Source organism: Nocardia abscessus, assembly GCF_015477775.1.
Lineage (GTDB): Bacteria > Actinomycetota > Actinomycetes > Mycobacteriales > Mycobacteriaceae > Nocardia > Nocardia abscessus_A.
On record NZ_JADLQO010000018.1, the window covers coordinates 1 to 57,671 of the forward strand.

The 57,671-nt window shown below is 64.3% G+C and carries 44 protein-coding genes and 3 pseudogenes; 23 read left to right on the forward strand and 24 right to left on the reverse strand.

The window, feature by feature from the left end:
* The 7 genes and pseudogenes from IU450_RS32725 to IU450_RS32755 form a co-directional block, all read right to left on the reverse strand.
* A pseudogene (locus IU450_RS32725) lies at positions 1-419 on the reverse strand (hypothetical protein); the annotation flags it as partial.
* 38 nt (positions 420-457) lie between these two features.
* Complete coding sequence (locus tag IU450_RS32730; protein WP_195153582.1) at positions 458-1,672, reverse strand: AAA family ATPase; 1,215 nt, start codon at positions 1,670-1,672, stop codon at positions 458-460.
* Between the two features lie 743 nt (positions 1,673-2,415).
* Positions 2,416-4,245, reverse strand: coding sequence for a BTAD domain-containing putative transcriptional regulator (locus IU450_RS32735; protein WP_195153583.1), 1,830 nt, complete (start codon positions 4,243-4,245; stop codon positions 2,416-2,418).
* 70 nt (positions 4,246-4,315) lie between these two features.
* The gene (locus tag IU450_RS32740; protein ID WP_195153584.1) at positions 4,316-5,071 is read right to left on the reverse strand and encodes a hypothetical protein; all 756 of its coding nucleotides are present in this window, start codon (positions 5,069-5,071) and stop codon (positions 4,316-4,318) included.
* 122 nt (positions 5,072-5,193) lie between these two features.
* Positions 5,194-6,342 (reverse strand): lipase family protein, encoded by a 1,149-nt coding sequence (locus IU450_RS32745; protein ID WP_195153585.1) that lies wholly within the window; start codon positions 6,340-6,342, stop codon positions 5,194-5,196.
* Complete coding sequence (locus IU450_RS32750) at positions 6,339-7,577, reverse strand: cutinase family protein (RefSeq protein WP_195153586.1); 1,239 nt, start codon at positions 7,575-7,577, stop codon at positions 6,339-6,341. Before IU450_RS32750 ends, IU450_RS32745 begins: the two co-directional genes overlap by 4 nt.
* Entirely contained in the window at positions 7,574-8,368 is a 795-nt protein-coding gene (locus tag IU450_RS32755) for a hypothetical protein (protein WP_195153587.1), read from the reverse strand. Before IU450_RS32755 ends, IU450_RS32750 begins: the two co-directional genes overlap by 4 nt.
* Before the next feature lie 708 nt (positions 8,369-9,076).
* Between IU450_RS32755 and IU450_RS41070 the strand changes: the two genes are divergently transcribed.
* The 4 genes from IU450_RS41070 to IU450_RS32775 all read left to right on the forward strand — a co-directional run bounded on the left by IU450_RS41070 (position 9,077) and on the right by IU450_RS32775 (position 12,644).
* Positions 9,077-9,949 carry a helix-turn-helix domain-containing protein gene (locus IU450_RS41070; RefSeq protein WP_195153588.1) on the forward strand — a complete coding sequence of 291 codons (873 nt, stop codon included), beginning with the start codon at positions 9,077-9,079 and terminating at the stop codon, positions 9,947-9,949.
* 423 nt (positions 9,950-10,372) lie between these two features.
* Positions 10,373-11,143, forward strand: a complete 771-nt coding sequence (locus IU450_RS32765) for a helix-turn-helix domain-containing protein (protein ID WP_195153589.1) — start codon at positions 10,373-10,375, stop codon at positions 11,141-11,143.
* Between the two features lie 213 nt (positions 11,144-11,356).
* Positions 11,357-11,845, forward strand: coding sequence for a flavoprotein (locus tag IU450_RS32770; protein ID WP_195153739.1), 489 nt, complete (start codon positions 11,357-11,359; stop codon positions 11,843-11,845).
* 61 nt (positions 11,846-11,906) lie between these two features.
* Positions 11,907-12,644 (forward strand): HAD family hydrolase, encoded by a 738-nt coding sequence (locus IU450_RS32775; protein WP_195153590.1) that lies wholly within the window; start codon positions 11,907-11,909, stop codon positions 12,642-12,644.
* Here the strand turns inward: IU450_RS32775 and IU450_RS32780 are convergent.
* Positions 12,641-14,056 carry an XRE family transcriptional regulator gene (locus IU450_RS32780; RefSeq protein ID WP_195153591.1) on the reverse strand — a complete coding sequence of 472 codons (1,416 nt, stop codon included), beginning with the start codon at positions 14,054-14,056 and terminating at the stop codon, positions 12,641-12,643. The genes IU450_RS32775 and IU450_RS32780 overlap by 4 nt on opposite strands.
* A gap of 194 nt (positions 14,057-14,250) precedes the next feature.
* Between IU450_RS32780 and IU450_RS32785 the strand changes: the two genes are divergently transcribed.
* From IU450_RS32785 to IU450_RS32800, 4 genes are all read left to right on the forward strand, one after another.
* Positions 14,251-14,451: a hypothetical protein gene (locus IU450_RS32785; protein ID WP_195153592.1), complete on the forward strand. Its 201-nt coding sequence runs from the start codon at positions 14,251-14,253 to the stop codon at positions 14,449-14,451.
* Entirely contained in the window at positions 14,448-14,930 is a 483-nt protein-coding gene (locus tag IU450_RS32790; protein WP_195153593.1) for a DNA-directed RNA polymerase subunit beta, read from the forward strand. The genes IU450_RS32785 and IU450_RS32790 overlap by 4 nt, the downstream gene beginning before the upstream one ends.
* Complete coding sequence (locus IU450_RS32795; RefSeq protein WP_195153594.1) at positions 14,927-15,148, forward strand: hypothetical protein; 222 nt, start codon at positions 14,927-14,929, stop codon at positions 15,146-15,148. Before IU450_RS32790 ends, IU450_RS32795 begins: the two co-directional genes overlap by 4 nt.
* Before the next feature lie 694 nt (positions 15,149-15,842).
* Positions 15,843-17,258, forward strand: a complete 1,416-nt coding sequence (locus tag IU450_RS32800) for a hypothetical protein (RefSeq protein WP_195153595.1) — start codon at positions 15,843-15,845, stop codon at positions 17,256-17,258.
* Between the two features lie 28 nt (positions 17,259-17,286).
* On the opposite strand, the gene IU450_RS32805 is transcribed toward IU450_RS32800, so the two are convergent.
* From IU450_RS32805 to IU450_RS32815, 3 genes and pseudogenes are all read right to left on the reverse strand, one after another.
* Entirely contained in the window at positions 17,287-18,624 is a 1,338-nt protein-coding gene (locus IU450_RS32805) for a hypothetical protein (protein ID WP_195153596.1), read from the reverse strand.
* 729 nt (positions 18,625-19,353) lie between these two features.
* On the reverse strand, positions 19,354-19,584 hold the full coding sequence (locus IU450_RS32810; protein WP_195153597.1) for a hypothetical protein: 231 nt from the start codon (positions 19,582-19,584) through the stop codon (positions 19,354-19,356).
* A 424-nt stretch (positions 19,585-20,008) separates the two neighbouring features.
* Positions 20,009-20,942: pseudogene (locus IU450_RS32815) on the reverse strand (IS481 family transposase).
* A 428-nt stretch (positions 20,943-21,370) separates the two neighbouring features.
* Between IU450_RS32815 and IU450_RS32820 the strand changes: the two are divergent.
* The 6 genes from IU450_RS32820 (at position 21,371) to IU450_RS32845 (ending at position 23,524) form a co-directional block, all read left to right on the forward strand.
* Positions 21,371-21,586 (forward strand): hypothetical protein, encoded by a 216-nt coding sequence (locus tag IU450_RS32820; protein WP_195153598.1) that lies wholly within the window; start codon positions 21,371-21,373, stop codon positions 21,584-21,586.
* Positions 21,587-21,592: 6 nt separating this feature from the next.
* Positions 21,593-22,186 carry a hypothetical protein gene (locus IU450_RS32825; protein ID WP_195153599.1) on the forward strand — a complete coding sequence of 198 codons (594 nt, stop codon included), beginning with the start codon at positions 21,593-21,595 and terminating at the stop codon, positions 22,184-22,186.
* A gap of 69 nt (positions 22,187-22,255) precedes the next feature.
* Positions 22,256-22,396: a hypothetical protein gene (locus IU450_RS32830; protein ID WP_195153600.1), complete on the forward strand. Its 141-nt coding sequence runs from the start codon at positions 22,256-22,258 to the stop codon at positions 22,394-22,396.
* A gap of 76 nt (positions 22,397-22,472) precedes the next feature.
* A complete protein-coding gene (locus IU450_RS32835; protein ID WP_195153601.1) occupies positions 22,473-23,036 on the forward strand; it encodes a hypothetical protein in 564 nt (187 codons plus the stop codon).
* Positions 23,033-23,236, forward strand: coding sequence for a hypothetical protein (locus IU450_RS32840; RefSeq protein ID WP_195153602.1), 204 nt, complete (start codon positions 23,033-23,035; stop codon positions 23,234-23,236). Before IU450_RS32835 ends, IU450_RS32840 begins: the two co-directional genes overlap by 4 nt.
* Positions 23,237-23,524 (forward strand): hypothetical protein, encoded by a 288-nt coding sequence (locus IU450_RS32845; protein ID WP_195153603.1) that lies wholly within the window; start codon positions 23,237-23,239, stop codon positions 23,522-23,524. It abuts the gene before it with no gap.
* A gap of 103 nt (positions 23,525-23,627) precedes the next feature.
* On the opposite strand, the gene IU450_RS32850 is transcribed toward IU450_RS32845, so the two are convergent.
* Together IU450_RS32850 and IU450_RS40250 are read right to left on the reverse strand one after the other, a co-directional pair.
* Positions 23,628-24,068, reverse strand: coding sequence for an NUDIX hydrolase (locus tag IU450_RS32850; protein WP_195153604.1), 441 nt, complete (start codon positions 24,066-24,068; stop codon positions 23,628-23,630).
* A 34-nt stretch (positions 24,069-24,102) separates the two neighbouring features.
* The gene (locus IU450_RS40250) at positions 24,103-24,348 is read right to left on the reverse strand and encodes a DegT/DnrJ/EryC1/StrS family aminotransferase (protein ID WP_324197911.1); all 246 of its coding nucleotides are present in this window, start codon (positions 24,346-24,348) and stop codon (positions 24,103-24,105) included.
* 674 nt (positions 24,349-25,022) lie between these two features.
* Between IU450_RS40250 and IU450_RS32860 the strand changes: the two genes are divergently transcribed.
* From IU450_RS32860 to IU450_RS32875, 5 genes and pseudogenes are all read left to right on the forward strand, one after another.
* Positions 25,023-26,261, forward strand: a complete 1,239-nt coding sequence (locus tag IU450_RS32860) for a hypothetical protein (RefSeq protein ID WP_195153605.1) — start codon at positions 25,023-25,025, stop codon at positions 26,259-26,261.
* Positions 26,258-26,926, forward strand: a complete 669-nt coding sequence (locus IU450_RS32865; protein WP_195153606.1) for a GDSL-type esterase/lipase family protein — start codon at positions 26,258-26,260, stop codon at positions 26,924-26,926. The genes IU450_RS32860 and IU450_RS32865 overlap by 4 nt, the downstream gene beginning before the upstream one ends.
* Before the next feature lie 674 nt (positions 26,927-27,600).
* Positions 27,601-27,822: pseudogene (locus tag IU450_RS41430) on the forward strand (Mur ligase domain-containing protein); the annotation flags it as partial.
* A gap of 137 nt (positions 27,823-27,959) precedes the next feature.
* Complete coding sequence (locus IU450_RS40255; RefSeq protein WP_228835480.1) at positions 27,960-28,172, forward strand: Mur ligase family protein; 213 nt, start codon at positions 27,960-27,962, stop codon at positions 28,170-28,172.
* 184 nt (positions 28,173-28,356) lie between these two features.
* The gene (locus IU450_RS32875) at positions 28,357-28,650 is read left to right on the forward strand and encodes a DivIVA domain-containing protein (protein WP_195153607.1); all 294 of its coding nucleotides are present in this window, start codon (positions 28,357-28,359) and stop codon (positions 28,648-28,650) included.
* 104 nt (positions 28,651-28,754) lie between these two features.
* On the opposite strand, the gene IU450_RS32880 is transcribed toward IU450_RS32875, so the two are convergent.
* The 3 genes from IU450_RS32880 to IU450_RS32890 form a co-directional block, all read right to left on the reverse strand.
* Complete coding sequence (locus IU450_RS32880) at positions 28,755-30,869, reverse strand: UvrD-helicase domain-containing protein (protein WP_324197912.1); 2,115 nt, start codon at positions 30,867-30,869, stop codon at positions 28,755-28,757.
* A 96-nt stretch (positions 30,870-30,965) separates the two neighbouring features.
* Positions 30,966-37,379: a DEAD/DEAH box helicase gene (locus IU450_RS32885; protein ID WP_195153608.1), complete on the reverse strand. Its 6,414-nt coding sequence runs from the start codon at positions 37,377-37,379 to the stop codon at positions 30,966-30,968.
* Positions 37,380-37,523: 144 nt separating this feature from the next.
* The gene (locus tag IU450_RS32890; RefSeq protein WP_195153609.1) at positions 37,524-39,566 is read right to left on the reverse strand and encodes an ATP-binding protein; all 2,043 of its coding nucleotides are present in this window, start codon (positions 39,564-39,566) and stop codon (positions 37,524-37,526) included.
* A 419-nt stretch (positions 39,567-39,985) separates the two neighbouring features.
* On the opposite strand from IU450_RS32890, the gene IU450_RS32895 reads away from it, so the two are divergent.
* On the forward strand, positions 39,986-40,354 hold the full coding sequence (locus IU450_RS32895) for a hypothetical protein (protein ID WP_195153610.1): 369 nt from the start codon (positions 39,986-39,988) through the stop codon (positions 40,352-40,354).
* Between the two features lie 453 nt (positions 40,355-40,807).
* Here IU450_RS32895 and IU450_RS32900 read toward each other — a convergent pair whose 3' ends face one another.
* The 8 genes from IU450_RS32900 to IU450_RS32935 all read right to left on the reverse strand — a co-directional run bounded on the left by IU450_RS32900 (position 40,808) and on the right by IU450_RS32935 (position 54,945).
* Positions 40,808-46,030: a hypothetical protein gene (locus IU450_RS32900; protein ID WP_195153611.1), complete on the reverse strand. Its 5,223-nt coding sequence runs from the start codon at positions 46,028-46,030 to the stop codon at positions 40,808-40,810.
* On the reverse strand, positions 46,027-48,795 hold the full coding sequence (locus tag IU450_RS32905) for a helicase-related protein (protein WP_195153612.1): 2,769 nt from the start codon (positions 48,793-48,795) through the stop codon (positions 46,027-46,029). The genes IU450_RS32900 and IU450_RS32905 overlap by 4 nt, the downstream gene beginning before the upstream one ends.
* A 17-nt stretch (positions 48,796-48,812) precedes the next feature.
* The gene (locus tag IU450_RS32910; RefSeq protein WP_195153613.1) at positions 48,813-49,823 is read right to left on the reverse strand and encodes a serine/threonine-protein kinase; all 1,011 of its coding nucleotides are present in this window, start codon (positions 49,821-49,823) and stop codon (positions 48,813-48,815) included.
* 147 nt (positions 49,824-49,970) lie between these two features.
* Positions 49,971-50,114, reverse strand: coding sequence for a hypothetical protein (locus IU450_RS32915; RefSeq protein WP_195153614.1), 144 nt, complete (start codon positions 50,112-50,114; stop codon positions 49,971-49,973).
* Positions 50,115-50,215: 101 nt separating this feature from the next.
* Positions 50,216-51,883: an ADP-ribosylglycohydrolase family protein gene (locus IU450_RS32920; RefSeq protein WP_228835484.1), complete on the reverse strand. Its 1,668-nt coding sequence runs from the start codon at positions 51,881-51,883 to the stop codon at positions 50,216-50,218.
* Positions 51,884-51,896: 13 nt separating this feature from the next.
* Positions 51,897-52,631, reverse strand: a complete 735-nt coding sequence (locus IU450_RS32925) for a DarT ssDNA thymidine ADP-ribosyltransferase family protein (RefSeq protein WP_195153616.1) — start codon at positions 52,629-52,631, stop codon at positions 51,897-51,899.
* Positions 52,628-54,124, reverse strand: coding sequence for a 3'-5' exonuclease (locus IU450_RS32930; RefSeq protein WP_267470648.1), 1,497 nt, complete (start codon positions 54,122-54,124; stop codon positions 52,628-52,630). The genes IU450_RS32925 and IU450_RS32930 overlap by 4 nt, the downstream gene beginning before the upstream one ends.
* Positions 54,121-54,945 carry a Bro-N domain-containing protein gene (locus IU450_RS32935; RefSeq protein ID WP_195153618.1) on the reverse strand — a complete coding sequence of 275 codons (825 nt, stop codon included), beginning with the start codon at positions 54,943-54,945 and terminating at the stop codon, positions 54,121-54,123. Before IU450_RS32935 ends, IU450_RS32930 begins: the two co-directional genes overlap by 4 nt.
* A 516-nt stretch (positions 54,946-55,461) precedes the next feature.
* Between IU450_RS32935 and IU450_RS32940 the strand changes: the two genes are divergently transcribed.
* From IU450_RS32940 to IU450_RS32950, 3 genes are read left to right on the forward strand one after another with little or no spacing between them, the layout of a single operon-like run.
* Complete coding sequence (locus IU450_RS32940) at positions 55,462-56,076, forward strand: helix-turn-helix domain-containing protein (RefSeq protein ID WP_195153619.1); 615 nt, start codon at positions 55,462-55,464, stop codon at positions 56,074-56,076.
* A 10-nt stretch (positions 56,077-56,086) separates the two neighbouring features.
* Positions 56,087-56,599, forward strand: coding sequence for a DUF6932 family protein (locus IU450_RS32945; protein ID WP_195153620.1), 513 nt, complete (start codon positions 56,087-56,089; stop codon positions 56,597-56,599).
* On the forward strand, positions 56,596-57,495 hold the full coding sequence (locus tag IU450_RS32950) for a hypothetical protein (protein WP_195153621.1): 900 nt from the start codon (positions 56,596-56,598) through the stop codon (positions 57,493-57,495). Before IU450_RS32945 ends, IU450_RS32950 begins: the two co-directional genes overlap by 4 nt.
* Positions 57,496-57,671 lie beyond the last annotated feature (176 nt).

A 57,671-nucleotide genomic window follows, 5' to 3' on the forward strand; every position in this document is an offset into this window, starting at 1 on the left:
GCCGTGACGACCTCGGGGTGGGCCAGCAGCGGCGGCTGCCATACCGAGTGTTTGGCGTGCGCGCACTCGTGTACCAGCGCACCCCACACCGCCGGGTAGTTGTTGCGGTCGCTGTTGGTGGCCGGGTGCGCGTCGGCCGGGTCGATTTTCAGGCGGGAACCGTCGAGTTCGATGGCCGCCGCTTCCGGCACGAACACCGCCGGGTGCCCGTACGCCGCGCCGGGGGCGATGCTCACGGTCAGGTCGTCACGGTCCGCGATCGGCGGGACCTCGGCGGTCATCGCGGCGGAGAGGGTGGCCCATCCCCCGGTGACCGGTACCGATGCCGGGGCGGGTGTGGCAGGCGCGGCGGGGGCGGTGCCGGTGCCCTGGGTAGCGGGCGCGGCGGAGGTGGGGGTGGTGATCACGTGGCCGGTCATGGCGGGCAATACCTTTCGTGTGCAGGGGCGCGGCGGGGTTAGAGGCGGGGGCCGAGGGCCAGGGGCGTGTGGCTGGTGCCGCACACGGTTCTCACCACGGCGGCCACCACCTCGCGGTCCTCTTCCGGGGCGGCCCCGAGGAGGTTGGCAATGGCGGTGTCGGGGTCGGTGGCGGCGGCGATCTTGCGGAACGCCAACAGCTCGCGCAGCTGCGGGGCCCACCCGACCTCCCCCTTGGCCTGTCGGGCGGCCAGCTCGCGCGCCACCTTGACCGCGCGCCGTTCCACCCCGAGCTGGGTGGCCAGGTCGAGGTCGCTGACCACCCGCACCTGGAACGCGAACCGCGAGCTCAACGCGTCGGACAGGATGGCCCCGTGCACGCCGGGGTTGTGCCCGGCCACCACGAAGAAACCGGGCTCGGCCTTGACCACCTCGCCGGTAGCTTTGACCACCAGCTCTTTGCGCCCGTCCATCGCGGGATACACCGCCGCCAGCACGGTTGGCGAGATGAGGGTCGCGTCATCGATGAACAGCACCCGGCCCTCTTTCATCGCCCGCACCAGCGGGCCGTCCATGAAAACGAAACGCCCGTCCGGGGTTTGGGTGTACTCCCCCACGAAGTCGGCGACCGTGGTGTCCCCGTCGCCCTGCACCGTCAACAGGTCCCCGTAGGCGGCCTCGATGAGCGAGGTCTTACCGGTGCCGGGCGGGCCGTACAGCAACACCGGCACCTCGGCCGCGCGCATGGTCCGCAACACATCCACATCGGCGCGCCCGGCCAACTTCCGCACGTGGTAGTCCTGCCCGTTCGGCCGGGCCACCGTGTTACCCGTGCGGGCCGGAGCCGCCGGGGTGTTGACAGGCGCGGCCGAGGCGGGAGTAGCGGCCGAAGTGGTGTTCTTCTTGGCCCGGCGGCGGGCCGGTTTCGCCGCCTTACTGGCGGCCGGGGCTGCCGGGATGGCAGGCGCAGCCGGTGCTGGGGCGGCGGCGGTGGCCGTGGTGGCGGTGGCGCGGTAGCGGCGCGGGGCCGCCGAGGTGCGTTCGGCGTGCCCGGCGGCGGTCAGCGATTCCAGCGCGTTGCCGACCGCGCCGGAGGACCGGCCGAGCCCGTTGGCAATCTCACGCGGGGACTGTTCGCGGGCCGGGTCGGCGGCCAGCGCGGCGGCAACCATGCGCCGGAGTTCGCCGTTGGGCAGGCGACCGGCGGCCGGTGCAGCGGTAGTGGCGGGGGCGGTGGCGGGTGTGGTGGGCATTGCGACTCCTGCAATTCCGTTCCGAATTCGCGCCGGTTTTCGGCATACGTGCGGCGTGGCCGCCATTCGGATTTCTGCGAATTTCCCGGCGAATTCCGGGAACGGGGTCGACGCTAGCTCGACCTGGAACAGCCTCACAACCCTAAAAAGTGTGCGAATTTCAGGAATTTTTCCGGACAACGGCGAGTCCAGCAGTGCAATATGAAAATGAAACGCGCACGTCGATAGCCTCGGGCAGCGACAGGCGGCCGAACATGCGAACCGAATAAGCGATCATTAGAAAAAAAGAATGAGAAAAGGAGGCGAATAGAACGGTGAGCAGCAGCAGAATAAGGACACAGGCCAGAGGCCGGGAGAGCCACGGACGAGACCGGCGACGCATGTCTATACGGCTTTGCGTATAGACAATCCACGCTGATATCCACACGGATATCTCCGCCTTGACCTGCGGGTTCGACGGGCAGGGGTAGGTCAATTTGACCTACCCACCGAATAGCGCACGGAACCTAGCCCTCGAACGATGCACGGATCGATTTTCATCGAGCCACCCAGCGCACTCGAACCATCGACCCGGCGCACAAATCAATTGATAGCAGCGAGAAGGCGTGCCATTTTCGGCCAGTGAGGGGCGGCATCGGGGATTTCGCCACACGTCATTTCAAGTCGTTTCCGCTATCGTAGCAATTAAATTCGTGGATTGATCGTCAAACGTCGAACAGGGAATGCCTGGGGCTGGATCGTCTCTATTTCGTGGTGCGGCGGAGCTGTTCCAGGAGCTGCCTGGTTTCGGGGCTGGGGGTCTGGCCGATTTCGGCGAGTGCGTGTGTCAGGAGTGAGTAGGTGCGTGTGAGGGCGGCGTATTCGCCGAGGCGGGCGTGCAGGCGGAGAATGTCTTGCCAGACGGTTTCGTTGTAGGGGTCGCTCTCGACCGTTGTCTCGAGCAGGCCCAGGGTGGTGCGGGGGTCGCTTTCGGTGTTGCGGGTGGCCAGCCAGCTCAATGCATTGAGGGCGTTGCGTCGGGCCGATTCGCGCAGAGCTTCCACCCACGTGTCGGTGAGGTCGCTGGCCAGTTCGCTGGTGGCGAGGTCGGCGATACGGCGGGCGGCGGCGGCCTGGTCGGTGTCGCTGCTGGCACGGCGGCGTTCGGCGACGGCGGCGTTGAAGTCCCAGTAGTCGACGCTGACCAACATGCCCGAGAGGCGGTAGTGCAGCCGGTCGTCGGCGAGCAGGCCGGTGATCTGCCCGCCGGTGGCGGTACTGATGGAGGTGCGCAATCGGCTCAAGGTGTTGGCGAGTGCGCTGGTGCCCCGATCCCGTGGGCGACGCTCGCCCCACAGCATGTCGATCAACTGGGATCGGGATAGCCCGTCCGGGTGCAGGGCGAGCACAGCCAGCAGCTCCCGGCTGCGGGGCTGCAACGGTCTCGTGATCTCCACGCTCTCAACGCCATCGGAGCCGCGCCAGAAGATCCGCGTCGGCCCGAAGATCCGCAACGCCAGGGCAGGCGCAGCCTCCTGGGACGGGTCGGCACGTGGGGAGTCCGTGGGCTCGGGGTCGACGCCGGACTCGGGCGCTGTCGCGAGGTCGTTCTCGCCGTGCTGGCCGGCATCCTCGGCCCCGCTGCTGAGGGCGGGCTCGGCGACGAGCGGGAGCGCGAGAGCATCGGCGAGTTCCTCGACCGCAGGCTCGGGTGCGCGCGGGTGGGGTGAGGGCGCAGGCGCCTGTTCGAGGGGGTAGATCCTCGGCGGGCTGGCCTGGTGGCGGGTCGGGCGATCTTGGCGGGCGGTAGGGCGCGTGGGCGGCGGCGCGAGCCGGTCGCGGCGGGCAGGCGCGCGGAGCTGGAGGTCCAGTGCCATAGCGATGCGGCGGGCTGCCGGGATCAGGTGCGGGCGGCGGCGCGGCGCGCGGCTGCCGTGTAGCAGCGCCTCGGAACCGGCCCGGTTGGAGGGCACGGTACCCAGCAGCGGGAGCCCGAGGGCGGCAGCGAACTCGCCGCGGGCACTGGCACCGACGAGCACGATTCCCCGGTGGCGGCTGTGGCGTGTGAGTGAACGGATGCTGCGGGCGGCCAGCTCGGGGTCGCTGTGCTCGGCGCGCACGACGACCAGGCAGGCATCGGCGGCGGCCAGGACCGGGTCTGGGACCGAATCCGGCTCGGGGACACCGCAATCTGCGAGCACCGTCGCCCCCAGGGCGGCCCAGCTCGCCTGTGGACCGGCCAGCAGCGCGGCGGCCGGAAAGGCTCGGTCGGCGTCGCGGTGCGGTGGCGCGGCCAGTAGCGCCTCCCCGCCGGGCAGGAACTGCACGTGCTGAGCCAGGCGTTCCGGGTCGATCGGCTCGCCGGGAGCGGTGATCCGGGCAAGGCTCGCTAAGCCCAGATACGGGTCAGCGCCGACCATTTCGGCGAGCTGCCCGCCTGCGGGGTCGGCTTCCACGATCAGCGCGGGTTCTGGGCCGGGCCAGGTGTGGGCGAGGGCGAGGGTGGTTGTGGTGGTTCCGGCGCGTGGGCTCAGGCCCGCGAGGGCGATCAATAGCGGCGCCTGCGAGCCCGCAACCGGCTCTGCGGCGCTCATGAGGGCATCCTCGTGCCCGCTGCGACCCGATCGCGCGGCAGTGGTCGGCGGACGGGGGCCTGGGTGGTGGTCATCCTTGCCTCTGGACGTTGCTGATGAGCAGCCCACCGCCCTCGCCGGGGCGGGTGTTGATGAGCTGGAGGTAGTCCATCCGTTGCCGGTCCGGGCGCAGCTCGACCACGTGCACGTTCGCGGTCGACTCCGAGATCGGGGTTACGGCAACGCAATGGGTCGCGCCCGCCGGGATCGAGGCGATCCCCGCGGCGAGTCCATCGGCGGCGATACCGGACTCGGGTGCGAGCAGCCGCATCGCGGCCTCGGCGCTGCGATCGATGTAGTAGGCCGCCTCGAACGCCGCGATCACCCCCGCCACGGTCGCGGTGGTATCTGCGCGACGGTCGGTGACCGTCGTCCCCGACAGCCCGGTGCACGCCCCCTCAGCCGCCGACGTGGCACTCGGCGGGAGCGCCGTGGCCGAGAGCCGATCACCGGCATCGCGTGTATCACTGGCCCCTACGGCGACCAGACCGATCATCACAGCCACGCTGGCCGCCAACGCTGCCCACACGCGCCACGACACCCGTTCGCGGGCATTGATGCGCCCCAGCACCCCTACGCCCGTGTCGGGCGCGTCAGGAGTCTGCGCCACCGCGACCAGCCAGCGGTCCCGCCGCATCGAGATTCGCGAACCCGGCTCGGCCCCGGTCTCGGAATCGAGACCGGGGTCGGGGCTGGGCACCAGACGCAGGTCCGGTCCCGTGCGGGGTTGGTCGAGCCAGGCCCACCGGTCGTCCTCACCGGATTCGGGCTCCTTGTGATAGTTCATGCACCTCACCACCTCGGAAATCTTTCTCGGACTGAATGATTCGCCCATGTTGGCGTGCCGCCACGCGGCCCTGCCCGCACCGGGCGAGGCCAGGTGCGGGCAGGGCCGTCTTGGGAAAACGGTCATCGGCGGCTCGCGTGCTCGCGGTGCTCGCCTTCGCCGCCGATCGTCCCGTCGCCTCGCGAGCCCCGCCGGCCTGCGATGTCCTCGCCGAGTCTGGCGAGGACATCCCTGGTCGCGGTGGCCGCCGTATCGCGGTGGCCGCTCTCGTACTCGCGCCAGCTGACCTGAGTGCCGCGTTGGCGGTAGGCCATGAGGGTGCGACGTCCCGCCGACACGGGAACGATGGCATCCAGCCCACCGTGGTAGAGGTGCAACGGCATCCCGTGGCGGGTGTGGGCGAGGGTCTCCATCGCCAGTACCCGCCGCCACCAATGATCGTTCCAGGGATCGGGACGACGGCACCAGTGCGCCACCGGCTGCGGGAACTGTTGCAGCAGTTCAGCGGCGGTGAGGTGCTGAGCCTGCTCGACAGCGCGCGCCCCGTCCTCCGACAGCACGTGACGCAGCGGCAGGTGCTCATAAGCGCGGGCAAGGCCGACCAGGGCGGCGAGCCCGAGGCCCGTGGCCTCGCCGCGGGTGAACGCCGGTGCCAGGGCGGCGAGGTCGGAGGCCACGGCTCCGGCGGCGATACCACACAGGTCCAGCTCCGGCGCGTACCACGGCTGCAGTTCCCCGGCGGCGGCGACCACGCGCCCGCCATCGGCGTATCCCCAGGCCACCACCGGCGCGACCGCGACACCGAGATCCGCGCCCCGATACACCGCTCGCGCGAGGTCCAGCACGCTCCGGGCTCCGGCGCGGGCGGCGAGGAAGGTGTGCGGGCCGCCTCCGGCGATGCCCAGGCCCTCCCCGTCCGGGATCGCCACCACCCAGCCTCGCGCAAGGGCGGCCTCGATACCGGTGGTGTCGGGTTCGGCACCGATCGCCAGCAGTTGCGACGGCGCACAGACCCCGCCCAGGCCGCGAAACTCAGGGCAGTACACCAGGATCGCGGTCGCGCCCGGGACCGCGATGGTCTCAGGGATTAGCACGATCCCCGAGGCCGCAATGGTTTCGGAGCGGGCGTTGGCCGTGGCGTAGACGACCTGCCACGCCCCCCGCGCCTCGCTCAGCTGCGCGACAAACACCGGCCGTGTGCGCACCAGGTCCCCGGGGCGGTAGCCATCGAGGGTCGTAACGTTGTAGAAGTCGTTGCTGTCGGTGGTCATGGGTGGCTCCCGGCCAGATCGTGGGCGAGTGCGGTCAGCCACGCGATGCCGCTGGCGAGCTGTCCGGCGGCGGCGTAGCCGGTGTGGCGGCCGTGTATGTCGGCGTAGCGGAGCCATACCGCCGGATCGAGTAGGTCGGCGTTGTCGCCGACCAGCTGGCCCCACACAGCGGACAACTGCCCTGCCAGTTTCGGCAACTGCCCGACCGGGTCGGAGGCCACCACCCCGGTGATCTGTCCCCACCGCGCCGTCGCGGCAGCCGTCTCGTCCGGACCGGGACGTGGAGTGCGGGGGTCGGAGGCGTCGGTGAGCCGGTCGGCCAGACTCGCCGCGGGCACGTAATCGACGACGCCGGGTCCGATTCGGAAGTCGCTGTTCACCACGGTGGTCCAAGCGTCACCGAGCACACCCGACAGCAGCGCCTGGACCGAGCCGAGCGCGGCCACCGGATCACGCAGATCCGCCTGGGCAGCGACCTGGGCGGCCACCCGCAACAGGGCGGCGCGATCGGGTGCCGAGCAACTCAAGTCACCCTCGACACAGATATCGGCCACCCGCCCGGTCAACGCCCCGTACTCGACACCCTCGCCGGTGGCGATGCCGCCGCCGGATGCCGGGGCGGTGGTGATCGCCACTCCCGACACCGCCGCCCCCGTGGTGCCGGGGGCGGGGTCGGGGGTGTGCTGACCAAGACGGCCGGGGATCACCGGAGATCCCGGGGCGCGATCGGGATCGGAGTAAAGCGCGATACCCGCCACCCGCTCGGGCGGGACAGGTCCCTCGCCCGCGCCGACAGCTCGCGCGAACTCCGACACCACCTGCGCACCCTGGGAATACCCGACCACAGCCAGGGCGGTGGCGGGGCAGTCGGCGGCGATCCGGGCGGCAGTGGCCGTGAGCGCGACCAGGCCCTCGCCCACTGAGGCCGCGTAGGAGTCGGGGCCGCCGCCGGTCCCGACCGCGCCACCGAACCCGGCGGGATAGGCGATGTAGGTGCGCGCCACCAGATCCGGGACAGCGGCCACCACCGGGCCGAGCAGGAATCCGAGCATCCCGGTGTCGGCGATCGGGGATGCGCCTGGCGAGGACTCGCCGGTGCCCTGCACCCCGAGGACCCACAGCACAGGGCAGCCCGGCCCGGTCGAGGGAGGCTGCGCCGACACCGAGCCCGGCGTGCACAGCGCGCTCGTGCAGGCCGCCAGCACGGTGGCGGTGAGGAGACGGAGACCGGTCACGGCTGGCCCACCCCCACTCCGGCACCGAACCCCGCGCCCACCGTGCCACCGGCCAGCGCGCCGACCACGGCGGCGGGAACACCGGCCACGATCGCGCCCGCGACAGCGCCCGCTGCCGCGCCCAGCGCGGTACCGGCCACACCGGAGGTGATCGTGCCGATGACCGGCACGGTCACCACGGTGCCCAGAGCGGCACCGGCGATACCGCCGATCGTGCCACCGGCCAGCCCGCCCGCGACCGCGCCCGCTGCCGCCGCCGGTGCACCCGCCAGTGCGCCTCCGATCGCACCACCGGCCCCCGCCCCGGCGATCGTCGCACCGGCCACCCGATCAGAACGACCCGCCGGGATCCCGATCGAGTCCAGGAACGTCGCAGCCTGCGCTTCCAGGTTCGCGGCGGTGGTGTTGACACCGTCACGGACCTCCGGAGGCACCCAGTCCGGTGACGGCCTCTCCCACTGGCCGATTCGGATCGTGTCCGGCGGGGCCTCGATCGGCGCTACCGGAGGCACCGGTTCCGGTGAGTGCAGCTCGACCACCTGCACCGGCGGCGCGGGAGCAGGTGGAGGCGCCGGGCGCGGGACCGGGCCGTTGCGGACCTCGGGAGGCTGTTGCGGATACACAGCGGGTTCGGGCGGCGGCAGATCCGGCGGTGGGGGCGGGGCGGGGGCAGCGGTTCCGGGCTGGACCGGGGCGGTGACTCCGGGCTGGTCGGCGATCGGATCCAGCGTCACAGCACTGGCGTGCGGCGCGGCCAGCATCATCACCACCGGCACAGCGCCGACAGCCAACACACGGCCACCCCACAGCAGCCGACCCCCGTACGCGAGGGATGTATTCCCGTTTTCGGGCACGACAAATAACCCTTTCGATCGAATGAGAAAGGAGAGGAAAAGATCAGAAAATGCGCGTGACAACGCGCGAGAAACGACGGATTCCCCGGCCGCCGACCGCAGCCGGGGGACCCGTCGCCGTATTCCTCATGTCAGAGGAATGGCATGGCTGATCAGACGAACGACAGGACCAGGCTCAATGCCTGCGAGGCGACCGACAGCACATTCGAGACCAGCGATGCGCCTGCGTCGAGCAGCGACAGGATGGTGTATGGGTCCACAATTATTCCTTTACCGGAGGAGGTGCAGTTGCCCCACCATCACAGCCCGAAAACCGCTGTCGCGCCACCCTTTCGAGGGGTAAGGAATGTGCTACCACAACCATTACCCCTCCGACTACACATGGTGGCCTGCGCCGATGAGCGGAAGGGGTAACGCGAGTGTCAGTAGAGAAACTTCCCGAACGCGCGACCCGGTGTGCGGGTACGGCAAATACGCCGCGCCCGTCGCGCGGCTACCGATGGCTAATCATCGGCTATCTCACGGAGAATAATATTTGCCGAGATGATCTTCCTCTGGTAGGAACGAATCAGCTCGGGGGAGAGAACCTTTCAACGTACCCCACGTGGAAGGAAGTACGGAAGACCGTAGTAGGAGGGGCTTTACGTGACCCGGACAACGAACCCGCACAATCCACGACGACGACGCCGCCAGCAGGACCGCGCCAGTTCGTCTTGTTCGGAGATACCTGACCTCGGTGGCTGGGCGCGCCGGATCCGCGAGCGCCGCAAGCTCCCGCGCCCGCGCGCCGCCGATCGCCTTCACATCAGCAAGGGGATGCTCAAGAAGATCGAGAACAGTGACGCTGCGTGCTCGCCAGCGGTTTTGAACCACCTCGTTACCGCCTACGACCTCGATCGCGCGCAGGAACGCTACACCCGCGACCTCGCCCAGCCCCCGGTCGCTCTGCCGCCGATCGCGGAACTACGCACCCGCACCGACACCCCCGAGCACCGCGCGACACTGACCTACCTCGACCGCAGCGAGATCGCCGGCGCCTACATCGATCCGCTGTGGAATGTGGTCCTCGCCAACGAGCGGTTCACCGCGAGCTTGCCCGGCATCGAGGGATTCCGCGACAACGTCGCCTTGTGGTTTTTTCACCCCGGCTCCACCACGCCCACCGCCGAACCCATCGTCGTGCACTGGGACAGCGCCGCCGCCTTCCTGGTCGCGACCCTGCGCGGTGCCCTCGGACGCCACCGCGACACCCCGCACGCCCTCGCCCTCTTCCACGACCTTCGCGGTGCGGCCACCTTCCGCGAGGCGTGGGACACCAGCGACGCGGTGGCCTACGGCCGCCGCCCCGAGGAACCCGTCCACCTGCGCGACCCCATCACCGGCGAGCCGTACTCCGGACACATCCATCTCGGCTACGCCTCGAGTTCCCACGACGTCCGATTCTGCGTGTGCTACTACGAGCCCTACCACGGACCAGGTCTGGCCGACAGTGTTAGCCGACAGGGAAGATGCCGATGAACAGCAGCTCACGATGCCAACGAATCCGACCGGCATCGCCGTGCTGACGAACGCACCGGTTGCCGCCGATAAGCGCCGTAGGGCCACAAGGCCCGCACGGTCCTGGCCTCGCGGTCCGGTCACGTGCGCACAGCCGGAGGCATCGAGAACGCCGACGCAATCGGCGTCGCCGTTGCCAACGCCCGGCTGTCCAGAGCGGCACGCTGAGCGCCTTTTCAGTAGGAATCCCGAGTGCGATCCAACAGACCCAGCAACCCGACTTTCGCCCCACACGGCACGCCCCGAATTCCCGCACCACTGAGCAGGAGTACCGAATGACAAGCAGTTCCCCCACCCGCCACCACACCGCCGAGCAGGCACCTCGTCGTTCACACGCCGGGGGAAACGCGCACGCGCTACCCCCGCACAGACGGGCAAGATGAAATGCGGAAAGCCCCGGCACTCGACGGGATGCCCGACTTCCACGACTCGCTGGAATGGCTGCGCCACCGCCATCATCTGTCCCGCGAGTCCGCCGCCCAACATGCCGGTTTCAGCAGCTCCTACCTCCACCGGCTCATCCGGGATCGGACCTATCCCGGCCGTCGTGTCTTCACCAAACTGGCCGACGCCTTCGACCTCGACCCTTCACAGCGACGCCACCTGCACGAACTGTGGCAACCTTCCCGCGACCTGCCACCTGCCGAGGAACTACGCCAGCGCCTCACGGTCCTGGGCATCCAAGCCCACCTCGACCACCTCGATACCCGCGACACCCTCGCTGTCTACCTCGATCCCCTCCGAACCGTGCTGCACGGCAACCGGATATTCCACCGCATGGTGCCCGGCCTCGCCGAGGCCGACAACTACTTCCAGTGGATGTTCTCCCCCGCCGCCCGCGAGCACATCGACAACTGGGACAACGAAGCCCGCTACACCGTCACCATCCTGCGCGGAACACTTGGTCGATACCGCGACCTCCCCCGAGCACGAACCCTGTTCCGCAAACTGCGAACCATCCCCGAATTCCCACGCATCTGGGAATCCACACCCATGCAAGTCACCTACGACCGACCCCGCCCGACACCGATCCATGTGCGCACACCCGACACCAACGAGCCCCTCCCACTCAGCCTCGAGATCAGCGACTACCCCGACTGCCCCCACGTCCTCCTCGCCTACGGCCTCTACGACACGTCCGCCATCGCCCGCTAACGGTGGCACCACTGGAACAAATGAGACCGATGGTTGCGTATCCGAAGGGGTCTCGCCGCGGTACCGCCCCGCCGGGAGCACGCAAGTCCGTGCAGCCCTGCCGCGAGTACCATCGGAGCGCCGCCGGGCGAGTTGGGCGACCTCGCCCGGGGCGTGTAGGCGTAGTGATGGTGTAGCCCGGCAGTGTCCTCTGCAGACTGCCATGATCGGTTCATGACTGACCGAACTCGGGTGCTGTATGCGATTGTGACCGGCGCACCGCCAGCTGACACGGTGAGTGAGCTGGTCGAACTCGCCCAGGCTGAGGGCTGGGACGTGTGCGTCGTCGCCTCGCCGAACGGTGTCCACTTTCTCGATATCGACGCCTTGGAGGCGCAGACCGGTCACCCGGTGCGCTGGGAGTTCGAACAGCCAGGAACCGAGGACCTCCTGCCCCCGGCCGACGCGATCATCGCAGCACCGCTGACGACGAACTCGATGGCGAAACGGTCAGCCGGTATCGGTGACAGGCTGCCGCTCGCCCTGTTGGTAGAAGCCGTCGGCGGAGGGCTGCCCGTCGTAGCGATCTCGCACGCCAAGCAGGAGCAGATGAACTTCCCCGCCGTGCGTGAGGCCCGCGAGCGACTGGCTGGCTGGGGTGTGCGGTTCGTCCTCATTACCGAGGACGGTGAAACCGGACCGCTCCTTGGCCGCGGGCGTTGAACGTGCCGGGTGAACCGCTGGCCGCTGCAGGGTCCGCTACCGTCTGCCAGAATCGATGAACATGGCTGAGACACGGGCAGGGCTGATCATCTGGGATGTGGACGGCACGCTGATTCCGGCGGACCTGCGCTGGCTGCGGCGAGCAGTAGCCCGGACCTACGACATCGAAGAGTCGACTGTCGTGTTTCCTGCTGCGCGGATACATGGTTACACCGACGAGTCCATCGTCGTGGACACGGCCATAGCCTCGGGCGTCGCCAGCGAGACCGCCGAAGAAGGATTCAGCCGGTACGCTGACGTGCTGATGCAGGTCATGAGGCAGGGAGAGGCTGAGCTCGCCCGCGACCAGGCAGCGTATCCGGGTGCCGTGCAAACTATCGCTAATTTGGCGGAGCACGGGTACATCCAGACGGCTCTCACCGGGAACCTCCGTGTATCGGCCGAATTCAAACTGACCGTGGCGGGCCTGGACTCCCACCTCGACCTCGAAATCGGTGCCTTCGGCTCAGACGCGCGGGAACGCTTCGACTTGCCCGCGTTCGTCGCCGACCGGTATCAGGCGAAGTACCGGCACCCCATTGAGCCTGCGCGGACCGTCATCATCGGCGATGCGCCGAATGATATTGCCACCGCTCGGCACGCCGGATTCGGCGTTGTTGCGGTGTCCCACCGGATCACCTCCGAGGAGCTGTGGGAACACTCGCCAGATGCGGTCGTGGACCGGCTGGATCCCGACGAGGTACTCGAAGCTATCCGTTCGGCACAGACAATCCGATCAGCCGCGAAGCTCGATCGCTAGGCGGAGGTTTCGCCTACTCGCTCCATCAACGCGAGGACCGGCTTCTCGTTCTGCCAAGGAGCCATCCTCTCGATTGCGCGTTGCGCACGTTCGAGTCCACGACGATTGCCCATGGTTGCCAAATCTTCGTAGGTCTCACCGAGGACCCGGCATCCCTCGTCCAGTTCTCCTGACAGCGCGTATGCGCTGGCGAGGTCGACGCGCGCTGCCAGGGCGACGTTAGGGCTGTCCATCTCGGGCGAGTCCAGCGCGGCGGTAAGGGCGGCGATAGCGCGTTTCGGTTGCCCGAGGAGGAGCTGGCAGGTGCCGACGTAGACTTGGATACGGGTGCTGTTCCAGTCGCTGAACAGGCCGGAGCGGTTGTCTTCATCGATGCTCTCTGCGGCGCGCTGTGCGCGAGTCAAGGCTTCCTCGCATTCATCCCGAAGGTCTAGCACGGCGTAAGCCTGCGCCTGCTCGGCGCCGATCCGCGCTCGCGCCGCAGATGGCAAGAAGGCAGCGAGGCCAGCTGCCTCATTCAGTACTCGGAGCCCGATGACAACGTCACCATCCGAACTCATCAACGTCGCTGCATCCGACCGGAGATTGCTCTCGAAGATTCGCGCAATACCGCCCAACGTCTTGTCCTGGAGCTGGTCGGCAAGCTTGCGGGCGAACGCGGCATGGGTGAGTGCCATCGACCGGTCACCGATGGCACTCCACACCCGGCTAGCCACAACGGATGTCTCGCCCAGCAGCGCCCCCGCCCGCCGTTTGATCACATCGTCGCTCGCAGCTCGAAACAATGACGCGACAGCATCTCGGTGAGCCTCGATCGGGCCGATGAGCGCATCGGGTGCCAAACTCTGGCGCTGACCGGCCAGCAGATCGGTCACGGTAGCGAAACTGCTGAGAGAACTTGACGCCGAGCGCGTTCGCATCAGTGCCGAAGCCTCTTCCACGTCCAACACATCGATTGCCGTGTGATCGGCCCCGACCAGCACCGAGCTGCTGATCGGTGCGACGTCAACTGTCGATGCGGAGGAGCCATCGCCCCCGGCCAACGGAAAGTCCGTACTCACCAACGCTGACTCGGGGGCCGTGGCCAGGTCAGCGCTGGGCACATCACTGGTGTTCGAGTCAGCCTTGCTTCTACGCGCAGCTTTCGGGTGACGTGCTCGCCAGGCGGCTTCGCCTTCGGCCACGATCTGCTCGAACCGTTCCCGGTCTTCCGGTGTGGCGCGTTGGGCGTAGGCGGTGTCCAGGATCTCTTGGGTCTGCGCGCGGAGTTTGACCGCGCTCAGCCCCGACTTCCAATTGCTGATCGTGGTGCTTTCGACGCCGAGCATCGTGGCGAACTGCCGGATCGGTTGTCGCATCGCCTCTTGCAACACGGCAGCTTCGAAGCCGGTCCATTCCCGCGCTCGTATCATGCGGCCCCCTTATTCCCGCTCCTGAACTGGGAAATGCCTACGGTACGCCTACGCTAAGCCAACACTGCGCGGTTCCTTCCGATACCGCTGGCGCGCCACGATTTTCACCAGGAACCCATTCCCGGGGGAGGCCGAGGCACAACCGCCCGATCCGACTTCCCTCAACGTTGGAAACGCCATCAGGGAGGCCGCGCATGAACGGCAGCAACAAGCCGAACTCACTCCCGTCCGCGGCGAGGCAGGCCGAGCTGGGCGAGTCGGCCGGCGCCCTCGCCGAGACCGAGATCCCTCGCGCATTCGACTGCTCACTGTCGACCCTGGTCGGGCAGCTCGACGCGATGACGATCGCTGGATGGGTGACCAGGGCTACTGAGCCGTCCGGGGAGTTGCGATGACGCCGATCAGCACGCCGGTGCAGCCGTACACCGAGTCTCCCCACAGCCGGTCCGAGTTCTACCGCCGCATATGTTCGTTGCCGACCGTGGTCGACCCGCAAACGGGGCGGATCACGATTAAGGCTGGGTCTCTCGTCGGAGCGGTGATGATGCCGACCGGACTGGCGCAGCAGGTCAAGAACAGCCTCGATCTGCGTGGTGTCGCTCCGCTGTCGATCATCGGCCACCCCCGCGCAGGGATGTGGACCTTCTTGGTGCGAGCCGACATGCGGCCTATCGCCGACCCTGGCGTCATCGCCCAGCTGTGGCACGCCCGGGTGGTAGTCATCCGCGACGGAGACATCGCATTGCCCTCCCCCGTCCCGGACCCACTGATGATCCGCACCTGGATCTCCCCGGCGACAGGGACTTTCCGGCCCTCCGGCGAAGTAGTGATCGAATGCGCCCGAGCATTCCTACCGAGAACGGCTCGGCGATGACACCCGACAGCAAGCAGTCACCCTGCCCGGACGAACCCGACGTCCGTCTCTCGGTCCTGATTTCCAGCGTCCGAATGGAATTCGTCGCCTGTGTGACCGCCGCACTGGTGTTCGTCTGCGACGTGGCCGCCCGTCGCCCCGGAACCGTCACCGTGCAGTCCGGAACCTGCGCCGGACTGCCGCGCTTGCCCGGCGAACGCCTATACCTCCATCCCTGACCCACGCCGTCAAGATTCCCCGACCAACCGAATGGCCTCCGAGATTTCACCCGGTCGAACTGGAGCTGAGCGCCTACGCCGCCGCCGTGGTCATTTCCCGGGATGAGGGAGTCGAACAATGACGCAACGGTTCTCGCGAATGCACCGCAGCGGATTCTCCCGAGCTCAAGTAGCAGCGATCTGCGCACTGGCCACCGGCCCGAAGACCGCCCGCCAGATCGCAGGAGGGCGCGTGGTGGGGCCCGTCCCGTCATGCTGCGCTGGCCTGTCACCAACGCCTACGCCACAGCTACCGGCGACGCCGACAATCCGCGCGCAGAAGCGGTCGCTGGCTGACCGGCGCACGGTTGCTGTGTGTCTCGGGCGGCGTCGCAGCAAACTGCGTGGCGATCGGCAAGATCGTCGAATCCGGCCGGGAGTGCGGCGGGCGTGAGCGATGGTCGTGGAGCGGGAGGAAACCCGCCGCACCGACAGTCCCGGAACAAGCGAGTACCAGGCGTTCGCCGCACGGCTACAACGGCCGAGGCAGCATCTCGTCAGGGGAACCGCGGCCTTGTGCTGATCGCTGGCGGGGCGCGGATAGATACTGCACAACATGAGCTTGTCCACCACCGGTTTGTCGCCACCGGCACGTGGATGGATCGCGACGCGTAGATTCGCTCGATAGGCCAGTAGGGGAAGGAGACAGGGGAGGATGCTCGATTTCGACGTTTCGCGGTTGCCCGCCGATCCAGCCGAATGGCAAGCCTTAGTGGATGCGTTGACGCGAACCGACGACTACTCCGAGACACACTATCTGGAGATGAAGTCGGCGTTGGACATGCGGGACAACGCTGACTTCATGAAGATTCCAAGGTTCATCCTCGGCGCCGCTAACCGCATGCCAGACGATGCGGCACCCTACCTGGGCGGGCACGCGATCATGGTGCTCGGAGTGAAGTACGGAAGCGCCGAGGGGCTTGAGAAGCCACTGGAAAGCAAAGACATTCGCGCTAAAGTCGATCCGTACACCGGTCTCGGCAAGATCGACTGGTGGGTTCACTACCTGGACGGCGACAAAGACCCGGCCCGGCGTGTTGTCATCATCGTCGTAGCACCACCACAGTGGGGCGACCCGATCAGGGTGTGCTACCAGAAGTTCGCGCACAAGGTCCCCAGCACCAAGAAAGGCGAGTGCTCGAATCAGGCATGTCCTCGACCCGACAAGCTCGAGAAGGTATTGGCGGACAACGGCTGGATCTTCTGCCGACCCGACAGCGAAACGAGGTTGGCCCGGGGAAAGGACATCGAGCATCTGATGGAACGCGCCCTCAACGGGCGCCCGGCCGACCCCGATGTTGTGGTCCACGGCAAGGCCATCCGTGTCACCGTGCGCGATGACTTCTTGAAGAAGTATTTCAAGGCATGGGGAGACCACTATAACGAATCCCTAGCTACACCTCCGTTTCACACCGCGTACGCAGCGCTGCGAGTCGACAACCGCACGCACGAAGAGTTCAGAAATGAGGTACGCGAATGGGTTTCGAAATTCAATGAGGAGTGGTCGACTCTAGCGGAAATGGCCGCCGTTGTCGGCCGAGACGAATACCAGGTCTCTTTCACGATCACGAATAGCAACGGAGTCTCTCTAAGACGCCCGAATCTCAATGTCCACATCGGAGGAATGACATTTCCCCAAGACGCGATCGACAAGTCTCGGTTCCATGCCTACCGGATTGTTCCGCAGCCGCCCCGGGAATACGGCACTCCGCCACGCGTCTTTCTCGAAAGCGAGCGCGCCGCAGCCTCGTTGATTCCGGTGGAACGTCCGCGGTTGCGGCGCCAATTCGATCAGATAGTGGGCCAGTACGGTGACGATCCGCAAGGGCTGACATTAAGCGTCAGAATGGAGGACTTGAGGGCGCACGGGAAGCACGTGGTCGCACCAGACGATGTGTTCATTCTGACCTACGAACCGGACATAACCGAACTGGTTGCAACTTGGGAGATCTCCGCAGCAGATCACAGCCGCCCACCGTATCGTGGCGAGACGCGAATCCCCATTGTCGACGTCGACGTATCAGAGCTCCTCGAACGCCAGCTCAAGACTCCAGTCAAGAAAGAAGAGTGACGACAGCACGCCGCAAACCTGAAACCGCCTATTCTTGCAGTGCCTCGTTGAGCGCGTCCCGAAGCCAATCTGTGAGGTCGAGGTCTACGACTTCTAGGACCACATCAGCCGCCGCATAAACGTGCCCGTGATCGGCCGCTGTCAACGTCCATTCTCCCGAGAACTTGGTACCCGGTTCTTGACCGGTAACCAATACAAACTCGGTTTCCAAACGGTAAGGCGGGCGCCCAACTCTCAGATCCCTCAGAGTGAACGACATCTCCACGCCGTCGTCAGATTCTTCAACCGAAATCACACCGTCATCATCTGACGCCGGTAACACCGGCGACTCGAACGGAGGGGCAGATGAGATTCCCGGGAACAAGCTCGCAAAATCTTCACCCCACTTCTTCGGCAACTCCGGCAATACCTCTATAAGGTCTGACGTCTCATTGTAGTTGCTATCGACGACAAGCATGGCTCCCTCAACCGAGAGGTGCACCTCCGGCTGCTTCAGGTACTCGCCGGAGCTATTCGATACCGTGATCTCTAGCGGTGGGGCGACCGCTCCGGCCGCAAAGTCGACGATAGCGGACCAACCACTGCGCAGAGCGGTCACCCATTCCTCAAGTTCGGTGCTGAAGGCTTGAGGAGAACGAAAATCCGTGACGATAGGCTGTCCGAACATGTTCCTTTCCGATGTCGGTGTGCCGAGCCGGTCGCGTACATGCTCGATATACTTTTCCAGCAGGCCACTGTCCCATCGGCATCGGTAGACGTTCCCCTTGACTGTTACGACCGGAGTGGCTTTCGGCTTGTGTCCTGTGACGAGTCGCTGGCAGAGAGAGTCGATCTCCGCCGCGTTCGCCGCCCGCGTTTCGCTGGAAGGCCGGACGTAGACACCACCGTTCAGGAGCAAGGGACGCTTGCCACCTGGCTCAGTGAACTCTTTGCGGCAAGGGAAGATTGGATCTCCGTACCGCGGCGGCGCGACGACGATGATAAGGACGTGCCGGCCTGCGCCTCCAGGAACTTCGACACGCTCAGTCCACCATGTAGGCCGGGCTCCGCCGCCGGTGTAGTTGGCCAGGTAGTTCTTCAGATCCTTCTCGTCCACCGTTGGAACACCGAGGATGGCACCTTTCTGAACCCCGAGCACCATTACTCCATGCCCCTCGAAGTGCATCTCTGCGAGGTCAGGCAAACGGTTTGCCGACCCGAGGATGTACTTTGCAATCTTCGCGCGGCCCACGTTGGTCTTCGGGTCGACGTCGGACTTGACCTCAAGGTAGTCGGTTTCGTAGTCGTCGCCTGTGTCGCGCACGTGTTCCACCAGGTCAGACCACGCCATCTGTCCCCTCGGCAGCACCGTGAAATCGATTGGCATCCTGTTCCTTCCCCTAACAGACGCCTGCCATCGTAGGCCGTCACCCGACCGACACGCACATGGGTAACCCGATGCTAGCGGGCTTCGAACGAAACGACATCGATCCCCGTTGCCTCTGCTCGCCGCCTGCAATCCCTTGTCCCGGACCAGCCGTCGCCCATAGGGTAAGCAATACACCTGTCCGCCCTGAGGTCGACCATGTGCTGGTTGCGGTGGTTGCCCGCGGCCGGGCAGTAGCGGCGCCCGTTCTTCCACCGAGGGTTGTGTCGGCACGTCGGATGGCAGGGCCGCTCCCAGGCCGCAGGGTGCGGCTCCGGAATGATCCTGTATTCGGGGTGACGGGCGGCGATGATCGGTGAACACGCCCACCGGTCGGCGATCGCATCCAGGCCGGGTGGTCGTCGTGGTCGCCCGTCTGGGCAGTCGCCGTGGACGACGATCAGGGTTGTTCCGAGCGGGAGCTGTACGAGTTCTTCGCTGAGCACGTCGCCTGCGGTGTGCCAGTCGTCGTAGAACCGGGACCCCGTGACGAGCAGCCGGAACACCGCGGTCACGTCGTCGCGGGATTCCAACCCGCGTACTATGCAGGCTCGGTCGCGACGCGAACCCATGTGCCTGGCGTTCCATCGGCCACGCACACGAACATGGTTGCCGCACTGTCCATGAATATCTCTCCCTTGCCGTGGTTGCCGGCAGTGGGTCGGCCGACGGTCGCCGCGGGAACAAGATTCAGTTGCGCACTTGTACCGTCGAACTGGCCGCCATAGACGCCGGTTCCGAATAACTTTGCGCTGCTGTCACTTTCGCCGACAACGCCTGCAACCCTACCTGTGGGTCGACCGCCGCCTGTACCCTTTGCCGAGCACACAACGCCAGGCGCGCCTTCACCACGGACACCAGCGCCAAATGGCACTGCGTGTCGACCCAGCACACCTGCGGTTTCAGCACCACCAGCCGCATACCCAATGACGCCAAAACCCTCGCTCGTATTGGCTCCCCCCACGCCGGCGTAGCCGGGTTTAGATGAGACGCCCAGTGCACCTGTGTCACCGACTCCGATCACTCCGAATCCGTCACGCCCGGGGTGCCATCCAGCCATCGCGGCGTAGCCCTGCTTCGAGGACACACCGAACACGCCAGTGTCGCCCAGTCCGTGCACTCCCGGGCCTGTGCGGTAGACGTTGTGGCCGTATACGCCTGCCGACGTTCCTCTGCCTTCGCCGGACACTCCTACGGTTCCGATCCCGCGGATTCCGGTCCCACGGCCGTTGGCGTGAACACCGGTTTCGCCAAACGCGAGCACGCCAAAGCCGTCCACGCCATAGTTGTTTCCCTCTACACCTGCACAGCCCGCCCCACTGCCAATGCCGAGTATGCCGGTGTGCTACTGACGATGGCCGTTGACAGTGTGGGCCTGGGTCTTCTGTAGCAGCCTCTCATAGGGTGTCTGCCCTGCGAGGCCGCCGTGTGGGCGGTGGAAGTTGTAGTAGTCCTCCCATTCCTTGAGCTTGTCGTTGAACAACCCGGTGTCGTCGATGACGACACCGTCGAGGAGGCGGTAGAACTCTTCGGCGTCGATGCGGTGCGAGCGCTCCACCTTGCCGTTGAGGCGCGGGGTTGCCGGTTTGATGTAGGTGTGGCCGATGCCCTGGTCGATCACGTGCCAGTGGAAGGCCGACTGGAACTCTGCACCATTATCGGTCTGGATCTTCTCGACCTGGAACGGCAGCCGGGACAGGACGTAGTCCAGGAACTGGATCGCGGTCTTCTGGTCCGAGCGAGGATAGACGCGCAGCACCCTGCCGGGTGCAGTCGTCGATGGCGGTGTACTGGTAGAAGCGCTTGCGCCGCCCGGCCGCGGTGGTGATCGGTTCGATGAACTTCACATCGATCTGCACATGGTGGCCGGGGCGCTGCTTCTCATAGCGCTTCCAGCGCTGCTTGTGGCGTTTGTAGCGCTGCGAGGCCGGCAGCCGGTTCATGTTCAGCCGCTTCAGGATTCGCCAGACCGTGGACTGGCTGATCGACACATCGTGGTAGCGCTGCAGATACATCGTGATCTTCATCGGACCGAAGTGGTAGTGCTGGCGCAAGTGGATGATCTTGGTGACCACCTCGGGTTCTGTGACGGTCGGGCAGTGCAGCGGAGCGCTGGAGCGATCCTTGAGCCCGTCGAGCCCTTCGTCCTCGTAGCGGCGCTTCCATCGGTAGAAGATGTTGCGGCTGATGCCGTAGTAGCGGCAGGTCGCGGCCACGTTGCCGCTGACCTCCTCGGCATGCCGAAGCACCGCCAGGCGCCGGTTCGCTCGCCGGACCAGATCCTTCTCACTCCATACACGTTCGGGCACAGGACTCCTTCGTATCAGGAGCCCAAACTGTCAACAACCTCCGTCAGTTTTAGACCTAGCAGTGCGGCGAACTCACGGATCGACTTGCGCATGGCTTCTTGGAGTGCGGCGGCTTCGAAGCCGGTCCACTGTCGCGCTCGTGCCATCGCCTTTGCCTATGTTTTTGAGCCTGACCTGGGCAAATACCTACGCTACGCCCACAGTACGCCATCACCGCGCTGTTACAGCCGAAACCACCTGTGCGCCAGGGTGAAAAGCGGTACCCGGTACCGGGCCGACGCCGCAAACCCCTCACGCGGCGCACCGGCGGCCAGGGTGGCGGTCCGGTGGCGAAAGCCCCCGGTGCCGGGTACCACCCGAACTTTTGCCGCCTTGGACCCGGAAAGAAGCACTGCGCGATGCTCACCAGTTCCCTCGCCATCTATCAATTGATCGCCAGGACCGGACAGGCGGCGCATCAAGCGCCCCTAGCGCCGTTCACGATCTCGCAGGCGCACATGGTGATGCGCTACCACGTTGCCTGCCGGGCGAGGCGCTGCCCACGCAAGGCCGCCGCCCTCGACACCCTCGTCCAAGCCCGCCGGGTGGTGCCATCCGAGACGAAGCCGCGGTGAGCCACGATGACCACACTGCCGAGTAGCGGCTCCCCGGACGACCACCTGCCCGATACCAGCAGTAGTGATCCGGCCGAAGTGACGCCGGAATGGGCGCCGGTCGAACCGCTGCCGTCGAGCGAGATGTTGCTGGCGGCGTTCGCTGGATTGACGCCAATTACAGCCACAGACATCCTGGATCCGGCCAGCGACTTGGTGATCTGCCAGGAGCGGCATCTGTTGGCGTTCGAGGTGCTAGCGAGTGGCGCCGTCGCGGGCGAAAGAGTGCAATCTGTTGCGACGGCTTTGGTTTCGGCGCGAGAAGAACTCGACCTGCTGGTGACGATCATCGACGACGCTGTGGGCAAGCGACTGCCGCGCCGTCAGCGGGATGGGAAGCACCTTGCGGGCCCGGATGGGAATGCCCGGCCTGTACCGGTACATACGGAGTCGATCGGGGAGATCGCGGCTCGGATGGCCGCGCTTTGGGAAGTGGTCAGCGCCCACGTGGGCGACGTCGGTGATCTGCCAGAAGCACATCGCCTGATGGAACTGTCCGAGGGCTACGACGCCCTGGCTGCTGAGATCGATGCGGGTCGGCGAATCCCGCCGGGGTTGTGATGCGCTGTGCGGCCAACCACCTCGCCACGGCGAATCCGACACATTCACATCGAATCTGGGGCGCTGAGCTTGGACTTCCAGGCGAGTGCCGAGCAGGTGCAGAACGTCGCAGAGGAGCTGGCGCAGGGGTTTCCGGACTTGGTGGTGACGGTCGACGACGACGTCTGTGATGACCTGCCACCGCTGCCGTGTGCCGCGCTCTGGGACTGAACCGCCGCACTGCCCACCGGCTAACCCGGCTCGCGGCGTCCGCAGCTCCTTACTGAATCGCGAAAGGACTCCACCCTTGCCGTCTGAACGTCAACCATCGCCGTATGTCGTTTTCGGGATCACGAACCAGCCGCTGGGCTGCACGGTGCCGCCAGTCGACGCGCAGCCCCAACAACCGCTGCCGGATGCGGGGCCGTTCCTACGGGTGTGCGCCGGGGGTCAGGAACCCACTACCGCGCTGTTGCGCTGTGCCCGCGAATTAGATGGCGAGTGGCGTCATGTCCATGAGCATGGCGGTAACGCCTCGGCAGAGGTCAATGAACAGCTCAACTTGCTGATCTGGCTGATCGACCGGGAGGCGGGTGGGCACACCAGCGGGATTGTGTTCGAGGCTGACGCTCCGGTGCTTCCGTCGTCGTACGGCGATTGGGTGGCACGGCTGATGTGGAAGTCCGTGTTGTATGCGCTGCGGCAGTACGAGCCGGAGCATCACGAGCGAGACGCGACCGAGCTGATGGCCTGTGTCCGGACGTTCGACCAGCTGGTCGCCGATGTGCAGGCAGGTCGGGTCCGGCTGCCAGAGCAGGCGGGGGCGTCTCGGCCGAGGGTGGGACGACCTCGGGGCGAGGATGTCACGTGACACCATCAAACAAACGGGGAGACAGCACATTTGTGTATGCCGATGGCCCGCTGGCGGAGGCGATGTGCCAGGTGCATCTGTTGGACCTAACGGTGGGGCGGGCGCGGGAGCTGCGGGACATCCATCGCGAGCACCACCCGGACGGGTGCGTGGTGCACCTGGAAGCGGCCTATCTACTGCTGCTCGAGGACGGCTGCTAAGTGACGTCGCCTCTTCTCCTGGCTATTCCCTGGACCGGTTCGATCATCTTCACCGGCGTGCTGTGCTTCCGGCTGGGCTACTGGTGGAAGACGACGGAGCTGCAAGGGCGGCATGCGATAGGGAATGTGCCGGGGCGGGACAATCCGTGGGAGTCGGATGCGAACGACCTCGGTGACGAAGTATCGACGAGTACATCACCACCGGCAAGGCCGCGGCGGTGGCGGAGCGATGATGATGACGACACCGAGGTGATGCCGGTGATCACCGATGCTGTAGCTGACCAGTAGGACTGCACCAGTCAACGTAGCCCGCTCCGTTTGAGGAGCGGGCTACTGGGCGTTGCGGAAACTTCGGTTTGTACGCGGCGGCGCGGCCGATCTGACTGTGCGGTCAGCTCTCGCGGTACCGCGCCAGAACCTGCTTCACGGCATCCGTGACAGGCGGTTCCTCGACCAGGCTGGTCCAGGTGTACGCGTCGTGTTCTGTCAGTTCCACGGGCCCGGCATGGCCGACCTCGACGGTGAAGTTGAACTGTCGGCTTCTCTTGCCGCTGCCGGACTGGTAGTCGAACTCGCCGAGGTAGTTCGTGATGGCGGTGACCTCAAGGCCCGTCTCTTCCTTAACTTCCCGAATGAGGGCTTGATCGATGGCTTCGCCGGGATCGACTTTGCCACTCGGAAGTTCCCAGATCCCACCCATGAAGTCGTCGGCCGGTCGTTGCAGTAGAAGGACTCTGCCGCCGTGCTGGACGACGGCACCGACGACGAGTTGTTGCACCTCGTCCCGGTCGGCTTCCCGCGTCAACTTCTCCAGCAGTGTGGTCTCGATCATCGAGCCCTATCCTTCAGGTCGGCGTGGTGGGTGATCACTTTGTGCAGTGCTTCGACGTAGCGGTCGACGAGCGGCAGGTCCTAGTCCCGATGCCAGACGGGGAGTTGAAAGCGGTGTGGTGCAGCGCTTCGACGCGCGGGTAGTCGCCGGGGGCGAAGTGCAGCAGCGGTGTGGCGATGGCGAAGAAGGTATACGCAGGGACAATCACCTCATCACCTGCCCCGATGCCGCAGGCGGCGTACATCGAATACAGCGCAGCGGTGCCTGAGCTGGCGACCACGGCCTAGCGGATACCGAAGTAATGCTGTAGTGCGTCTTCGAGTCGGGCGATGACACCGGAGCGGTCCTAGATCGAGATGCCCTCCTCGAGCTGATCGAGGATGGCGATGCTGGTGGCCTCGGTCAGTGGGGGCCATGCAAAGTGCGGTGCGCTTCGGTTATGACGGATGGGCCGCCAAGCAGCGCCAGTGGTGAGGTCACAAGAGCTCCTTGGGATTGATGTGGTTGCGGGTGCGCGGCCTCGTAGCAGGCGGTGACAAAGGCCATGTGAGCGAGGCTTTCGGCGGGACCGCTGAGGTTCGGTCGCGTGCCGTCGATGACGCGGCGGAAGTAGTCGATCTGGGACGCCGCGGCCGAGGGCCAGCCTTGTTCCCGACGCAGCGACTCGATGACCTCGCCGCTGTTGGTCAGCCGGGCGAGGACCGAATGGGCGAGGCTGCGGTCCCCCGAGTCACGTTGTGTATGCGGTGGTTTAAGTGGTGCACGGTTGCCATCGGTACGCGCGATTCGCGTACCGGTCAGGTAGTGTCGGGGTAACGCGCGTCATTACCAAGGTCAGGCGGCTAATGGTGAGGTAGAGGCATGGTCAGAGGGCGGGAATGGACCGGGTTCGAAGCGGCAGTTCTTCAAGAAGCGATGCGAAAGTCTGTCCGGGACTTCGCAGCCCTACTCGGGGTGGAATCCACCACGGTTACAAATTGGCGAGCGGGTCTGAGTTCAGTCAGGCCGCGCTCAAATACGCAGGCCATACTCGACACGACCTTTGATCTCCGGGCTACACCGGATGATAAGGCTCGATTCGACCAGATCGTGTCCGAAGGAGAGGCGGCGTGGCGGAAACGACACTTGCCGCAAACCCGAAAACCAGCTGCGATGATTAACCACCCCGGCGGCTCAATTGCGGATAGCTTGGATAACGCCGCGCGTGAGGACAATATATTTCGATTGCGGCGGGTACTCATGGGATGCATTCCGAGTACGCCACCGGGTACCGAGCCAGAGTTCACCTCTTCGGTAATGCACGTGTGGGATTTGTTCTTTTCGGCTCAGTTCAGCGAAATGGAACGAACGCTCCCGACCGTCCTAGCGAGCGCATACAACACCATTGAGGACACTGGGGGCGAGTTACGACGACAGGCCAGCATTTCGCTTGCCCAACTATTGCATGCTTCATCAAATCTCTTGGGCTACGCGGGACAGACGGACCTGGCATCGTTGGCACTTCTCCGCGCTGATATGCTTGCAGCGGAAAGCGGCGATGAACTGACCCGAGCCGCGATAAAAGGTTCGCAGTCATGGCTTTTGGCGAAAAATAGCATGTACGACGATGCGGCAGCATGCGCCGAAAATGCGGCTGCCGAGATAGAACCGCGTTTGTCCACGGCTACAGCACGCCAGGTCGCCATCTGGGGAGAACTTCTGTGCTATGCGGCATTCGCCGCCTCTCGATCGGGGGACTACCGCGAAGCGCAAAGGTATCTGCGTCTGTGCGACGCAGCCGGGACGCAGCTGGATGACGAGTATGTAGGTAGGCCCGAGGTATCTAACGTGTTCGGTCGCACCTCGGCCGCTAGCTTTGGCGTTATCAACGAGACTGTGGCCAGTCGGCCGCGTGAGGCCCTGAAACTCGCGGCTGTTGTCAGTGGTGGCGGTACCGGAATTCCGCCCACGCTACAAAGCCGCAGGCTCATCAATGTTGCCCAAGCGCAGATCCACAATCGAGACGATGCGGAAGCTGTTGACACACTCCGCGACGCGTACTCGATGGCACCGGAATTCGTTGGTCACATTCCCCTATTTCACACGCTGACCCACGAGCTATTGACCCGCCACGGTCGACAACGAGTGGACGGGCTTGTCGATGTTGTCAAATACCTCGGTGCATCCATCCAACCCGTAGGAATCCAACCTTGATTGTCAACCCCACCGCCTTTACTATCCTCTGTTTCGGCGACTCCAACACCTTCGGACAGCCCGATGAAGGGCGCGGCCGGTGGCCAGCCGACGTGCGATGGACGGGGCGGCTACAACAACTTCTCGGTACTGGATACGCCATTATCGAGGAAGGTTTAGGTGGTCGCACCACCGACTTGAACGACCCCGATCGCGACGACCGTAACGGCCGTAAATACTTTCAACCATGCCTGCGCAGCCACTCACCCCTGGACATGGTGGTCATCATGCTTGGGAACAATGATCTAAAAACGAAATTTGGTCGAGAAATAGATGATGTAGCTACAGCACTTGAGGGCTACATCGACAACATCGAGCGCACAGCGTGGACCCGCACCGGCGGAGTTCCTGCGGTACTGCTGGTTAGCCCGATCCATCTTGATGCAACCCAGCCTGCGTTTGCAGAGCAAAGTTCCGAATACGACGCCGACTCCGTGCGCAAATCGCGCAAACTCGGTGATGCCATCAGCCGCGTCGCTGGCAGGCGCGGAGCTTTGTTCGTCGACGCAGCGACAGTCGCGCACCCGGGAACCGACGGCGTACACCTCAGTCATGACTCACACGAGCGGCTTTCGAAGCTGATCGCCCAGATGATCGCCGGGTTAGAGCAGTTCGGCGAACGCTGACCGACGCGTCGGGCGTCCTTGATGCGCTGGCCCGCACCGGCCGTTTCGGCGTGTATGCGGGCTAGAAGATAAGCGGGACACAGCGGGCGGTGTCTGCACGGCCGGGCCGACTTTCTCGTCGCCTGTTGCAGCGCGGCAGCTTCGACGCCGGTCCGTTCCCGCGCTCATATCATGCCGCGCCCTGCTTTCCAGCGCCTGACCTGGGAAATGACTACGGTACGCCTACGGTAGGCCACCACTGTGCCGTTCCTGCCGATGCTGTTTGCGGGCCAAAATTTTCACCAAAACGCGTCTTCGGGGGTAGTCATGGCGAAGCCGCCGGACCGGCTGTCCCTCGTTGTTGGAAGTGTCATCAGGGAGGCCCGCGCAGAGATATCTCAACGAGCTGAACTCGCACCCGTCCGCGGCGAGGCGTGACCAGCCGGGCGACGAAGGCATACGGCCCGCCCCCGAGTGGTCTCCGAGCGCCGACCACCCGAGTAGCGCCACGACGTGGTGGCGCAGACATCAATGGTCGATAGTTCGACCCCGTGCGGTCATCCGGGCGTTCCTACCGGACCCGACGGCGAGCACGATCGTGGCGCACAACCGATCTCGCCTCCCGCGCAGGGTCTCGCCCGGCTCTCGAGGCTCCCGGTGGTACTGAAATCGAAAGGTTGGAATCCATGACCCCCATGCCTCTCGCCGAGGTCGCCCGCGCGGTTCGCGGTCGGCTCGACACCGTCGACGATGCCCAAGCGTCCGTCACCGCAGCGACTGCGTTCGACTCCCGCCAGGTCGAGGATGGCGGGCTGTTCGCCGCGCTGCCCAGCAAGCGCGTCGACGGCCACGTCTTCGCCGCCGCCGCGATAGAGAAGCGCGCGGTCGCGGTCCTGGCCTCCCGCCCGACCGGCACCCCGGCGGGCGTCGTTGAGGACGTGGTGACTGCGATGAGCGATCTTGCCCGCCGTGGCCACCCGCTACACCGGCCGGGTGCTGGCGATCACCGGGTCGGCGGGCAAGACCTCCACCAAGGATTTGCTGACCCCAGATCCTGGCCCGACACGGCAGTGTCGTGGCCACCGAGCGGTCGTTCAACAACGAGATCGGGTTCCCGCACACCGTGCTGCGGGTCCAGGCCGACACGGACTTCCTCGTCCTGGAGATGGGTGCGCGCGGGCGCGGCCACATCAGCTGGATCGACAACTTCTACAACACCCGAGCGCCGTCACTCCTACCTCGGCTACCTCAGCCCCACCGAGTATGAGACGCTGTGGCTCGACATCCAACCAAGTCCTCAACTCTCGTAAGCGCGGACCGACGAGCGGGGGCCAGATCAGGTGGTCGCATCATCGGGGACCGCTCACGACGATCTCACTCCGCGCGGACCGCCGCTCGAATATCCTCGCTCGGGTGACGGACGACGAGCATCGTCCCTCCTCCTTCCGTCCGTGCGGTCTGGAGGCTACGACAAGGACGAGGTCGATGCCTTCATCGACGTGGTGGGGGAAGACTTGAAGCGCGTGACGGACGAGAACCTCGACCTCAAAGTTGCTCTCAGAAAACCGGATCTGATGATTGCCGAGTTGCAGTCCCAGCTCGCAAGCAAGAGGGTGCCGGTTAGCGTCGAGCTGCAGGTGGGCTCACCCGTTGCGCATCACCGGGGCGTGGCCGCATCTGCTCATCGCCCCCGTCTCGCCGCCCCCGGGTTGCGCCGAAGCGATTCGACTACGGTGGCCTGCTGATCAGCGGGCGTCAAATCATGATCTCCGCAACTCAGGTCAGGCTCCACATTGCTCAGGCAAGTAGCAGCCGATGCGGTCGCCGCTGGGTGCGGCCTTTAGCAAAATCATAACGGTCGCGAGGATGCTCTGTCTGGCATGAATCGGCTCGCCTTCCCATTCCAGCTGATCACCAGCGAATCCCGCGCCCGCGTCGCCGCGACGAACAACAGCGACCGGGCCTGCTTCATCTCGGCGCGGTACCGCGCCGGGTCGCTGGTCTTGAACGCTAGGATTCGTGAGGACGGCAAGACCCCGTCTGCGACGCCGGCGAGGATCATGCGCTGGTACTCCAGGCCTTTGAACCGGTGCATGGTGCCGACGTGGACTCGGGCGTCGCGATCGGCCGGGCCGTCCTGGCCGATGATGGTGACGGAGATGTCGGAACTGAGCAAGCGCTTCTCGACTTCTCCGGTCATCCAGCGCTCGGGAACGGCTATCCCGATCGAACCTTCACGCCAGGCGTGGACCTGATCGGCGATGCCGTCGAGCTCGGCCGCCCACAACGGGTAACCACGCCGGTCCGGGAGCGGGCCTTGCAGGACCGATCGATAGCCGTCGAGGTTGTCCTGACCTTCGTCTAGGTCGTCCCATTCCTCGTCGCCGACGAGCGCGGCTGCAACACCGAGGATTTGGTGAGTGGTGCGGTAGCTGAGGGTGAGTCGGGCAGAGCGACCGCGGATGTTGATGCCGAGCTGGCCGAGCGACGCTTGCTGGCCGTAGATCCGCTGGTGAGTATCTCCGGCAATGAATAGGTCGTTCGGGCCTTCGGCGGCGAGGCCACGCAACATCCGCCAGTGGGCGGGGCTGAGGTCTTGGGCTTCGTCGACGACGATGTGCTTGTAGTAGTGCTGCCACCCGGAGGTGGGGTCGGCGGTTTGGAGGGCAGCACGTTCGGCGGCCTGCCGCAACGTCCACATACCTTGCTGGTCGAGGCGTTTGACGAAACGTTCGACCAATGCCCAGATCGCGGCACGCTGTTCACGGCTGATGCGCTGGCCGCGGCCAGCCCGGCGGGCCTTGAAATACTCGGCGCGGGTCGCCAGGCCCTGCCCGAGGATGACCTGACTCCATTCGTCGTTGAGGAACTGGGCGTCGAAAGTCTGCTCGCCGATCTCGGTGAGCATATCCTCCCATTCCTTGATCGTCTTAGTGTCGTTGATCCAGTTCCGGCTCTCGCCTTTGAGCGAGCTGGAGGCGATCTTGACCGCCAGCTTATCGATGGTGGAGATCTCGACCTGGTCGAGGAGGTGGGGGCCGGCGAGGTCAAGCAGCCGCTGCCGGAGATCGGCGGCGAGATTGGTGTTGAAGGTGGTCAGCAGGATGTCTTTGCCCTCGGGCGCGGGCCCGTACTCGGCCAGTCGCTTCACCCGGTGCAGAGCGACGATCGTCTTGCCTGTGCCAGGGCCGCCGCTGACCCGGGCGGGGCCTTTGTAGTCCCGGTCGACGATCGCGCGCTGCGTGGGGTGCAAAAACACCTTCCAGCGGCCGAAGTCGCCTTCTTCGAGGATCTCCTGCAGTGCGCTGTCCTCGGTGGTTACGGTCGCGGGCCGGGCCAACGCGGCCTGGTAGTCGTCGGCGTCGACGGTGTCGGCTGCGGCGACGGGCGCGGTGATCTGCTTGAGCACCTCCTCGGGGGTTTTTCCGGCGAACAGTTCCAGCAGGACCTCGCCGGTGAGCTGTGGAGCGACCAAGATCAGCGACTGCAGTTCGTCTTCGGTGGTGACCTTGCCGATCAGCGGCAGCAGGGGTTCGCTGACGCCCAGTCCGAGCAGTGTGTTGTCGGAGAACGGCTCGAACAGCGGTGCCGGCGCGGCAGCGGGTTCCGGCGCGACCGGGACCGCTTCGGCCGCGGTGACGAGGTCGACGAACTCGATACCGCCGGTGACGGGGTTGACCTGGTAGGCGTATTCGTCGAGGTTGTTGTAAGCGCTCTGCCGGGAACTGACCGACACCACCATCCAGTCCGCTCCCCCGGCGTGGAGCAGCAGCGCACGATAGGACTGGTTGATGCGGGCGGAGAATAGTTTCGAGCCCTGCAACTGCTTAAGCTGCAGCCCCGGATGTTGCGGGTTGTTACGGAACTTGTGCTGGAAGTCCAGGACCGCACCCTTCACTGCCCGGGGCAGCTTCAGCATCTCGTTGTATGCCTTGTCGAGTATGCGCAGGTTCGCGGCGCTCACCGAACTCCTCCGATCACTTCTGTGACATCGTCTGCGGCGCAAGCGGTCACGGGAACAGGTTGCCAGACACCACCGACAAGTTCGGCCATCACCCGCTCAGCCCTCACCGTCGATCAGGGCGCACAGCTCGTCGGCGGTCCATACCTCCGCGGACCGGGCGTGCCATCCCGCGTGCCGGTAGGCATCGAACGTCTCTGCATCCTCGGCCAGGACGACAGCGACGCGTCGCATGGGCCACGCCAGCTCTGCCTGCCAGGCATGCTCACCGAGCTCGTAGCCGACCTCCGGCACCGGTGCCCCCCGCCCGGCCAGAGCCGTGACGAGTTCGGGCAGACCAGGTTCGTCGGCATCGATGATGTCGAGGACACTCTTCCATTGCTCGGACATGCCCGTGTCCGCCGCATCCGGCGTCGCGGTTGGCCGGTACACGACGGGCAGTGTCTTGTCGTCGAGGTCGTCGTCGAGCGGGATCTGGCTGAGCATGGTGAGCGCGCCCGCGCCACCGGCCGCGGCGAGGCCGTCGGCATCAAATTCGTCCAGCGTGGACAGCGCGAACTGTCCGCTGTCACCCGCGCCGAAGTCAAGGAACTGCACCAGGTTGCCCCAGTACAACCACCGCCGCCACCGCTGCTTGTGAGCGTCCGGGTCTGCCGCGATCGTGGCATTCCGGTCGTCGATGAGGGTGAACGCGCTGAACACCCGTGCCGTGCATTGATCGAGCACGACGGCCAGGTCCGGGGCATCGAAGGTGATGATCTTTCCCGCCACGCTGGGCGGCATCGGCTGATGCTGCAGCGCGGCCAGCAGTCTGGCGGGAACGCCGTCGGTGTCGGAGCCGGACTTCGCGGTGGCGGTCGCCAAGGCACCTGCGACGACTGCCTCGGCGCGCGAGAGCCAGAGCGCCGGACGTGGGTCCGCCAGGTAGGACAGCAGGGTGTCGATCGGGTTGGTCCACATGGTGTCCACCAACTCGTCAGGGTTCCGCCCGGACTGGGCGTAGAAGCCACGGGCGCCGCTCTGGGCATTACCCTGATAAGGCGCGTTCAGCGCTTCCCGGGTGTCGGGCGCGGCGAATCCGCGATCCTCCCACTGGTTGAGGTCGTCCCACGTGAACTGGACCACCAGACCGCGATGTGCCCGCAGCCGAGCCCGTTTGGCCGCATCGTCGGCGATACGGTTGTGCTGGGTGGAGGCGTGGAACTCGTAGCCGTCGAGGTAGATCGACACCTCTTGCGGCCTGTCGTCCATCGAACGGAACACCACGTCCGGGCGCGTGCCGCGGATCGTGTTCTGCAGCAGCATCTTCCAGTGCCGAACCTGACCGTCGGGCCCATCCAGCCGCAGGTCCGCAGTCCGTTTGCCCCCAACGAACTCACCGCGGGATAACGTCGCATGCGGTGTGCGGGCCGCCCACTTGGTGACCCCCTCGAGGAACCGCGCCTCAAGCTCGCTCTCGACCTGATCCCACAGCGAGATCTGATCAGTCGCGGTGACCTCCTGGACGCCCCACTCTCCCAGCAACTCGTCGAGCATCTCGACGGCCGCGAGTCGACTGACCTTCCCGTACCAATCCGGTTTGTCGCCCGGAATGTGCGACAGCAGACACCGATGGCACGCCGCCTTCGTCGGTACTTCGTCCTTACATGGGCAGTGCAGCACGACGTCCCGCGCGTCCACGAGCACCCGGTAGAAACTGTCCCGGTCGTTCGGCTCGTCCGGACCGCCGGCGCGGGACAGCCGATGCAGGTAGCCGGTGCCACCGGGCAGGGTGTCGTGCAGCACCAGGAACCGGCGCCGTCGCCCGGTGTCGCTGTCCGGCATGGTCGCGGTCGCGATCTGCAGGTGCGACGGGTCGCCGCCGTAGCGGCGGGCGACGCCGGCCATCAGCGCGGTATGGAAGGTCGCGGTACGTTCCTCGGCCATCAACGTGGCGATCGGCAGCAGGATCCGCAGTGCCTCGGTGTCGAGTTCGTGGGCGAGGATCAGGGCCAGGTAGTCGGCGTCCTTGGCCGATCGCCGGAACGGGCACCACGGCCGATGGTGCCGCCGTGACGGGTCCAGGATCGACGGCGCGGTCATCGCGTTCGAGGTAGTGGGCAGACCATCGGTGGTGGTGCCACCACAGGCGGGGCAGGTGTGGAACGGGTTGAGCCGCACCAGTTCCCCGGCAACCGCGTCGCCAGCAGGCCGGTCGAATCGAGTAACCCCAAGGTTGAATCGGCGGACCACGGCACGGCGGGTGAAGTCGACACCGAACACCGCGCTGGTGTGCCGCCACGACCCGGGCGCGATATCGGCCGCGTCGATGTCGACGGCCACGACGGTCTCGTAGTAGCGGCGGTCCCGGTCGTCCTGATCATCGCGGATCCGGACGTCGTCACGGCGGTCGTGCGCGGTGACCCGGGTCGGGACGAGCACCTTGTGCAGGGCACCGACCTCGCCGATGCCACGCGACTTGCAGCGGGGGCACGCCGAGGCGTCCACGTCGGCGGCCAGCGTGCGAACATGCCCGCATTCGGGGCACAACCGCCAGTACTGCCAGGCTGGGCGGGTGTCGGTGCCCACGTCGAGCCCGCTGACGCGGTGCTGGTAGCCGCGCATGTAGAAGGTGTTGCCAGGAGCGAGTTCGGTCAGCGCGGTCCGTGCCGGCCGACGGTATTCACGGACTTCGCTGTGGTATTCGCGGTCGCCCTTGTCGTTCATGTCGTCCCAGGTGACGGTGGCGTCGAGGGTCGTGGCGTTGTCGATCAGTGAGTAGTTCGGCAGCAATCCCAGCTCGACCAGTGCGCCTTGGGCACTCTGCGCGCCGATTTCGTTGATGCGCTTGGTGATACCTTTGCGCTCGCCGATCATCGCTTTCTTCACGATCTTGTTCTCAGCGTCCTCCGACGACGCCGCGACCGCGGCGTCGATCCGGTTGACGCGTTCTCGCAGATCGGTCAGCCGCTCGTCCCACACCGCGCACGCCGCGGCCACCGCGTCGGCGAGTCCACCGGATGCGAAGGCCCGCACATGATCGGCGGCCTCGGCGGTGACGTTGTCACCGAACAGATCGAGGAACGGTTCGACCGCGTGACTAGCGAGTGCTGCCGACACGAAGCCGACGAGCCAGCCTGTGTCGCCGAAGAGGGCTTTCGCTCGCCGCGGTAGCGGCAGCGCGCCCGGCAGCTGTCCGCGGGCGGCGAGGTCGACCAGGTGGGCGAAGTACTGCCGGCGCAGGATCTCCACCGCCGACAGGTAACTGCCCGGCGGGATGATCTCACCGTCGATCATCGCCAGCGGCTGGTCGAGGAAATACAGGTCCCTGGGCCGTCGGCCGACGAGGGTGACCAAGAAGGCATTGCCGGTCTTGCGGCCGGCGCGGCCGACCCGCTGCACGTAGTTCCCCGGCCCCGGCGGCAGGGAGGCGAGGACGACCGCCGACAGTTCACCGATGTCGATACCCAATTCGAGGGTAGGCGTGCACGACAGCACGTTGGGGTCGCTGTAGCGGCTCTGGCTGGCGAACTGGTGCTCCACGGTCTCCCGCTGAGCGCGGGTCAGCGCACCGGTGTGTTCGGCGGTCACCACCCGCAGCGGCTGATCCTCGAGGTAGAGGCGCCGGTAATAGTCTCCTGCGTCGAGCCGCCCCTGCCGCAGGTGACCGCCGCAACGGTAGCGGGGGCACGGCTGCCCGAGCCAGTCGCCGACCAGCTCCGGGTGCACAGTCTGCTGCCACGAGCACCGGTCGCAGGCAACAGCCGCGTCGGCTACCTCGTCGTGCTCCAGGAACCGCACGCTGATATGGCCCGGCTGCAACCCGTAGATCTGGGTCGAACCATCCGCTGCCGCCCGCTTCGACAGCACCTTTTCGCCGGCCAGCATCGGAAGCAGCTTCGACAGGTATTCTCCTGCTTGACCTTTCGCCAGGCCGAGGCAGCGGGTCGCCCAGTCCTGCATCCAGCTCTGATCGGATTCGATGCCGTCGAACTCCGAATTCGGCCTCGCCCGGTCCCGGACGAAGGTCGGCGCGGAAAGCTTGCTCGGGAACGCGGGCATACCGTCAGGACGACGCCCCCAGATGGTACCGAACCGTTTCGTCCCAGCGTTGGCGATCCACTCGTCGAGCCACTTGTGCTTGATCGCACCCCGGTAGCGCATTCGCTCAAGCAGGCCACGCACGAACACTTGATACCGGTCCTCGGACTGGGGCTCGATCATGCCGGACAGCGTCAGATGGAGATCGCGAGCGAGCGCGGCGATCATCTCCGGCTGCTCAAGCACCACCTCGGCCGCAGCGGTGCCGGTCAGCTCTAGGGTGCGGCCCTGCCGAGACCGCAGCCCGAACTCCAGCAAGGTCTGAAACGCGAGCCGGTCACCGATCAGGTCCCATGCCCGCCTCGACCCCGAGGTCTCCTCCGCGAGGATCGCGTCGATCTCCGGCAGACCGTATATGTCGGGCGGGACGACCGACGGCAGCACCGCGCCGTCCGCCGCCGCCAGCGCGAGTTCGGCGAGCAGGTCGTTGAGCCGGATGGTGGACTCGGAGTCCAGGCGGCTGGTGATCAGGCGCCGCAGCGAGAACGCGTGCGCGCGGGACGCCACGAATCCGGCCCGGTGCGCGGCGTCCTGGACAGAGTCGTTGAACAGCAACGTTTTACGCTGCGCCAACTCGAGTTGGGCACCGGAGAACAGCTGAGTCACCGCGACCGACGCCAGGCTCGCGAGACCGGCACCGAGGTAGCGGATGCCCTCGTCTATCCCGCAGGCCGGGCAGCGGTCCTTCTCCGCGCTGCGGCAGGACTCCGGGGTGGGCGCGAGGTCTGCCAGCACGAAGACGGTGTGCGGATCATTGTCGGTCTGCGGGTTGACCGGCCGCACCCGGTCTCCCTCCAGGACCTGCAGACCTCGCACGGTAGCAGCGACCTCTTGCTGTGTCGCCCAGATCATCGGCCGGACTCGCTTGTGCTCGGCACCGACACTGGCCCGGTAGATCTTGTCCAGCGCGGTGACGAGCAAGTGCGGGTCCTTTTCCGGCGAGTACGCCGCCCACCCCGATCGTCCGCAGTGCCGGCAATACACGGCCGGCAGCCGGAGCTGACCGAGGTGCTCGGCCAGCGAATCATCTTCCCGCACCGGCAATTCGCCCTCCCACGCGAACGCCGGCACACTGTCCACCATGCGAGTCAACCGCGACACTGCTCGCACCCACATGTGCGTCTCGATCAGCAGCAGCGGACGCTGCGGATCGTCGGGGTCCCGGGCCACCGACAGCAGCGCGATGAACCGGGCCAGCGCGATCGCCGCTCGGCGCGGGTTGTCGCGGATCGCGACGCCCCAGGTGTAGGCGCCGCGGCGCGGCAGCAACTCCAGGATCTGCGACATCGTGCGCGGGCTGCCATGAGGCGGCACATCATTGAGCACCTGCAACACCGCATGGGTGAGGATGTGGCTCTGCAGCACCGCACCGAGCTCGTCCGGCTTCAGATCGGTACGGCCGGTGACGACACCCGCGACGTCGTGCATCGCGGTCGGACTCGTCGCCGGGTCCGGGCAGGTCCACAACTGCTCAGGGGTCGGCAGCGGCAGCTCAAGGTTCAGCTCGGCCATGAACTCGTCGACCGTCAACCGGTCCTCGCCGATCACCGACTCCGGACCGAACGGCACCCCGAACACCTTCGCGGCGACCTCCCGGATCTCCGCGCTGTCGCCGCCCTCACCGAGGGTCGCCGACGTCGCGACTGGACAGATGTCGCCGAGCGGCGCACCGGGCCGGGAATTTCCGGTCGCGGCAGCCAAGCGGCGCAACAACATCGCCACATCGGTCGCCTGAGCACCGTCGTAGGTGTGGAACTCGTCGACCACGATGAACGCGATCCGCGAGTTGTCCCACAACGGCAGATCGTCGGCGCGCTGCAACAGCAGGTCGAGCATCTTGTAGTTGGTGATCAGGATGTCCGGTGGGTTGCGCCGCATCTCCGCGCGGCTGGTCATCACCTTCGGATATCCGACCTCGGGTGTGTCGCCGAGGTAGAGGCCGGCGGTCACCGATTCCAGCCCGGTCATCGACAGGTAGTCGTTGAGCCGCGACGCCTGGTCGGTGGCCAGCGCGTTCATCGGATATAGGAACACCGCTTTGATCCCCGACCGGCCAGCCGCGCGCTCGCGCCGGCAGTGGTCGAGGACCGGGATCAGGAACGACTCGGTCTTGCCCGATCCGGTGCCGGTGGTGATCAGCGACGGCTCCGCCGCTTTTCCGACGGCGCTCAACCGCTGCCACGCCTGGGCCTGATGCAGGTGCGGCACGAAACCAGCGGGCGCCCACCCCAACGGGTTCACCCATCGCGCTTCGTCGACCTTCCGAAACTTCGTCCGGACCCTCAGGTACGGCCCCCGGAAGATGCCCTGCTTCGGGTGCTCGAGGAACCGTTCCAGCGCTTCCCGGACCGCCGGCTCGGCGAGCGCGAACGTCGTGGTCAGGTACTGGGTGAGTGTGCGCCGGAGGTCGTCGGCCGCGAGCGTCGGCTTCATGCAGTCACCTGTTGCGCGGCAACGTATACCGTCCCCCGTGATGTCACCGGACGAGCCTACCCGGCCGGGCGCCGAGGATCTTTACGACCCGCAGAATGACGAGTGCCGCTGAGGCTTCCGACTTGGCCCGGTCTATGCCGACCGTCAGCTCGACGGGAAACCCAGCTTGTCGAAGAACGCCCGATTGCGCTCGGTCGCGGCGTTCAGCAACTTGTCGAACGAGATGACCTCGATGTAGGCGCGGGCCGCCCGGTTGAAGCCGAAGTAGCCCATGCCGTCCTGAGTCGGATCCAACCCCGCGTACTCGCACCTGTCCTTCATGGTCGTCGTCAAGTCGGCCAGAATGTAGCAAAAGGCTGGCAAGTTCTCCGAATTCGGGATGGGACGCCCTGCAGCGGTCGTCACTCCGCCCGCCCGAATCCGCTTCACATAATCGAGCGACTGATGAATCGGATCCTTGCCCTCGCCGGCGTCGTTGCGCATCGGCCGCTTGATCTCGACGACGACGATCGAGGACAGCGGCATCGTTGAACCACTCGCCGTCAGCACCGGGGTGTCGACCAGCCTGGTGGAGACGATGTCCGGCTCTCTCGTCGAGTCCGAGCCGGTGATCGGCATGCTCTTCAACGTCTTGTCGGAGGCGAGGTAATCGTGGAACGCCAGCCGTTCGTCGATGATCCACAAATTCGCCGCATCGGTGCCGATCTCGTTCGAGTCGGTACGCATCGGCATCAGCAGGGAGTGGATGGCGTCCTCACGGACGTACTGCCCCTGGTCGTTCAACTTTATGAACTTGTCCAGGAACCCGAGAATCACCTTCCGGCGTGCAACATAGGCAGCAAGGTCGGACTTGTTGATATCATCGATGGTCTGCAGGCACTTGGCAAGCTCTTCATCATAGTTCTCGGGCGGAGTGGATCCAGACTCCGCGAAAAGCCGCTGGCCCTCCACCAGGGCATTCGCCTCCAACTGTTGTAGTTTGCGGTGCAGCAATTGCTCAAGTTCGGAGTCCTTCGTCGACGGGTCCACCGTGACGCCGAGGTCTCCGAGCCGAGCAAGGACCGGCCGATACCGCGGCGCACTGGTGCTGACGAACCGGTCAACACGGGCTTTGCCCTCATCACGGGATTTTTCGAGCGGACCAGCCAAGATTCGCTCGATCTCGGCCAGCACAGCCGACCGGATGTCTTCCATGCAGATGCTGTCGTCGAGGGTGCCGTCGATAGGGCGGTCGACCAGGTCGAAGGCCGTCCGGTCGGAACGCACATTCGAGTCGAGATAATCCGCAGTCAGATAGCAGACGTAGGTGAACTCGACGCCGGCATCGTCCTTCAGCCTCCCGTGTAGACCAGCCACCTTACCGGTCAGGTTGTCCTCGAACACGACGCGATTCGCCGCACACCAGTTCAACCGTGGCTTGAGGTTCCGGTTGGAGGACTTCAGACAGAGGCTCGTCAGGTCGAACTTCTCGCCCTTCACCTCGACCGAGACCGGCTCGTATGCAGAGAAGGCGAAGTCGTGCATCAGGTCGCGGAGATAGATTGTCTCGTCGCCGTCGACGATCGACACCTCCGGCGCACCACCCGGGCGTAAGTAGTACCAGATGCAGTGCTCGAAGACCTCTCGGGCGATGATGGCGACAGTTTTCGGCGCGCTGCGTTCAAAGGACTTTCCGAATCCGCTCAGGTGAACGCGACTGCCGACCTCGCCACAACCTGTTGGCACTTCCTCATGCTCGACTCCGCGAGCCACCGAGAACCGGAATCCGACGTCCTTGACCTGGTCGCCTTCCTCGACCTCGTAGGTGCTGCGTACAGCTACTTTGTCGAAGGCTTTGAGCCACAACAATCGACCGACACCGCGGCAACCGAGACTCGACTTGTGGTCACTGTCCAGCGTTTCGAAGGAGGCGATGTTGTCCGGCGTGAACCCGATGCCGTTGTCCTCGATCACAAACCCGACGATCGGCTTCTGCGCTCGGCCCGCACCGCCCAGTCCAAGATCGAACTCCCCCTGATCACTGCGCTCGATCGTGACCCTCAGGCGCCCATCGGAAACGTCCGACGCGAAGCGCGCATCGATCGCCTGCAGGCCGTTGACTATCGCCTCCAGCAGTGGCAGCAGCGAATGACTCTTAGGGAGACTGGTATTGCGCACCCGCCCGGCGAGTGACGTGGTCAGCGCCATCGTGCCCTCTTCTCCTGAACCGAAGTACCCACCCTAACGAATGTCCAATTGCATCCCGGTACTGGCGACGCTCGATGCTGTCGATTGCCCGCCGACACGTGAGGGACCCCCACGGACGCGCCGACTGACCCCGTTGGCCCGCCCAGTTCCCCGCTGCGGACATCATCGTACCTGAGCAATCGCCGGTCAATGGCCGACGACACAGCCGCACACCAGCAGACTGGAACGACTGTCCTACTATCCGCGACTGGTCTCCCGCGTGCCGAATTTGATGACGCCAGCCCGACCGATGCCCAGATCGCCGACCACCTCAACGCCGACTTCCCGTCGGTCTCGACCACCCGGACCGGGAATCCGGTAGCAGCAAATGCAGCCGAAAGAGCCTTCGGTACCTTCTCGGCATCTCCGATGCTCAGCGCATGCCACTACTGGTCTGCTCGCTGTTGCTCGGCCGCTGTGGCTGCACAAGCCATTTGATACTGATGGTTGAGTTCCGCGTACGTCTCAGCTTCTACTCGCATCCGGAGAGCTCTGCGCTCTTCGGTCCGCCAGAAAGGCACCGCCACTTTGCTGATCCACCAACGCTGGGCCACGACCGCCCGCGCATCGACCGGCGCGGGCGGCGGAACGACCGGCCGAACGGCGTGCCGGTACCGGAACTTCTCGACCGCCATCAATTGATCCAGCTCACCTTGGAACTCGACAGCCAGGTCGGCTCGAGTGGGCGACGCGGTACCCGCGGCGTCCGGATGCCCGACGGCACCATACGGCCGGCCGCGGTGACCTGAAGACCGGCGGGAACCGGATTTCGAGCCGCCGAAGTTCGGGGTAGAGCAGCGCGTTGATCGCCGCGTTCTCGACCGCCGCCACCGGGTGAGCCACCTGGTACGCCTTCCGGCTGATCGACCGGACCACCTTCGGCGTCACGGCCCGTTTGGCGGTGAGGACCGGATGCATCGCCTTGCGAACTTTCCGCGGGTGGCCCGGCGAACGGACTTGCAAACGACCCTTCGTGCGAAGCCCACAGAATTTCCCTGCTACCGGCGACCACGCGCTGGCCGAAACATTTTCAACTACTGGTCGGTCAGATCGTCGAGATCCTCGAATCCGTTGGGCGGCTATGGGTTTCACGACCCTGGATCTCGTTGCGCCACTCGGCCAATCTGCGCCTCAAGTCAGTGAATCCAGGTTACTGCTGATCAGTCGGTTATCGAACCGATTCGTATCCATAAACCGATAATTCATGACATCCCAGAATCGAGAGCGGAACTGAGCCGAGCGGAGAATACCGCGTGCGCTTGGCGGTATTCAGCCTCACGGTCCGCCTTGTAGAACGGGGCCGTGTAGCCCACCGGCACCTGATTATCCTCAGGCGACTCCAGATACTTCTGGAACTCATCCCAGCTATTCTTGGACTGATTCAGCCCAATTGTTCTGGCGTAATTCGCAAGCTTCGATCCACTGGAATCAAACCACGATGCCGCGTCGTACTTTTGAAGTACAGGAAATTTTCCCTTGTATGCGGCGATCAGCGAATCAACATCAATACCGAGCCAAACCGCTACGATGGCATCGATCTCAACTAGTGCGGCTCGCCGCTCAAATTCGGTTCTCAGTGGGATTGATGGATTCCAGGTTTCAGAGATCCCATTGAGTGGCCTAAGATGCGGCCAGCTCACAGCCCAGCTTTCTCCTTCCCAATCGGGTGCGTAGATTTTTGACCACAGCTTTCTATATACGGCAGTTAGACAGTTCAGCCGCATAGTTCGAAGCAAAAGACTTCCCACAAGGGGGTGATCCAATAGTGGGGACGGCATCGCCCATGCGCCAGATTTTCGGAGGTCCTCTCGACCGATTGTCCGAACAAAATAGTCCAGAGGCAGCGAGGCCCAAAACCCTGACACCAATATGGTCAATCTGTCGGACGGCATCGCTAGACTATGAATAGCGTCGACGTGCGCGGGCCCTGGCGGAAGCATTGCAGCAACAAGCATGCGCTCCCCGTTGGAAGCCATACGACGCCGCCACGCTAGCCTCGGAAATGTTGTGGAACGCCGGGCGGCGCGAAGCATAAGTAGCCTATCAACCTCTGCGGCCACTTTTTCCGGCGTGTCAACACCGGGAATCTGGGAAGCCTGTCGCGTTGCACGATCCAGTGCGACAGCGTCCACTCGCAATCGATCCAAGACCTCATAGTTGGTCCATCGCTCTTGCTTTGCCAGAAACTCAGCAATACGACCCGGCGAACGGATGTACTCGGTGTCAGGCACAAAATCCGGCTCAATAGAGGCAAGATCACGACCATAGGGGTCATTTGAGTTAGCATCGTGACGCTTATAGATTGGATTCGCAACACCAAGTTGTACATTTTTTAGTATGACTTGACGCCAGCTGTCGGGTTGAAATTCCAACCCAGTTGATGGATCAATTTTGTTGTACTCCATCAGTCGAGCCTTTTTTGCACCACTCTCGTGGTAGCCCGGAGACAACTGCGGCTTTAACGCTCCGAGCCGTTCCGGATAGCTCGCCAGCGCCGCAATCGCCCCCGCCTCTGCGGTACTTACCGGAAATAGTAACCTCGCCTGGTCCACCGGAACCTGGTCCTCATTCATCATCCTTCGCCAAACCTTCAGCACCGAATCGGTTACATGGATCACCCTGCTGCGATGTGGACGAATATCGAACTCGGCATTCTTATACCTAATCCCAGGAATTTCCCCACTACCGTCATGTTCAGCGGAAAATAATAACGCCTCCACCGAGACCAGCCATGACAGATGGTCGAATCCAATTTCTTTGGGCTCGCCGTAAATATGGATTCCGAAATGGGTAGCGTGACCCACCGGCTCCGGGAAGAATCGCTGGGTTGAATTAACAAAATCGCCATGTATGCGAAGCCTGTGGTACGACTCCGACCGCAGAGCACCTTCGTTGTCTCCTGTAAAGTGAGTGTCCGAGTGAAGCATGCCAGCCGTTCCCGAAGGTCCAGAATGCAGCCAGGTCTGACACATGAATGCGCGATACAAGTCTGGTTGCGTACCAGACAGTAGCGGGAAGGTCTGAATCGATCCGAATACTGCCACTTGAGCCGCAGTCGAGGTTAACTGTGTCAGCACAAAGTCCTTTGCCGAACTACTGGACATAAGTTCGGCTCGCCGACGGTCAACCTCGGGATCGTCGGCTTTCTTCCTCAACACAAACCACGGCTCGAACTCCGCCAATACTGCCGATTCTTCCCACCGAGGCCGTACCCACGGCGGATTGCCCACCTGAAGGTCGAACCCACCACGATGGAAGATCTGGGCGTACTGCAGTTCCCAATGGAAGAACGCCTCGGCTTCGGCGACCTCCCGGACAGTCCACAACCACGGAAACCGCTCGTTGAGCTTGGCCCACGTATCCATAGCCATCCAGTACGGGAGATCGTCCTCGTAGTCCTCCAGGTCGTCGAGCTTGGAGAACTCGGTGACCAGCGTCTCGTCATCGACATCGAGCCGACCGAGGACCGCTTCGGCGAAGTCCAGCCAGTCGTTCAGGTCGTTCAGCGCGATCACCGACCGGACCAGCCCGACCTTCGACCGCTGCCTCCTGGTCTGTTTCGACTTCGGAGCCGACGCCACTTGTTCGACAGCGACATCGTTGAGTTCGAGCTGCTCACCGTCAACCCGGAAGAACGGCTCGGTGCCTAGAAGCTGATCGAAGCCGATCTGGACCGGGTCAGGTTCCACCTTGCCCTGGTCCGAACCGTGAGCGGATTCCACAGGCTCCAACGGCAGAAGCTGATGTTGGGCATAGTACGGATCGCTGCCGTCCAGCATGCCGGCCTGATCGAGCGGCCAGAACCACAGCGCACACCAGGTGTCCATCACGAGCTTCAACCGCCAATACGGCGTACCCGCAGCAGTCAGGTCGTCGTAGACCTTCTCCTTCGGCACCGCCTGCTCCGGCTGGGTGATCCAGTCCGCGCCCCACACATCGATCTTGCGGCTGATCTCGCCTTCGGAGATCCGCAGTCGTGTGACGACCAGGCTCCACAGATACTCCGCGCGGCGCGACACCGCTTGCAACCGTTGGAGTTCACGGGTGGGACGGCCGTTCTTCGCCTTGACCGCGATCTTCTTCCGGATTCCCCGCCGCCAGGTGCCTAGCTGTTGGACCTCATCAGGAGCCAGCTTCTGAGCCAGCTTCCTTGCGTCCGACATTCCCGCGACGACGGCTCCCCAGCCCTCAGCCGGGAGGAGGAAGTGGTAAATCTTGCCTTCCGGCAAGGACATTGTCGACAGCGGTAGGTCCTCGGGCGTCGCCTTCAACCACGCGGCGTCCGGGAGTTGGGAGGGATCGTACACCTTGTGCCCGGCGCCGATCAGGGAGTTTCCTCGGCGCAGGTGCAGACCGAACCAGGGCGCCTGCAGGCCCGGGTGCATGACGTTCAGCCACAGCGAGACTTCAGCCAGCTCGACAGCGGTGTCGTTCAGGTCGACGCCGTAGCAGTTGTGAAGGGCGATGTAAGCCTTCGTTTTCTGGAGTTCGAACTCGTGTTTCTCCGGGTCGATCTCGACACCGAGCTCCTGCTGGCGGCGTTTCAGGTACTCGGCCGCCACCTGATTGATGGCCTCGTTGAGGAACGCCCCGGACCCCAGGGCGGGCTCGCAGATCTTCCAGTCGAGGATCTCTCGGGCCGTCGTGGTCGTGTCATCCTGATCCAGCCGGTACTTCAACGTGAGCTGCACCGTGGCGTTGGTCAGCGATTCCGGCGTGTAGTAAGAAGCACTGGTCTGCCGGTCACGAGCCGCAAGCCGGTAGACGAACGAACCCGGCGCATAGCGCACGTACTCGGCGGTCTTACGGCCGTCGTCGTCGACTCGCCGAACGATAACCTCGGCCGGATACGCGTCTTCGCGTGAGGCAGGAATCATCCATGAGCCGTCGGTGGGGTCGCCGTCCTTGGCGACCTCCAACAACGGCTCGGTGGCGATGAACCCGGTGTAGGACATCAGGCCTTCGTAGACGGCGCCGAGCTGGTTGATGCCCAACTGTGCGTAGGAGATGAACCCGCCGCGCTTGTTGCGGCGCCCCTTTACCTTCATCAGTTTCGACAGCACCTGGTACAGGCAGGCGTTGGTCAGGCGGGTGTCGACGGTGCGGCCCTCGTCGTCGAGCGGCCGGTGTTTGGCGATCAGTTCGATCGCCTTCGGGTCGAACAGTTCCGATCGCATCGGCTCGAACCGCAGACCCTCGGTGTCGGATTCGACCTCACCGGTGTGGGGGCGGTGGCCATGGTTGACCAGGCGGAACAGCAGGTCGAGGGACTCGTAGAGGTGGAAGCCGGTACGAGCCTCCTCGCTGTCGAGCGGCCGGCTGATCAGGTCACCGAGCCGGGCGAGGCTGTAGCCGCGGCCGTAGTCGGCGTCGTCAGTGGGAAGGATGCCAAGTTCGGGGCGGGCTTCGGCGTAGAGCAGGAACAGGATTCGGTACAGGTAGCGCAGGGCTTCGCGGCCGAGTTCCTTCGCCAGTTCCGTGGGGTCGCCGATGTCCTCGGGCCGGACGTCCTGCTGGCCGAGGCGGTCGAGGACTTCCTGGGCGATCAGTTCGACGGACTCTTTGATGCCTTCCCGCAGTTCCTTCGAGACACCGACAGCGTGGTTGCGCGACTTGGTGAGCAGTTCGGCCAGCGGCTCGGTGCCGCCCTCGGCGGGCGGGAGCAGGGAGCCGGCGCCGAAAAGGGCGCCGATGAGAGACAGTTCCTCGAGGTCGTTGCGGCCGAGCGCGACATCGAGATTGACCGCGAGGTAGCGGCCTTCACCCCACGTCGCGCGGTCGGCGAGGATCACGATACCGCCGGCGAGGATCAGGACGTAGCGGGGCGGATTGTCACCGGTGAACAGCCAGCTGGCCAGTTTCGTACCGGAGGTGATCTCTTCCCGCGCCGACAACGTGACCGGAGTCAGCAGCCGGCCGGCGCGAGTGTCGTCGAGGGCCGCATCCACCTCGGCCGCCCAGCCGCATTCGGTCGCGACCAGGTGGGCGTCGGCGTAGGCGACCGCCACGGCGTGCTCGCCGTCGGCTCGTTCGACGGTCAGGTTGCGCGGTTCAGCCTCGAATCCCAACGCGCGCAGCACTTCACCGTGGAGTTCGTGGAGACGCTTGCGCCACTCGGCCGACTCGGCAGCAGTGGCTGGGACGTCGTCGGTGCGGCTGGTGTCGAAGTCGGCGAAGAACGGACGGTCGGCGAAGTAGGGCTTGTGGAGGGCCTTCAAACCCTGACGCGGGGTGACCGCTGCGGCCCGGTGCAACTCACCTGGTTCAGTCGCACCCGCTCCTTCGGCATCGGTGCGTGCGGCCTTCTCCCGTTCGGTCCACTGGGCGAACAGGCCGTCCTTCTTCTTCAGGTCCTTGGGCAGTACCTCGGCGAGGTAGTGGGCGGAGAAGTATTCGCCGCGGTTGACGATGGCATCGAGCCTCACCGGGCCACCTCCTGTTCGGGAACGAGAACGGCGAGAACCCGCAGCAGCGGGGCGCCGGTGGTCTGCATGGCGTCCAGGAGACGCTTCTGCCGCTCGACGGTGCCTTCGACGACCTCGACGTGCCGTTTGCGACTGGGCGTGTCGATGTCGAGGCTCAGTTGCTCCCAGTCGGCCAGCTTGTCGCGGTAGCTGTCGAGCGGGGCGACGACCTCGGCGTCGTAGCGAGCACGCCGGCTCTCCAGGTGTGTGCGGGCGAGGTCGACCATCACCGGCACCTGTTCCTGGAGCGCGGCAAGATCGACCGTGTGGCCGGTGTTGGTCATCGCCGGTCCGACTCTCGCGTCGGCCAGCACGTCGGTCAGCGGCTGATCGAGTGCACCGTCGGCGGTGACCGACATCCATTCAACCACCGTCGGCTGGCCGAGTTTGTTGGAGTAGATGCCCTGGATCAGGAACACCGGTTCGGTTACCGCGGCCACCAGGACCGGTGCCTTCTGCCGGCCGAGCCGCGCGAGGACCTTGTCGGTGACCCACTCCACGACCGGATGCAGATCCGACAGGAAGGAGATCTCCGGCCACGCTGTCTTCGTCGCACGCGCTTCGTCAAGTTTCCGGTTCGCGAGCGCCCGGTCGAAGGTGACCTTCGTGCGCTCATTGACCTTGCGCTCGCGCAGGTAGTCCGCCGGCAGCGCGGAGAACCGGTACTTCAGGTCCTCCGGCGGGGTGAACGCCAGCAACTCGCCGTCGTCCTCGAGATCCTTCAGCAGCCCCAGCGCCGAGATCGCTTCTTTCACAAACGATTCGGTGTCGGCGAACACTCGCGGCACATCAGCTCGAGCCGGGTCAGCGTCCAACCGGTCGGCACCAACGCCGGCCACCAGGTCCGCCAGCACGTCGAAAACCGGTGCCGCATCGATCGACTCCTCGACGGACTTGCCGGCCAGCAGGTCCAGGATCAGGCGCTTCTGTTCCTTCTCCCACCCGTACTGACCGCTCACGCCTTCGGCGGTGCCGATCGCGCGGTGGGCAGCCTCCTCCTTCTCAAGTACCTTCTGCGACACCGTGCGGTCGTCCTTGACGCCTTCGACTTCGGAGGTGAGGATCAGCGCCCGGAACTCCGGCTGGAACCGCTGCCCGTACCGGTCGATGCGGCCATTGCGCTGCTCGATGCGGATGAGGCTCCACGGCACATCCCAGTGGATCAGGTGATGGCACTGGCGGTGCAGATTGACACCCTCGGAAGTGACGTCAGTGGTGACGAGCACCCGAACGTCACTGTCGGACAGGCTGAATCGTTCAACGATGTCCTGCTGCATCTGGTCCGACATCCCACTGCCCAGCAGCCGGTCGACCGCCTTGACGGGCAGCCTCAGCAGCTTCGGCAGAACCGCGTACAACCAATTGACGGTTTCGACCGACTCAGAGAATACCACCACCCGGGTACCGCTACGTGGACCCACGCCAATCTTCTGCAGTTCGCCGACCAGTTCGGTCAGCTTGGACGAGTCAGCATCACTCATCTCGGCAGTCAACCGCTGCAACGCTTCCAGCGCGTCGACCTCGCGGGTATCGGTTGCCGTCCTCAACCGGTTGGCCACGGTCTTCGCCAAGGCCTTGTGGGAGGACAGGAACGCCTTCAACAGCGTGTAGGGGAACAGGCGATCGCCCCGGCACACGGCCCGCGCATCACCGGTCAGCCACACCTCGGTGAGCTCGGCGAAGATCTTCTCCTCGGCCGGCGTCGCCGCGCACGGCAACGCGACCGCCGGACCGCGGTCGGGCCAGCGGTTGCCGATCTGGTTGCGGACCTCGGAATCGGTCTTGGTGCGGCGGACATACAGGTAGTCGATGTCGGCGCGGGTCAGCTTCTTCGGGTCGGCGACTGCGGCCGGGTCGAGCATCCGGATCAGTTCGGCGAAGGACTCGATGTTGCCATTGTGCGGGGTCGCGCTCGCCAAAAGCAGGGCGTCGGTCTGCCGGGATAGCAGTTTCGCCAGGGCGTTGCGGTCGGTGCCCTCCCCCATTAGATTGTGCGACTCGTCGATAACGACAACGTCCCACGGCATCTTCTCCAGGTGATGCCCGTACTTGCCCTTGTTCTTCAGCGTGTCGACCGAGACGATGATGCGCTTGTAGTAGCTGAACGGGTTACGGCCGGCGGGGATCTCCTTCTGCACCCGCTGCACCCCCACCGAGTCCAAGCGGATCAGCGGGATCGAGAACCGCGTCCACAACTCCCGCTGGAACTGCTCGAGCACCTGCTGTGGGGTCACCACCAGAATCCGCTCACCACGGCCACGGCGGATCAGCTCCGCCAAGATCAGACCGATCTCCAACGTCTTGCCGAGACCGACCACGTCGGCGATCAGGATCCGCGGCCGCAACGCTTCGAGAGCCTTCACCGCCGGACGCTGCTGGTAGACCAGCGGGTCCAGCAGGAACCGGTCGGCCAGAGCCAGTCCCTTCTCCGTCAGCGGCAGCGGCGTGCGGCGCAGGACAGCCTCAAGGAACAGCCGGCTCTGCGCGAAACGGCTGTCGTCGGCCTTCAACTCCAGAACGGTGTCCTCAGGCCGTAACGTGACGATCTCCTCGAGGTCGGTGAAGAACACCGCCTCCTCGTCGCGCACGAAGTCCGACGCCCCGACCGCGGTGACCTTGTAGAACTCGCGGCCGGCGTCATCAACGATCTGGGCGCAGGTACGCACGATCCATTCGGCGTCGCGCACCTCGATGCGGGCACCCGGCGGATAGGCGGTCGAGGTCACTCGCGGTCCTTCGGCGGTCAGAATTTGGCAGTGGCGGCGTAGGAGTTGCGCAAACGCTCCGCAAGCTCATGGATCACCGTGCCCGGCGCGGCGACCTCGGTCAAATCCTTGCGGCCCGGGCGCGGTGCCGGCGCGATTTCCTCCGGGTCGGAGTCTCGCCGAATAAACGTCGACACCGCCAGATTGCGGATAGAGACCGGCACAGGGGTACTCAGTAGCTGCATGAGCCGGTCGTGTACGTCTTCGACACTCGGACGGGCAGCCGGATCGAAGGCGAGCATCTCGGCCAGCAGCGGTCCGATGGACTCCGGCACCCCAGCCAGATCCGGGACCGCGTTCGGATCCGACAACTTCACCAGCTGCAGCGGTGTGGTGCGCTCGTTGAACGGGAACCTCTTGGTCAGGGTATAGAGCAACGTTGCACCCAGTGCGTAGACATCGACGGTAGCGGTGAGATGCTTCGGGCTGTTCACCTGCTCCGGCGCCATGCACACGGCGGTACCCATCGGCAGGTCGGTGTGGGTTAGATCGGTCGGACCGTCGGAGAACGCGACCAGACCAAGATCGATCACCATCGGACCCTCACGGCCCATCAGGATGTTGCCAGGCTTCAGGTCACGATGCAGCAGGCCTACCGCGTGGATATCGGCCAGAGCCCGGGCGACGACCAGCCCCAGCGTCGCAACCTGTTCCGTGGTCAGCGTGCCACTGGTCTCGACGTACTCCTTCAAACTCAGCCCGCGGATGAACTCGATCGCCAGCCACGGTCGGTCATCGCCCTCCGCGGCGGAGTCGAGCAGAGTCGCTACATGCGGAGATTGCACTGTCCGGAGCGCCTCGAGCTCGCGAGTGAAGCGGGCGCGGACTTCGCCACGATCGAGTAGAGATTCCAGGATCGTTTTGACCGCGACAGCCTCCAAGTCCTCGGTGATTCCGTAGTAGACGGCCCCCATGCCACCACGACCGAGGCGGCCCTTCAAGGTGATTGTGCCCAGGGTGGTCGGGTCGTTCTGGGACAGGTGTTCCACCGGATGCTCCCCTCATCGTGTTCTGTTCAGTCAGGCCCACTCCAGCTGACGATCGACCGACTCACCAGTCTGCCAGGCGGCGCCAGCCACCGCCGCGCAGTCCAGAAGAGTGACCTCACTAACCGCAAAATTCGGAGATCGAGACAATCAAGCGAACGCCTCCACGTGCGCCTCGGTCCAGGCGCGTTGATCCATCGTCAGCACCGGCCGCACGAACATCAACCGAGAACACGCCAGCACCATCACGAATGCCAAGAGCCGGCGGCGTTCCCGCCAACCGGCTCCACCCATGACCCCAAATATCCATAGTCGATTTGAGCTTCCTCACCAGCCGGCGGATCTTCCCGCAGCATCGTCACCCGCGACCGCAGCGTCTCATCCCACAGTTGGCATCACGCGTCACGGGGAATCGGCTTGAGTACGATCAGGCGTCCGTCGGGGTCCTCCGTTGCGACACTGCCGTCGTCAGCCGAGGCTCGAATGATCGGGCTGCCGGTACGCCCAACTGCAGCTTCTGGATCGCAGACCGCCAACGTGATTTCCAACGGTCCGACAGGTTCACTATCTCGCACCTGGCGAATCTTCAGTCCGGGTAAGACTTCCAACACATCGCTTCTGATCGGTAAGTCCTTGTCGAGAAGTTTTGCGTAGAAATCCACTCCTGCATCAATTCGCCTTGTTAGCAGCGTTACTTCTATTAGCTGACTTCGCTTATCGACATCTCGATTATCCGTCACCTCAGACTTTCGCATCGTAGCCGCGCGGCTATCTGCGGTATCACTCCGTACATCGACAACCACTGTCTGGCCATCATTCAGATGCAACCGGGTACGGAGACGATCTCTTTCCAGCTGCTCCACATCCACGATCCGATATAGCCGCTGGTCCGGAAACTCACCTTGTTTACCGACCTCCGCCGAGTAGAGTTGCTCCAATATCAGTCGACGCGACACGATCGGGTTGGGACGCACACGCGGCAGCGGTCGCTGGTAGGGTTCTGTCGAAAGCGCTCTGCTTATTTCTCCCAGATAGGTTGCATCCTGGACCGAGGACGCCATCTCGCCGAGCCACTCATAGCCGTGGAGTGCGCCGAGCAGCCCTGCGGTCATAGATGCAAGAGTGTCGGTGTCTGCGCCACGGAGGAACGCGGCAGTAACTACACCGGTCACGGGGCGCGCTGCAAATCGACTCGCGAGATAAAGTGCTCCTGCCGCGCTAACAGTGCCTGCTCCACTGATGTGCGGGTCACGGCATCCGAGCTCTGTTAGGGTCTCATCAGGCGAGCTCAAGGAGCCACGACGGAGCGACTTATCAATCTGAGCAAGCAGCTCATACATCTCTTTATTCGTCGCCGTCCATGTGTCGCCGAATTCTTCTACCTGATCGGCGCTGCCCCAATCGTGCGGAAGTAGTTCGACGACGTCCGCAGCTCTCACCAAACCGTTCTCGACCACGCCGAGTAGCTCGCCATAGCCAAGAACGGCCTCTGATCGGAGAGCATGTGCCAGTGCTTGCGCGTAGGCAACAGCACCGACAAGCGCCCGTGGATGTCCGTGCGTGGCAAGTCCGTCACGGATCACCCGCTTCACTAAGTCGCGGGGACCAGAGGCGTAGACAGCGTGTGGTGCGATCCGCATCGCCACGCCGTTCGCCCCCGCGGCACGATACTTCTCGGTCGTAGCCATCCCTCGTCGTCCGCCAGCTGCTATCCACGGCGGGGTGCGGGCTGCCCATGATGCTGCCGCGCGGAGGACAGCGCCTCCGCCACCACGCTGGTAAATCAACCAAACCGGGAGCTCCACCTCGACCAGATGCTCCCACCAGTGGTCCCCGTGTAAGCAGCAACGAGCGGTTGCCAGAAGCAGCTGCGTGTCGTCGCTGTACTCGCCAGCTCGCACTGGATCGCGATAGCGTGATCGGTAGTTGCCGGCGGTTCGTGTCCAGGATCGAAATTGCGCATCTGGGGTCAGCGCATCTCGTGCCCGTTGCCCGCCGACCAAACCGCCACGCGGTTCCTGGGGCCAACCCAGCGCGTCTCCGCAGGCCGCACCGAGCAGCATCCCTTGCGCCCGGTCACGGATTCGATCGGATGTCAACGGTATTCACTCCTCCAGGCGTCCAGGCTAGCTCCTCGAAATACTCCGAGCAGGTCACTGCGGCGGTGACAGCTTGCCGATTGAACATCTGCGGTGAGATCCGCCATGGGATCGAAGGTAGTGGGATACCGAAGCGCCTTAGGCGTCCACGCTCTTCTCTCGCGGCAGCTACTGTCGGGAAGACTATCGCATGGACCTGTGACAGTGATATGGGTGCCGGAAGCAACACTTCGGCCTGCACATCGGTCGGACTGCCGGGGTCATGCCTCGGCCCTCTGCTCCTGACCCGGTTGCCCTGCCCAAGCACGCTAGGCGCATAGCACCCCCGCAGCCCAGCTACTCCCGACTCCACGCCCCCGGCGGCAGCATTCCGGGGGCAAAATAGGGTTCCTTCCAGCGCCGCGACTTCTTTGTTTAACAGAAGACAGACCCAGTCGGGGTAGCTCAGAGCGTTGGGCTTCGCCTGCGCTATGGCCAGATAGAACGCGTTGGGGTATTGCAGACTGCTACAGATCATGTGCGGGTAGCCATCCAAGCGCGCAAGATCGGTCTCCGTGAAGCACGCGCGTACATCCTGGCGGAGCTCCGCGGCGCCACGGAGCTTGCCGTCCTTGATGATGTGCGGCAGATTGCGAGCAGGCGTGAAATGGGTCAGCCGCGAGAGCGACATCCCCCGCAGCTCTTCGAGAACTGCGAGGTCGATCGGCGTCATGGCGCCACCTGGTAAAGATTCGAACTGGCAGGCGGGAGAAGCGGCGTCAGCTCGCCTGTATAGGTAATGACCAGCTCATCGCGCGCACGTGTGACGCCGACGTACAGTAACCTGCTCTCGCGCGCGGCGGCCTCTTCGTACCCGAACGACGCCAGGACCTCCGGGTCGGGCATACGCACCGCGCTGCAGAACGGCAGTAGCACGATGTCGAATTCCAACCCTTTCGCCGAGTGGTAGGTTCCTGCGTAGACACCAGCAGTGATGTCCCACCGAGTCATCTCGTCGTGCAGTTCGCGTACACCAACCAACCCATGCACAGCTTGCTTGGCTTCCCGGCGCGTGCGAGCCAGGACCCCGACGCGGGCGATGCTGCTTGAGGCTCGCGCGGTCTGGGCGATGATCGCTGCCTCTGCCTCTGCAGAACGGCAGTGAACAAGAGTGGGTTTTGTACCCGCGGCGCGCTGTGGCTGTTTCGGTTCAACGAGGTCCGCAGAGTCGCGGAAGTGTGGCATCGCGGCCATCTCCAGCGCGAGACGGGCGATCTCCGGACTGTTTCGGTAGTTGTCAAGAAAGACCTCATGTTTTGCGACCGTCAAGCCGCATGATCGCCACGATATCCGCTGGCCGTAGATCTGCTGGGCGTAGTCAGCGAACAACGTGAGACTACCGTCCGGCGGGATCGCTTCCGCCAGAGAGCGAATGGCTTCAGGGGACAGATCCTGCGCCTCATCGACCACGATGTGGCGGTAGCGACGATCAGAGTTGTCCTCCGCCAATGCCTTCCGAACTGCAGATGGCAGAGAGGGCCAATCGTACAGCTTGCCAGCATCGGCTAGCCTGCGTCGATACGCCTCACGAATCTTCCACATTGCTCGCCGCTGTCCAGCTTGCAGTGGCGCCATCCTGCCGATGCGGTCGGCGGCGAGGTATGCCTGCAGGGTATGCAATCCGTTGCCGTCGATCCACGCCAGCTCGTCGTCGAAGAACTGGGTCGCCCGCGCGAAGAAGTCGGACGGCTTGTATCCAGCGGCCACTTCCTTGACGGCTGACTCGATGAATCCTGTACGTTGCCAGCCGTTTGCGATCGAATTGCCTTCCATGCGGCCTTGGCTGCGAAGGTACCCACGAGCGAACTTCGCATAGGTCTCTATGGTGATCTCGTCGCAGTGCTCCCCAGCGAGATGCCGCAGGTACGTCGACAGCGATCGGTTGAATGTCAGAAGTGCGGTCGGTCCGTTATTCTGCGTCTCTGGATCTGCCAAGTGGATCCCCCGGTGGAGGGCCATGACCGTCTTACCAGTGCCAGCAGTCCCCAGAATGACTTGATGTCCCAAGGGACGCAGATACACAACATCGTGTTGCCTCCCAACGGGTTCCGGCAGTCCCACAGCAGGTCCTCCCCTATTCTGCGATGGCAACCCGGGATGCCTCGCCGTAGCAGAGGATCTTACCGAAGCGATCGGCTGGCGACCTACGAACGACCGGGCAGTCATACGGAAACTCCGTTTCGTGCCGGCGCTTCCAGTGCAAGCGATCCGGTAGAGTCCACGAAGCGCACGATGCGTTCCCACGCATACGCTTGACCGGCGGGCGTGAGCTTGCCGACGATGTAGTTGAACCCACGATCTGTAGTGCCCTCCTCGTTTGCCGCGTACCCCTGCTGGATCGCCCACGCCGTGGCTTGACCGGCATCCGATCTGGATCTGCCGGCGACGAACAGCCCTAACTTCCGCGTGGATAGAAATGACATCACCTCTGCCTGCTTGACGTTGATGCCGCGCTCCGCGTGACACCACTGCTTCACCTCGCGAAAGAACTGCTGACGAGATTTGAGGCCAAACCCGCCCGCATGGCAGCGAGCTCGCATCACAAGCGGGCGGACCACATCGACTTGCTCTTCGGCAGCGATGGCTTGCATTCGCGCCGATTCCGCTCGCTCCTCGGCTTCCACCAGCATCCGTGCGTACTCCAGTCGGCTCGGATTGCCGCCAATCGGCCCACGATAGCCTGCCTGGATCGCCGGGATGACTTCACTCGTAGCCCAACGATGGAGAGCAATCGACGCTGGTTTTTCGGAGCGAAGGAGGACCTCGTCCAAACCCACCTCGTCGACAATCGCCTCTTGCAGGCCGACTTCAGGATCAAGGACTGCACGCCCCGAGCGACCCGGACTGAGTACAGCGGCCATAGTCGAAACATCCTCGACGCCGAGGATCCGGCAAACATCGGATAATGCGAACCACGGCCCATCGTCACGGACGAGAACGCGAACGGTAAATCCGGCGTAAGCGAAGCGACAAACGCCACCGATCATCCTACGAACCTTCCACTATATGAAGACGGCTTCGACTCGTTCTGGGTCGAAGTGGGGTTCAAACTGGGTGTACAGAAGTACCCTGCAGGGACAATTCCTTCCCCGGCCGCGCAAGCCCCAGCTGCACCGCATGCTCCCAGGCACCAGCAAAGGCGCTTTGGCGCCCTGCGATCCCTTCAACTACTCGCAGCATGGGGAGATCGAGTCTCGACACAGGGCCTCGATGGACAGGCGGACCTCCCACTTGCATCGCCACCTTCGGTCGGCCGTCAAAACCTCGAACTGAGTAGGAGTCTTCCCCAGCCCGGACGGTTTGTCAACCGCTACGACTCATATAAGCAACTGGACGGTTGATATTTCGATATCGATGGTGCACGATTGCCATAGGCGTGTTCATGGAGGCGGTAGACATGTAGCCAACTAGTTGACAAGATGTCCCCATCGCGGTAGCTGCGGGGTGAGGGCTTCATGCACGGGTCACATTCGACACCTCCGGGGGCACGAGGAAGGGCTCGCATGCACGAGTTTCGACGCTTTATCCAGAACGAGCTGGACGCGCGAGGGTGGAAGCAGGCCGATCTTGTCAGGGCGTCGGGCCTGTCCAGGTCCCACGTCTCTAAACTGCTGCGTGACCATCGGGAGCACCTCGGCCAGATGCCCGACGACTCGACGATTGCGGCGCTCGCTAAGGGGTTCGGCCTCCCAATGGAGGTCATCCAGACAGCAGCGTCGCGCGCGCTGGCCGGCTACAGCGACAACGATGCGCCGTTGCAGATTGACCTCCGCACCGTATCGACGGAGGCACTGCTGAGGGAGGTTGAGCGACGCTCGGCCACCGCAGAGGCAATGCTCGCCAAACTGATTCATCACCTAGCGCCCGATGCTCCCGGCGACCTCCGGCGCTACAACTTTGACATCGCTTGGAGCGAGCAGGTCACCAGGATCCTCAACTCGACCGTTGCTGCTACATCACGTCAAGAGGTGGCGACAGACGAGGAATTGAATGAGAATAGTCCGAGGAAACGGACCTCCGGGACGGCCGAATACAGCAGCAGAGTTCAGACGCTCCTCGGACGGGGGCGGCAGGAACTGGAGTCCTACACGAGGTCGGCGCGTACGCAGCATACGTAGAGGGGGGTTCATGGGCCTGCCGGAGTGGACCGACGACGGCCTACTACCCCCAGGCTGCTGGCGGGCTACCCTCACTGATGTTCACGACCGACTCGTTGTCGACACTCAGTATCAGCCGACTCGGCAGGTGGTGTTTCATGGCCTGCAGGCGTATTTGGGACAGATCAGGGAGTTCGTTAGCTCCGGTGTCGTCTGGCTGGACGGTCCGTTCGTGACACGTGACGGCCGCCCTAGTGGCCCAGCGCTGTCACTTGTAGTCTTCCCTCACAACCTCGCCGAGATCGACCTACTGACGCCTGAGCGCTACCACAAACTGACGACGATGTTCACGATGCGTGACATCATCATCGGCGGAACTGGGCAAACGACATACATCGACCGGCTGGAGCCCATCGGTACACACATTGCGGCCCACCTCGCCGATGACAATGACGCCCATATTTGGTCGAACTGGTGCTCCAGGGTCGATGGCGGATCATCAAACCCAGTCGGCAACAAGGGATTCGTGGAGGTGGAGCTGTGAGCGATGCATTCTACGACGCGCTCGCACGCCACCAGGGCACGAGCCAGGTTCAACGTCTACTTCGGTCGTCTCTGCTTGCCGCGGAAGCTCATTACAATCCGCGGCCACAATCGAAACTAATTGTCGAGGTCGGCGGCAGTCGGCTGTCACCACACGACTCCGCAGCAATTATGACTGGTATTGTCGATGCAACAGCAATGTTTAGTCGATACCGCTTGAATCCACGAAACCCGGTGACGCAGCTTCGTGCAGACTACCGGAACGCGATTAACCTGACGTCACTCGGCTCAGTTGGTAATTCACTGATATTTGGCATACCCAGGGGGGTAGCGGAGCACGATGAGCCAGATTTGTTCGGGGATACCGGCCTGCAATCTCTGACAGGATATGCCGTCAAGGACATGTGCCAGATCCTTCCGCAGGATCCTGATGACAATTTAGCATTGGACGCGGTCCTGTCTCTTCCGGTGACTCAACGTGTCGCAGTACAGCAACTTGTCAAAGCAGTCACCGGAACTAAACGCTCTCTTGATGTCTCGATGATCACCGACGACGGACAAGCTGAAGAGCTTCTTCGCTCGGTTCTACTCCGCGACCAGGCGGAATTATTGCAATCGAGCCTGCTGGAGTCAGTGGCCGAAACATACAGGATGCCGCCCCTGTTCGGCCTCCTGGACGGAATGCGAACACACCGGAGGATTTTCTATCTCGAACGCGAAGGCGAGCCAGACATTCACGGATCGGTTGCAGAGGATATCCTTTCCTTATTGCCGCCACTCATCGGGAAACTGGTGGTGGTGGACCTTGAACGAAGTGTTTTGCGTCAAAAGTCCGGCAGAAGCGGGCGCGCATCGTATCGCCTCCTGGGCATCCGAGAGGCAGAGGGTGTCTTTTAATGTTTCCGGGCGATCGCATCGCCGAGTTGGAAGCCGAGCTCGCCGCCCATCGCGATTTACGGACCCGGTCATGAACCGGCTGCCTTGCCAAGCATTTTCTCACGACAGCGGAACGCTTCGGAGACTGCCGACAGCGAGCCGGTTGACCATCCTGGAACAGCAGCGATCCCGCCTCA

Bases quoted from the DNA above. Each gene is read 5' to 3' on its own strand.
- IU450_RS32730 (WP_195153582.1), bottom strand. From the start codon at position 1,672: ATGCCCACCACACCCGCCACCGCCCCCGCCACTACCGCTGCACCGGCC.
- IU450_RS32735 (WP_195153583.1), bottom strand. From the start codon at position 4,245: ATGAGCGCCGCAGAGCCGGTTGCGGGCTCGCAGGCGCCGCTATTGATC.
- IU450_RS32740 (WP_195153584.1), bottom strand. From the start codon at position 5,071: ATGAACTATCACAAGGAGCCCGAATCCGGTGAGGACGACCGGTGGGCC.
- IU450_RS32745 (WP_195153585.1), bottom strand. From the start codon at position 6,342: ATGACCACCGACAGCAACGACTTCTACAACGTTACGACCCTCGATGGC.
- IU450_RS32765 (WP_195153589.1), top strand. From the start codon at position 10,373: ATGCGGAAAGCCCCGGCACTCGACGGGATGCCCGACTTCCACGACTCG.
- IU450_RS32770 (WP_195153739.1), top strand. From the start codon at position 11,357: ATGACTGACCGAACTCGGGTGCTGTATGCGATTGTGACCGGCGCACCG.
- IU450_RS32775 (WP_195153590.1), top strand. From the start codon at position 11,907: ATGGCTGAGACACGGGCAGGGCTGATCATCTGGGATGTGGACGGCACG.
- IU450_RS32780 (WP_195153591.1), bottom strand. From the start codon at position 14,056: ATGATACGAGCGCGGGAATGGACCGGCTTCGAAGCTGCCGTGTTGCAA.
- IU450_RS32785 (WP_195153592.1), top strand. From the start codon at position 14,251: ATGAACGGCAGCAACAAGCCGAACTCACTCCCGTCCGCGGCGAGGCAG.
- IU450_RS32790 (WP_195153593.1), top strand. From the start codon at position 14,448: ATGACGCCGATCAGCACGCCGGTGCAGCCGTACACCGAGTCTCCCCAC.
- IU450_RS32795 (WP_195153594.1), top strand. From the start codon at position 14,927: ATGACACCCGACAGCAAGCAGTCACCCTGCCCGGACGAACCCGACGTC.
- IU450_RS32800 (WP_195153595.1), top strand. From the start codon at position 15,843: ATGCTCGATTTCGACGTTTCGCGGTTGCCCGCCGATCCAGCCGAATGG.
- IU450_RS32805 (WP_195153596.1), bottom strand. From the start codon at position 18,624: ATGCCAATCGATTTCACGGTGCTGCCGAGGGGACAGATGGCGTGGTCT.
- IU450_RS32810 (WP_195153597.1), bottom strand. From the start codon at position 19,584: ATGCGGCTGGTGGTGCTGAAACCGCAGGTGTGCTGGGTCGACACGCAG.
- IU450_RS32820 (WP_195153598.1), top strand. From the start codon at position 21,371: ATGCTCACCAGTTCCCTCGCCATCTATCAATTGATCGCCAGGACCGGA.
- IU450_RS32825 (WP_195153599.1), top strand. From the start codon at position 21,593: ATGACCACACTGCCGAGTAGCGGCTCCCCGGACGACCACCTGCCCGAT.
- IU450_RS32850 (WP_195153604.1), bottom strand. From the start codon at position 24,068: ATGATCGAGACCACACTGCTGGAGAAGTTGACGCGGGAAGCCGACCGG.
- IU450_RS32885 (WP_195153608.1), bottom strand. From the start codon at position 37,379: ATGAAGCCGACGCTCGCGGCCGACGACCTCCGGCGCACACTCACCCAG.
- IU450_RS32890 (WP_195153609.1), bottom strand. From the start codon at position 39,566: ATGGCGCTGACCACGTCACTCGCCGGGCGGGTGCGCAATACCAGTCTC.
- IU450_RS32895 (WP_195153610.1), top strand. From the start codon at position 39,986: ATGCCACTACTGGTCTGCTCGCTGTTGCTCGGCCGCTGTGGCTGCACA.
- IU450_RS32915 (WP_195153614.1), bottom strand. From the start codon at position 50,114: ATGGGTGGAGCCGGTTGGCGGGAACGCCGCCGGCTCTTGGCATTCGTG.
- IU450_RS32920 (WP_228835484.1), bottom strand. From the start codon at position 51,883: ATGCTGCTCGGTGCGGCCTGCGGAGACGCGCTGGGTTGGCCCCAGGAA.
- IU450_RS32925 (WP_195153616.1), bottom strand. From the start codon at position 52,631: ATGACGCCGATCGACCTCGCAGTTCTCGAAGAGCTGCGGGGGATGTCG.
- IU450_RS32930 (WP_267470648.1), bottom strand. From the start codon at position 54,124: ATGACTGCCCGGTCGTTCGTAGGTCGCCAGCCGATCGCTTCGGTAAGA.
- IU450_RS32935 (WP_195153618.1), bottom strand. From the start codon at position 54,945: ATGATCGGTGGCGTTTGTCGCTTCGCTTACGCCGGATTTACCGTTCGC.
- IU450_RS32940 (WP_195153619.1), top strand. From the start codon at position 55,462: ATGCACGAGTTTCGACGCTTTATCCAGAACGAGCTGGACGCGCGAGGG.
- IU450_RS32945 (WP_195153620.1), top strand. From the start codon at position 56,087: ATGGGCCTGCCGGAGTGGACCGACGACGGCCTACTACCCCCAGGCTGC.